This window comes from Streptomyces sp. NPDC021622 (genome assembly GCF_040640795.1).
Lineage (GTDB): Bacteria > Actinomycetota > Actinomycetes > Streptomycetales > Streptomycetaceae > Streptomyces.
On the sequence record NZ_JBFACK010000019.1, the window covers coordinates 168,567 to 223,965 of the forward strand.

Here is a 55,399-nt window from a genome sequence, read left to right on the forward strand (position 1 = left end):
CGTACGTACCGACGTCGCACGCCGTCACGTAGCGGCCGCCGAGCGAGGCCACGAAGCGTCCGTAGGCGAGAAGCAGCTCCTCGCTCTTGATGACGTCCGGGTCGCCGATGATCACGGCCTTGCCGCCGCCGTGGTCGAGCCCGGCCATGGCGTTCTTGTACGACATCCCGCGCGCGAGGTTCAGCGCGTCCGCGACGGCGGCTTCCTCGCTCGCGTACGGATAGAAGCGGGTGCCGCCGAGGGCGGGGCCCAGGGCGGTGGAGTGGATGGCGATGACGGCCTTGAGGCCGCTGGCGCGGTCCTGGCACAGCACGACTTGCTCGTGGCCCCCCTGCTCCGAGTGGAACAGGGTGTGCAGGACGCCGTTGTCTGCTTCGGTCACTGTGGTGACTCCCGGTCGAGTGGCGGCGGTTGGGCGGGCTCCCGTGCGGGTGGCGGGGGCCCGATGGGCATGAGACTAGAGCCTGTCCACCGCCCCGGAGCGCGCAGTGCCGAGGATCACCCTCTCCCGGCGCAGGATGGAGTACGGCGGAGTTCGGCCATGGCACGATTTGCAGTGTTTTCCAGCCGGTGTGCGGGGGAGGGAGCAGCCGTGCCCAAGGTGTCCTCGTTGGTCGTCCCGTACGCGTCCTACTTGCGCGTCTATGAGCCCCTTGCGGCCTTCCCCGAGCCGGAGCGCGGCCGCTGGGAGCGCTACGCGCGTCGCAAGGACCGCCCCTCGTACCAGGACGAACTCCGTGGCTCCCTGGCCGACTTGCTGCCCACACCGCCGATCCCGGTCCCGGTGCACGAGAGCGGCGACGCGTTCGTGGTGGAGGCCGACGGGGTGGTGTGCGTCTGCCCGTGGCGCACCCGGCTGCGCGGCTGGCAGGCGCTCGGGGAGCTGCCGGGGCAGCTGCCCGTGCCGGTCCTCGACGCGGTCCTGCCGCCGGTGGTGCGCCGCCAGACGGCCGCGGACTACGAACAGTGGCTGGCCCGCAATCCGGACGCCCGCCCCTGGATCCGTACGTCCAGGTGGCAGGTCCCGCTGAACTGGTTCGTGCTCGTCGCGGACGAGGAGCGGCAGTACGAGAAGGGGACGGCGGAGTCGCCGCCCGTCCTTCGCTACCGGACGCCGATGGTGCAGGCGCGGCGGCGGGTGGCCCGCGGCCTTCGGACGCTGCGGGACACGATCGAGGAGGGGCCGCTCGTCGACGGGCTCACGGATGTGGGGCGGTGGCTGGAGGAGTTCCACCCGCGCTCGCTGGTGGAGCTCGACTACGGCGGGCTCGTGCACGCCCTGTCGGAGGAGCTGCTCGCCGACGACCACTCCGCGGCGGATGTGGCGGAGGGGATCGAGGCGCTGCGCAACGGCGACGGCGAGGGTGCCGGCGAGGCGTATGCGAGGCTCATGGAGCGGTGGCGCGCGGTCCGGGACCGTCAGTTCTCGAACTGACGCCGGAGGCGCTTCTCGAACTGAGGCCTGAACCCTGAGGCCTTATGGTCTTCCCTATGTGCCGCCTACACGGGACGTAGGTCCCGATCCGGGCTTATGTCTCAAGCGTGACGGACCGCACTTAGCGGGGCCTTGCGCCCATCGCCCCCCCTCGTGCCAAAATAGGACAAGGAGTCCGGGGAGGGCTCCTTCCGCCCATGTATGGGCGGAATACTCGGCATTGCACGCTATGGGGGGTCTGTTGACTCCTGATCGCTCTGTGACTGATCGTCACTGTGGCGTGACTGTCCGCTATGGCATGGTCCATCGGCTTCCGTCGCTGATAGACACCTGGGAGGGCAATTCCATCGGTTTGGCCGACGTGGCTGGACGGATGGTGTAGTTGTAGTGCCGAGGACAAGCCGTTCGTCCTATAACCGACTCGACTCGCGTCCGCCATTTCGGGCAACGCGGGTCAAGGTGCAGAATTTAGAGGAATGAACCGAGAAGGTTCGGTTCTCCGAGGAGGCCGCTCATGACCGCTCGCACCCCTGATGCCGAGCCGCTGCTGACCCCGGCTGAGGTCGCCACGATGTTCCGCGTCGACCCCAAGACGGTGACGCGCTGGGCCAAGGCTGGCAAGCTCACGTCGATTCGCACGCTCGGCGGGCATCGCCGTTACCGCGAGGCTGAGGTCCGCGCACTGCTCGCGGGTATCCCGCAGCAGCGCAGCGAGGCCTGATTTACCGCATAACCGCAGTAACCAGGACGAAGAGCACGACCGCTGCCGGGTCCCCCAATCCGGCCGCAACGTCCGACTTTTAGCTACACGCGACGCGGGTCCCGCCCCAACGGGTCCCACGCCTGAGCCTCATGGGTGAGTCGTTTCGATCGCGCTGGACTCCGCCGGGTCCAGCGCGATCTTTTTTGTGCGCCCTGGAGGTGCTGGTGAGCGGCCCTGTGGGCGGGCTTGTTGGTCTCTGAGGAGTGCCGTTGCGCTACCGACGGGTCGGCTGGGCGGAGGCCGCCCGGGGGCCGCTCGGGGTGGTGCAATTGCACATATTAAATTGACCTGTTGTAGGACGGGTGTAAGTTCCGGGGTTCTGAAAACTTCCTCGGTGACACCCGTCACACGCCGTGACTCTTGTTGCCCATGATGCCTCTGGGCTAGAGGAGCTGCCGGATTCGCGTTCCGCGCCCATGAGTTCAGCCTCCCACCGCGGAGGCGGGTCGCGGGGCGGCTTTGGTCATGCGTTGGGGGGACTTTCGTCCTCGCCGCTCTTACGGCCGCCCTGAGGGGCGGGAGCGGCCTCCAGGGCGAGCCGCTGCAGCCGGTGGCAGATCGGGCAGTGCCGGGTCAGATGGCGGTACCCGGTCGCGGCCGCCAGATGGGCGCGCAACAGGGCGCGCGTCTCGTGCTGTGCGGACATAGCCATGCGCCACCTCCGTACCTCTACGGGGAGCGTCCCGCTCGCTCCCTGTTGTCTGGGGTACCGGCGGAATGTGACGCAGTCAAGGTGCGGGCACGACAACGGGCCGCATCCCCAAGGGGATACGGCCCGTTCTCTTACTGCGGTCCTGACGGGATTTGAACCCGCGGCCTCCACCTTGACAGGGTGGCGAGCACTCCAAACTGCTCCACAGGACCTTGCGTTTGCGGCGCTTTTTTCTGCGTTGCGCTGCGAGAAGAGACTGTACAGCAGCCCTGGCCCACCGGTCGAACTCACGCTGCGCGATGGGCCCGTCACGCCTGGAGGGGCTACGGCGCGGCCGCGTCGACCGCCTTCACGATCCGCTTGTCCGAGACCGGGTACGCCGTGCCGAGCGCGTGCGCGAAGTAGCTGACGCGGAGCTCCTCGATCATCCAGCGGATGTCCAGGACGTCCTGGGGCACGGGGCGGCCCTGCGGCAACTGCTCCAGGAGCCAGGCGTACTCGTCCTGCATCTCGTGGACCTTCTCCATCCGCGAGGTGTCCCGCTGGACGTTCGTCGGCATCTGCTGGAGGCGCCGGTCGGCGGCCACCATGTACCGCATCAGGTCCGGCAGCCGGCGCAGCCCCGTCGCCGTCACGAAGCCCGGCCGGATCAGCGCGTCCAACTGGGCGCGTACGTCCGTGAGGTTGGCGAGCAGCGTCGGGCTCTTCGTCGACTTCAGGCGCCGCTCACAGGCCTGCCAGGCGGCGAGGACCTGCTGGACCTGGCCGACCGTCCGCACCGTCGCGTCGACGATGTCGGCGCGCACCTTCTCGTACAGCTTGCGGTACGACTCCTCGTCCCAGGCGGGACCTCCGAAGTCGCCGATCAGCTTGTCCGCGGCGGCCGTCGCGCAGTCGTCGAAGAGCGCCTGGATGGAGCCGTGCGGGTTCGCGGACAGGGCGATCTTCTGGGCGTTGGTCAGCTTGTCGGAGGCGAACTTGGCCGGATTTACCGGGATGTTGCGCAGGATGAGGCGACGCGTGCCCTTCCACATCGCCTGCTGCTGCTCCGCCTCCGTGTCGAAGAGGCGTACGGACACGGTGCCTGCCGCGGAGCCGTCGTCCACGAGCGCCGGGTACGCCTTCACCGGCTGGCCCGCCCGGCGGGTCTCGAAGACGCGGCTGAGGGTGCCGATCGACCAGTCCGTGAGGCCGGAGCGTTCGACGGCCGCGCCGCCACTGCGCTCGGCCGTCGCGGCAGCCGCCTGGGAGAGGGCCTTGCGGGCCTTCGGGCGGAGCTGGAGCTTGAGGGCCTCCAGGTCCTTGTCCTCGGCGAGCTTCCTGCGCCGCTCGTCGGTGATCCGGAAGGTGATCTTCAGGTGGTCCGGTACGCGGGTGAGGTCGAAGTCGTCCGGTGAGACGGGGACGCCGACCATGCGCTGCAGCTCGCGCGCCAGCGTCACATGCAGTGGCTCCTGCAGGGGCACCGCACGCTCCAGGAACGCCTTCGCGTAGTTGGGAGCCGGAACGTAATGCCGGCGGATCGGCTTCGGCAGGGAGCGGATCAGCTCGATCACGACCTCCTCGCGCAGGCCCGGGATCTGCCAGTCGAAGCCCTCGTCCGTGACCTGGTTGAGGACCTGGAGCGGGACGTGGACCGTCACGCCGTCCGCGTCCGCGCCCGGCTCGAACTGGTACGTCACCCGGAACTTGAGCTGCCCCTGCCGCCACGAGTCGGGGTAGTCGTCCTTGGAGACGTCCCCCGCCTTCTCGTTGATCAGCATCGAGCGCTCGAAGTCGAGCAGTTCGGGCTCTTCCCGCTGCTTCTTCTTCCACCAGGAGTCGAAGTGCGCCCCGGAGACGACCTCTTCGGGCACCCGCTGGTCGTAGAAGTCGAAGAGCGTCTCGTCGTCGACCAGGATGTCGCGGCGACGGGCCCGGTGCTCCAGCTCCTCGACCTCGGTCAGGAGCTTGCGGTTGGCGGCGAAGAACTTGTGGTGCGTGCGCCAGTCGCCCTCGACGAGCGCGTTGCGGATGAACAGGTCGCGGGAGACCTCGGGGTCGATGCGGCCGTAGTTCACCTTGCGGTCGGTGACGAGCGGGACGCCGTACAGCGTGACCTTCTCGGTCGCCATCACCGCCGCCTGGTCCTTCTCCCAGTGCGGCTCGCTGTACGTGCGCTTCAGGAGGTGCTGGGCGAGCGGCTCGACCCACTCCGGTTCGATGCGCGCGTTGACGCGGGCCCAGAGCCGGGAGGTCTCCACCAGCTCCGCCGACATGATGAAACGCGGCGGCTTCTTGAAGAGGGCCGAGCCGGGGAAGACCGCGAACTTGGCGTTGCGGGCGCCCAGATACTCGCCCCGCCCGCCGCGCTGCTTGGGATCGCTGTCCTTCGACTCCTTCACGTCCTTCATCCCGATGTGGGAGAGGAGACCGGCGAGGAGGGAGATGTGGACCTGCTGCTCGGGGGCGTCGTCCTCGTTCAGATGGATGCCCATCTGCTTGGCGACCGTACGCAGCTGCGTATAGATGTCCTGCCACTCGCGGATCCGCAGGAAGTTCAGGTACTCCGACTTGCACATCCGGCGGAAGGACGACGAGCCGCGCTCCTTCTGCTGCTCGCGGACGTACCGCCACAGGTTCAGGAAGGCGAGGAAGTCCGACGTCTCGTCCTTGAAGCGGGCGTGCTGCTGGTCCGCCTGCGTCTGCTTCTCGGCGGGGCGCTCGCGCGGGTCCTGGATGGAGAGCGCCGCCGCGATCACCATGACCTCGCGTACGCAGCCGTTCTTGTCGGCCTCCAGGACCATCCGGGCAAGGCGCGGGTCCACCGGCAGCTGGGCGAGCTTGCGGCCCTGCGGGGTGAGGCGCTTGCGTACTTCCTTCTGCGTCGGGTCGAGCGCGCCGAGCTCCTGGAGGAGCTGGACGCCGTCGCGGATGTTGCGGTGGTCCGGCGGGTCGATGAAGGGGAACTTCTCGATGTCGCCGAGGCCGGCCGCGGTCATCTGCAGGATGACGCTCGCCAGGTTCGTACGGAGGATCTCCGCGTCCGTGAACTCCGGCCGTGAGACGAAGTCGTCCTCGGAGTAGAGGCGGATGCAGATGCCGTCCGACGTACGGCCGCAACGGCCCTTGCGCTGGTTGGCGCTGGCCTGGCTGATCGCCTCGATGGGCAGCCGCTGCACCTTCGTACGGTGGCTGTAGCGGGAGATGCGGGCCGTGCCCGGGTCGATGACGTACTTGATGCCCGGGACCGTCAGGGAGGTCTCGGCGACGTTCGTGGCGAGAACGATCCTGCGGCCCGTGTGCTGCTGGAAGACGCGGTGCTGCTCGGCGTGCGAGAGCCGGGCGTACAGCGGGAGCACTTCGGTGAATCTGTAGTTCTTCTTGTTGAGCGCGTCCGCTGTGTCGCGGATCTCGCGCTCTCCGGAGAGGAAGACGAGGATGTCGCCCTTGCCTTCCGACTGGAGCTCCTCGACTGCGTCCGTGATCGCGGTGATCTGGTCGCGGTCCGTGTCCTCGGAGTCCTCCTCCAGGAGCGGGCGATAGCGCACCTCGACCGGATACGTACGGCCGCTGACCTCGACGATCGGGGCTTCCCCGAAGTGCCGGGAGAACCGCTCCGGGTCGATGGTCGCCGAGGTGATGACGACCTTCAGGTCCGGGCGCTTGGGAAGCAGCTGGGCGAGATAGCCGAGCAGGAAGTCGATGTTGAGCGAGCGCTCGTGGGCCTCGTCGATGATGATCGTGTCGTACGCGCGCAGCTCGCGGTCCGTCTGGATCTCGGCCAGCAGGATGCCGTCCGTCATCAGCTTCACGTACGTGTCGCCGCCGACCTGGTCGGTGAAGCGGACCTTCCAGCCGACCGCCTCGCCCAGCGGGGTGTTCAGCTCGTCGGCCACGCGCTCGGCGACCGTGCGGGCGGCGATGCGGCGGGGCTGGGTGTGCCCGATCATGCCGCGCACGCCGCGGCCGAGTTCCATGCAGATCTTGGGGATCTGCGTCGTCTTGCCCGAGCCCGTCTCGCCCGCGACGATCACCACCTGGTGGTCGCGGATCGCCGCCGCGATGTCGTCCTTCTTCTGGCTGACCGGCAGCTCTTCGGGATACGTGATCGCGGGCAGGCGGCTGCCCCGCTCGGCCATCCGCGCCGCGGCCTTGTCGACTTCCGCCGAGATCTCGGCGATGACGGCGGCGCGGGCCTCGGGCTTGCGGATCCGGCGCGCACCCTCGAGCCGGCGGCCGATCCGGTGCTCATCGCGCAGCGAGAGCTCGGACAGACGCGGGGCGAGGGTGTCGAGGGTGAGGGCAGGCTGCGTAGACATAACGGCGTCCAGGATCTCACCCGCCGCTCGGAGGTGGCGAACCGATTTATCGGCCGGGGCGCCCCGGGACGTACGATTCCGGGGATGTTGTCCCGAGTGCGTACGCGATGGTGCCCCCTGCTGGCGGTGCTGCTCGTCGTGCTCGGCGGGTTCTGCGCACCCGCGGTGGCCGCGCAGCCGGCGGCGAAGGTGGCGAAGCCCGCGGCGGCCGTGCAGGCCAAGGAGTCCGCGGGCGCCCCCGGCTGCGGCAAGAGCGGTCGGCAGGACGCCGGTCAGGGCCCCGCGGCCCCGGCGCGCTCCAGTTCTGCGTACGAACTGCTTCCGGCCCTCCACCAGGCCCATGCCGCGTCCGGTGCCTGGGGCGCCGACCAGGCGGTGCTGTCCCTCACACCGGAGCGCGGTCCGCCGCCGCTCGCGCCGCTGTCGCCGATAGATCTCTCGATCCTGCGCGTGTAGATGCCCCTGCCCGGGCCCCTACATCGACGTATCCAGGAATGAGAGAGAACTCCCTGATGCCCAAGAACAACAACAAAAAGAAGAACATCGCCATCGGCGCGGGTGTCGCCGTCGCCGCCCTGCTGCTCGGCGTCGCCTCCTACACCGCGACCAAGCCCGACGAGCCCTCATCGGTCACCGCCAAGGAGGAGCCCGCGGCGGGCGTCTCGGCCGACCCGCAGGCCGGGGTCTACCCGGAGCTTGCGAAGCTGGCCCGCCGCGAGGCCAAGGACCCGCTGGCGCAGGGCCGCGCGGACGCGCCCGTCGTGATGATCGAGTACGCCGACTTCAAGTGCGGCTACTGCGGGAAGTTCGCCCGCGACACCGAGCCCGGCCTGGTGAAGAAGTACGTCGACGAGGGCACCCTGCGCATCGAGTGGCGCAACTTCCCGATCTTCGGCGAGGACTCCGAGCGGGCCGCGCGGGGCGCGTGGGCCGCGGGGAAGCAGGGCCGCTTCTGGCAGTTCCACAAGGCGGCGTACGCGGAGGGCTCGAAGGAGCAGGGCTTCGGCGATGACCGGCTGGAGGAGCTGGCGCGCGAGGCCGGCGTCAAGGACGTCGACCGCTTCTCGGACGACGTGCACAGCGCTGCCGCCACGGCCGCCGTGAAGAAGGACCAGGAGGAGGCGTACGGCCTGGGGGCCACGTCCACCCCGTCCTTCCTGATCAACGGGCGGCCCATTTCCGGCGCCCAGCCGGACGAGGTCTTCGACCAGGCGATCGAGCAGGCGGCGAAGAGCGCGAAGGCGGGCAAGAAGTGACCGCCGATGTGGGGTACTTCGCGGCGTTCCTTGGCGGTCTCCTCGCCCTGGTCAGCCCGTGCAGCGCGCTGCTCCTGCCGGCCTTCTTCGCGTACTCGATCGACTCGACCTCACGGCTCCTCGCGCGCACCGGCATCTTCTACGCCGGGCTCGCGACGACGCTCGTGCCGCTGGGGGCCGCCGGGTCGGTCGCCGGGCGGTTCTTCTTCGGGCACCGCGATCAGCTGGTCCTGTTCGCGGGGTGGCTGATCATCGCGCTCGGGGTGCTGCAGATCGTGGGGATGGGGTTCGCCTCGCGGCGGATGGCGGAGCTCTCGGGCCGGATCCGGCCGACGACGGCGCTCTCCGTGTACGCGCTGGGTGCGGTGTACGGGCTCGCGGGGTTCTGCGCGGGCCCGATCCTGGGCAGCGTCCTGACGGTGGCGGCGGTCAGCGGCAGCCCGGTCTACGGCGGGCTGCTGCTCGCCGTCTACGCCCTTGGCATGGCCGTGCCGCTGTTCCTGCTCGCGCTGCTCTGGGAGCGGTTCGACCTGGGGCGGCGGCGGTGGCTGCGGGGACGCGCCTTCCGGCTCGGCCGCTTCGAACTGCACACGACCTCGCTCCTGTCGGGCCTCTTCTTCGTGGCCCTCGGGGCGCTCTTCCTCGCCTACGACGGGACCACGGCGCTGCCGGGCCTCCTCGACGTGGACGACTCGTTCGCGGTGGAGCGTTGGGCCGGAGGAGTGGGCAGGGCGGTGCCGGACTCCGTGCTGATTGCGGGGGTGGTGGTCCTGGTCGCCCTGCTCTTCGCGGCACGGGCCTGGCGGGGGCGTGCCGCGGCGAAGGAGGAGGCCGAGCGGGGGTAGCCCCCCGGCCAGGGAACGGCGAAGGCCCCGTCCACTGGACGGGGCCTTCGGGGAAGTGGCTGGGGCCGGGATCGAACCGGCGACCTATCGCTTTTCAGGCGATCGCTCGTACCAACTGAGCTACCCAGCCACGCAGTTCGAGAAGAACTGCAAGCGGTCCTGACGGGATTTGAACCCGCGGCCTCCACCTTGACAGGGTGGCGAGCACTCCAAACTGCTCCACAGGACCAAGCGTTGTGCGAGCACTAGTCTCGCACAAGGTGTTGCGTGCCCCCAACGGGATTCGAACCCGTGCTACCGCCTTGAAAGGGCGGCGTCCTGGGCCACTAGACGATGAGGGCTAAGGGCCCACCTGGGCGCTTTGCAGCGCGTCGGGGACGTGAGAAGCATATGGGATGCGGGGAGCTATCGCCAAAACGGTTATCGGGGGGCCGGGGAACCGCTCCCAGGAGAGCGGTCCGGAGGGGGCGGCGACGGCGTCGCGCCCGGCTGGTTCTCCTTGGGGAGATGGCGGCTGACCTCCGCCTTCGTCAGCCCGAGGCCGCCCAGTCTGATCTCGTCCCAGGCCTGCAGACGGCGGGTGTCGCGGTCCAGGTAGAGGACCGATGCCTCGACCGGGTCGGGGTACTTGCCCTCCACCGCCCGCAGCCCGCTGCCACCCGTCGAGCCTTCGATGCGCAGCCGCGTGCCGCCCTCCATGACCTCCATCTCCTGGTGGTGGACATGGCCGGCCAGGACCAGCGGCACCTCGCCGTCCGTCTCGCGCGCCGCGTCCGGGTTGTGGGCGATGGCCACGTCGACGGGCGTGCCCGCCGCCTTCTGGTCGCGCAGGGCCGACGCGAGGCGGATGCCCGCCATCACCTCGACGGGCTTGCCCTCGGCCGCGACCGAGCGGTCGGGGGTGTACTGCGGATCGCCTGTCCCGGCGAACCGCAGGCCCGCGACCGAGACCGCCCGGCCCTCGTCCAGGACGTGCACGTTCTTCATGCCCTGCAGATAGCGCTGTGTGGTGCGCGAATCGTGGTTGCCGCGGACCCAGACGTAGGGGGCTCCCAAGTCCTCGATCGGGTCCAGGAAGGCGTTCTCCGCCGCGCTGCCGTGGTCCATCGTGTCGCCGGAATCGACGATGACATTGATCTCGTACTGCTCGACGAGCGAGGCGATGATCTTCCAGCTCGCGGGGTTCAGGTGGATGTCCGAGACGTGCAGGACCCGGATCGTGGTGGGGTCCGGCTGGTACGCGGGGAGCGTCGACGTCACGTCGTACAGCTTCGTCACGTTGGTGACCAGGCGCGCCAACTCCTGTTGGTAGACGTCGAATTCGCTCACGATGCTGCGGGCGTTGCCGACCACGGAAGGCGCGCTGCTGAGCAGGCCGGAGAACTTCGGCTCAAGGACCGACTTGGGGTTCCATGTCGCGTACGCCGCCGTGCCCGACGCCGCGAGCAGGGCAAGGGCCAGACCGCCCGCCGCCAGTGCGCGGCGCGGTCGGCGGTAGACGGCGAGGCCCAGGGCGGTGGCGCCCGAGACGACGGCGGCGCAGGAGCGTACGGCCAGATCGAGGGCCCCGTGCTCGACGTCCCGCGCCACCTCGTCCTGGAGCCCGGAGATCCGCTCGGGGTGGTCGACCAGGGCCTGGGAGCGCACCGGGTCGAGGCGGTCGACGTCCACGTCGAGGCGAATGGGCGCGACGTGCGAGCGCAGTTCGAGGGCGCCCAGCGGCGACACGTCGATCTTTGTGCCGCCGGTCGCCGAAGGGCGCAGCGTCATCCGGGTGTCCATCGGGCCCACGGGCACGTGCACGCTGCCCACGATCAGCAGTCCGAGCCATGCGCCGAGCACGACGACCGCGACCAGGCCGATGGCGCGGCCGTACGGGTGCGGAGGGCTGATCAGTTCGCCGACCGGGTGCGTGTGGCGAGCGCGGTAGTGGCGCACGAGGGCGGCGGGCGCCCTTCGTATGCCCTTGATCCTTTTCATCCCCTGCATGACGACTGTGACGTCGCGGGTCATTGGTCCCGTATGCCCACGGCGGCGGGTGGCCATGCGGGACCGTGGCCGACAATGGGTGATGTGCTGGAGATGACGCGGGAAGAGTTCGAGGAACTGGTCGCCGAGGCGCTCGACCGGATTCCGCCGGAGTTGACGCGGTTGATGGACAACGTGGCGGTGTTCGTGGAGGACGAACCGCCAACCGAGGATCCCGAGCTGCTCGGGCTCTACGAGGGAACTCCGCTGACCGACCGGGGCGAGTGGTACGCGGGAGTGCTGCCCGACCGCATCACCATCTACCGGGGGCCGACACTCCGGATGTGTGAGTCGCGCGAGGACGTGGTGGCGGAGACGGAGATCACCGTGGTGCACGAGGTCGCTCATCACTTCGGGATCGACGACGAGCGGCTGCACGCCCTCGGCTACGGCTGACGGGACGGCGGCGCGGTCCGTGTCCTCTTGTGGGGCAGGGGAGTTGGGCAGGGCGTCCCGATTTCCAGCGCCTCGGAGGTGCTCGGCCGTGCGCCAGTTGTACGTTCCTGTCAGGTGGGCCGCGGCAGCGGTGGCCGTCGTGGCGACCGCGGGCTGTATGAGCATCGGTGACGACGGGCGAGATGCGCCGGGGCCCGCGCGTTCCGCGGGGCAGCGTGACGGGGCGGCGGCCCCGGACGGCGGGGGAGCCTCGCCGGGCAGCGGCTCGGCCGGCGGTGGCTCCGGCGGCGGGCACGGCGACGCCAAGGGCAACGGGCAGGGGAAGTGGGCGGGCAAGGGCACGGGGCGGGACGCCGGCGCGGGTGATGCCGCGTCGGGCAGCGCGGCCCCGGCCTCCGCCTCCGCGTCCGGGAGCGCCGCCGCCACCGCGTCGCCGACGAAGGGCGGCGGGCCGAGCCCCACCCAGCCCAAGCCGCCGAAGCCGTCCCCCACGCCGACGCCGACCCCGCCGAAGCCCTCCCCCACGCCGACGCCCACGCCGCCCACCCCGGAGCCCTCCTCCTCGGCGCACGAGGAGCCCAAGCAGGACACCCAGCTCGGGCAGCGGTCGACGGAGCCGGTGTCGCGGGAGCCCTCTCCGGAGGCCGGGCCCGCGTAGACCGGCGTACTCCGGAGGTGGATCGACGTAGATCGGCCGCTGGCCGAAACCCGCTTCGTCGCAGGTGAGCCGGGCTGTGTGGCCTTGAATCGAAGGTGCCCCGGACAGCTCGGTTTGCCTTATGGGGTGGTGGGTGCGTATGGTGGTAGATCGTTTGATCCCATTTGCCCGGCGCCGACACAGAAGAGCGCCGCGTGGCGCGTACTCTCCCTTGCCGTGGCTGACCGCATAGAGGCGGTCCATTGCGAAATCACGGAGTTGACGGGCGCGTGCCGAGACTCCGGAAGGTTTCGCATTTCGCATGTCCATTTTCAGTTCTGACCACGCCGTCCTGCCCGAGAACGAGACGGTCGAGGCTGTCGAGGCCGTCGAGAACGACGCCGTAGAGGCCGTCGCCGAGGCCGTCGAGATCGTCGAGGCCGCCGAGGCCGAGGACGTCACCGAGGTCACCACCGACGCCGAAGCCGAAGCCGTCGAGGCCGACGCCGACGCCGAGCCCGAGATCACCTTCGGCGACCTCGGTCTGCCCGACGGTGTCGTCCGCAAGCTCGCGCGCAACGGCGTGCACACCCCCTTCCCGATCCAGGCCGCGACCATCCCGGACGCCCTGGCCGGCAAGGACATCCTGGGCCGCGGCCGCACCGGCTCCGGCAAGACCCTCTCCTTCGGTCTGCCGATGCTGGCCCAGCTGGCCGAGGGCCACACCGAGAAGAAGAAGCCCCGCGGCGTCATCCTGACCCCGACCCGCGAGCTGGCGATGCAGGTCGCCGACGCCCTCCAGCCCTACGGCGACGTCCTCGGCCTGAAGATGAAGGTCGTCTGCGGCGGTACGTCCATGGGCAACCAGATCTACGCCCTTGAGCGCGGTGTCGACATCCTCGTCGCCACGCCGGGCCGTCTGCGCGACATCATCAACCGCGGCGCCTGCTCGCTCGAGAACACCCAGATCGCGGTGCTCGACGAGGCCGACCAGATGTCCGACCTGGGCTTCCTGCCCGAGGTCACCGAGCTGCTCGACCAGGTCCCGGCCGGCGGCCAGCGCATGCTGTTCTCGGCCACGATGGAGAACGAGATCTCCACGCTGGTCAAGCGCTACCTGAACAACCCGGTGACGCACGAGGTCGACAGCGCCCAGGGCAACGTCACGACCATGACGCACCACATCCTGATCGTGAAGCCCCGCGACAAGGCGCCGGTCACCGCCGCGATCGCCGCGCGCAAGGGCCGCACGATCATCTTCGTCCGCACCCAGCTGGGCGCCGACCGCATCGCCGAGCAGCTGCGCGAGTCCGGCGTGAAGGCCGACGCGCTGCACGGCGGCATGACGCAGGGCGCCCGTACGCGGACGCTCGCGGACTTCAAGGACGGCTACGTCAACGCGCTCGTCGCCACCGACGTCGCCGCCCGAGGCATCCACGTCGACGGCATCGACCTGGTCCTGAACGTGGACCCGGCCGGCGACCACAAGGACTACCTGCACCGCTCCGGCCGTACCGCTCGCGCGGGCCGCTCCGGCACGGTCGTCTCGCTGTCCCTGCCGCACCAGCGCCGCCAGATCTTCCGCCTGATGGAGGACGCGGGCGTCGACGCCTCGCGCCACATCATCAACGGTGGCGGCGCCTTCGAGCCGGAGGTCGCCGAGATCACCGGCGCCCGCTCCATGACCGAGGTGCAGGCCGACTCCGCGGGCAACGCGGCGACCCAGGCCGAGCGTGAGGTCAAGGACCTCACCAAGGAGCTGGAGCGCGCCCAGCGCCGCGCGACCGAGCTGCGCGAGGAGGCCGCCCGCCTCACCGCGCGTGCCGCCCGCGAGCGCGGTGAGGACCCGGAGGCCGCGGTGGCCGAGGCCGCCGCCGCTGCCGAGGCCGCCGTCGAGGCCGCTGTCTCGGTGCCCGAGCAGGCCGCCCCGGTGCGGGAGGAGCGTTCCTCCTCGTACGAGAACCGCCGTCCGCAGCGCGACGAGCGCGGCAACTACGAGCGTGAGCGCCGCGACGACCGCGGTGGCCGTTCCTTCGAGCGTCGTGACGACCGCGGTGGCTCCGGCTTCCGTGGCGGCGACCGTCGTGAGGGTGGCTTCCGTGGCGGCGACCGTCGTGAGGGTGGCGACCGTGGTGGGCGTTCCTTCGAGCGTCGTGACGACCGTGGCGGCTCCGGCTTCCGTGGTGGCGACCGCCGTGAAGGCGGCTTCCGTCGCGACGACCGTCCGTCGGGCGACCGCGGTGGCTTCCGCCGTGACGAGCGTCCCTCCGGCGACCGTGGCGGCTTCCGCCGTGACGAGCGTCCGTCGGGCGACCGTGGCGGCTTCCGCCGTGACGAGCGTCCCTCCGGTGACCGTGGCGGCTTCCGTGGCGGCGACCGCCGTGACGACCGTGGCGGCTCCTTCCGCCGTGACGACCGCCCCTCCGGCGGCCACCGCGGCAGCGACCGTCCGTTCAACCGTGACCGCCGCGACGACCGCCCCTCCGGCGGCGCCCGCTCCGGTGGCCACGACCGCCCGGCGTTCAACCGCGACCGCTCCGGCACCGGCACCGGCTCCTTCGGCCGCCGCGACGACAAGCCGCGCTGGAAGCGCAACGGCTGAGTCGTCGGCTGATGCCCGAGTGACTGACTGAACGGCAGCGGGCCCGTCCCTTCGGGGGCGGGCCCGCTGCCGTATGCCAAACGTGACGTGTGTCATGTCCCTGCCGTGGGCAACGCTGCTGCATGACGACCACTGACGGAAAGAACGGCGAACCACCACCCGGCTCCGACGAGGAGCGCCTGGCCGAGCTCGGCTACACCCAAGTGCTCGCGCGCCGCATGTCCGCGTTCTCCAACTACGCGGTCTCCTTCACGATCATCTCGGTCCTCTCCGGCTGCCTCACGATGTACCTGTTCGGGATGAACACCGGCGGCCCGGCCCTGATCACCTGGGGCTGGGTCGGCGTCGGCCTGATGACCCTCTTCGTCGGCCTCGCCATGGCGGAGATCTGCTCCGCGTACCCGACGTCGGCCGGACTCTACTTCTGGGCGCACCGCCTCGCGCCGCCCCGCACGGCGGCCGCCTGGGCGTGGTTCACGGGCTGGTTCAACGTCCTCGGCCAGGTCGCCGTCACCGCGGGCATCGACTTCGGCGCCGCGTCGTTCCTGGGCGCGTACCTGAACCTGCAGTTCGACTTCCAGGTCACCGAGGAGCGCACGATCCTGCTCTTCGCCGCCATCCTCGTACTGCACGGACTCCTGAACACCTTCGGCGTACGCATCGTCGGGCTGCTCAACAGCGTCAGCGTCTGGTGGCACGTCATCGGCGTCGCGGTCATCGTCGGCGCGCTCGCCTTCTCGCCGGACTCGCACCAGTCGGCGTCCTTCGTCTTCACGGAGTTCGTGAACAACACGGGGTGGGGCAGCGGCCTCTACGTCGCCCTCATCGGGCTCCTGATGGCCCAGTACACCTTCACCGGGTACGACGCGTCCGCGCACATGACCGAGGAGACCCACGACGCGTCCACGGCGGGCCCGCGCGGCATCGTCCGCTCCATCTGGACGTCCTGGATCGCGGGCTTCGTGCTGCTGCTCGGCTTCACCTTCGCCATCCAGTCGTACGAGGGTGCGCGGGGGTCGGCCACGGGAGCACCGCCCGCCCAGATCCTGCTCGACGCCCTCGGGGCGACCGCCGGCAAGCTGCTCCTGCTCGTCGTCATCGGCGCGCAGCTCTTCTGCGGCATGGCGTCCGTGACCGCCAACTCCCGCATGATCTATGCCTTCTCGCGGGACGGGGCGCTGCCGTTCTCGCACATCTGGCACACGGTCAACCCGCGTACGCGCACCCCCGTCGCGGCGGTCTGGCTCGCCGCGCTCGGCGCGCTGGTGCTCGGACTTCCGTACCTGATCAACGTCACGGCGTACGCGGCGGTGACCTCGATCGCCGTCATCGGGCTCTACATCGCGTACGTCGTCCCGACCCTCCTGCGGCTGCGCAAGGGCGACCAATTCGAGCGCGGGCCCTGGCACTTGGGCCGCTGGTCGCGCCCGATCGGCATCGTCGCGGTGACCTGGGTCGGTGTGATCACGGTCCTCTTCATGCTCCCGCAGGTCTCACCGGTCACCTGGGAGACCTTCAACTACGCCCCGATCGCGGTCCTGACGGTCCTCGGCTTCGCCGCGACCTGGTGGCTTGCATCGGCCAGGCACTGGTTCCTCAACCCGGACCACGAGCGCACCCTGGCCCGCGAGGCGGCCCGCTCCGGGGCGCCCGCCAAGACCGATCCCTGACCGTCCCGGCCCGCTCGGGGGCCCGGCGCGAAGCTCGCGACGGGCCCAGAGGCGATACCCGATCGGACGACGGGGCCCGTCCCGCTATGCTCGTGGGGTGCGTCGGCACGGACCGTTAGCTCAATTGGCAGAGCAGTGGACTTTTAATCCATTGGTTGTGGGTTCGAGTCCCACACGGTCTACCGAGAGCGGGAGAGGGAAACCCCCTCTGACCTGCTACGGAGCGTCCGGGACCACTTCGGTGGGCTCGGGCGCTTCTTCGTTTTCCGGCTCGTGCGTGAGCGATGCGTGAGCGGACGGGACATCATCAGGGCTCTCGTCAGCGGATACCTCGGCCTTCCGGGCCCGGGGAACGGCTGGAATCACGCATGCCGAGGGAGGCCAGTCTCGCGGCTGTGGCACATCGTGCACAGCGGACGAGCCGAGAGAGCGCGTCCGGATCTTTGACGCCCTTGGCGACCAGGGAACGGCGCGAATCGGGTAAGTGGTCGGCAACCGTCGCCGTGCGCGAACACAGCACGCACCACGGATGGGCGTACAGGTAGCGGGCTCGGATGCGCTGCCACCGTATCCCTTGGCCGTGCCCCTCGCCGCTTCCGCTTCCTTGGTGCGTCGCGCAGCGTCCGTCGGCTCGGGTTGGCTCGGGGCGCCCGGGTACCGAGCACGGGGGGGCTTGGAGGCATGGGCGGCATCTCCAGACGGGGTAGCGCAATCGCGAGGGGGGTGCATTGATCGTTTGAGTTTGACTTTCCTACTAGCCGGTAACCGCTACTGAGCAGGTAGGCGCAAATTCGCCAGGCTGCGCCAGGGTTCGCCGTCTACCCCGCCGCACCGTTCATCGGGTGGGATGAGCCGTCAGTCCCCACAGGGAATCCACGGAGGACACCCATGCCCGGACGGTGTGAGCACCAGCACAAAGCGCGGCCACAACTCGAATTACGCATTGGGGGATTCAGGTTGACCGTTCAACGCATCCCCGTATGGGTATGGGCGGTGCTGACCACTGCGACTAGTAGCGGAGCGGCTTGGTGGGCGGCGCGTTGACTTATGCGGTTCGCCCGCGCTAGCCGGAGAAGTCCTCGCCGCTCTTGGTCAAGTGGCGTTCTCGGCAAACGGGTTGAACGTTGCCGTCCGTGTCCTCGCCCCTGAGCGCAAGCGGCTGAACGTGGTCCACGTCCACCACGTCCGTGAGGACGAGCGAGCCGCACTGGGCACATCGGGCACCACCACGGACACCGACCAGAGCACGGAGCCGAGCGGCCCCCGAGAACACCCCATCCGGAACAGCACGCTCCTGCGTAGCGTCGGCCGCAAACCGCGAAGCAGCCCAGACTCAGTGCACCGAGCCGCCGTCGAACTCCTAGCTAGCCGGCCGTTTCGTTCGGATCAGGCCGTTTCCTAGCCGGGCAGCGAAGCCATACGCAGGCGAAAGCAGCCGCCAACAGCAGGTATGCCCGGTACGTCTCAGCCAAAGCCCGACCCGCTCTCATCGTCACCAGTCGGTCACGGATAGCGTTGCTTCGCTCGAGTTAACCCTCACCTCACCGGAGACAACAGTGACTCGCTCGACCCGGCGCGTGGCGGCCGCGCTCACGGCCTCCGCCGCCCTGTTGCTGACCGCCTGCGGCGGATCGGACGACAGCAAGGACAACGACAAGATCGCCGGCGCTGAGGCGGGCAGCGAGAAGCCGGCATCGCCGTCACCGTCCGCGTCGGCGGACGGGATCGACCGGCCGGAGATCAAGCTGCCATCTGACGTGAAGCTCACCTTCACTCCAGAACGGGCGGGGGATTCCGTCAAGGACGCCGTCTTGAGGGACAACGCGGACATGATTCGCGCGCTCAACATGGCCATCGTGGCTGGAGATCCTCAGCTGCCTGCCCTGGAGTTCTACACCGAGGGCGAGGGTGCTGTGGCCGCCCGGGACTGGGCGAAGTCGTTCAAGGATGCGGGCTGGACCGTCACCGGGACGGTGCGCTATTTCGACCGGAACGTGAAGGTCAAGTCCAAGGACAGCGCGGCGATCGGATACTGCGCCGATGAGAGCAAGGGCTTCAGCAGAGACGTCAAGACGGACGAGATCAAGCGGACGAAGGTGACGAAGGACAGCTACGTCGCCTACAGCGCTCAGCTCAGGAAGAACAAGCAGGGGGTCTGGGAACTCATGAAGATGGCATCCACCCGCGGTGCGACGGGCTGCCAGCCGTGAGTCGGCTCCTCCGTACCGCCGCGATCGCTGCCGTAGCGGGAGCGGCCTGGCTGTGCGCGGCGCCTGCCGCCGTCGCCGACCAGAAGCCTCCCGGAGGAGGAGGCTCATTCGGTGGCGGGCCGGGAAGCGACACCAGCGTCTCCGGCGATGCCAGCGGTCCCGCCCTCTCGGCGTCGGCCAAGGGGATCGTCTACGACTTCTCGAAGAACGGAAAGGGCAGCTCCGCCGGTCCCGTCGCTTCGTCTTCCGCAACGTGGACTCCCCCTGCCTGCTACTACGCTCCCAAGTACACCCCGAAGTCACTTGAGAGTTACATGCGGTACCAGTGGATGGGCACATCGACCACCGAAGAGTGGGACAAGGAGACGCAGGGCCGGTACGTCGACAAGGGCGGCGACTCCGACAAGGACTTCAACAAGGACAAAGCCGGCAAGGGGCATTGGTGGGGTGCCTTCGTGACCGAGGGGCGAGAGGCTGACCCCGCGGCGCAGGACTGCGACAAGATCCCCTTCTGGGTCGACAAGGGGGACCCACCTCCCGCTGACGCTCCGCAGGCCGTCACCCCGGAAATCCTCGCGCAGCTCGCCTACTCCGAGATTCGTGTTCCCGGTACGAAGGTCGAATTGAAGCCGCAGAACAAGTCGACGGTGAATCTGCCGACGTGGGCGTGGCTGGAGAAGGCAGAGTTCAAGCCAGTGTCGGTCACCGCCTCCGTTCCCGGGCTCGGGATCGAAGCGACTAGCACAGCCGAGCCCGCCGCACTCAAGATCGAACCGGGGACGCCAGACGCTGAACTGCACCCGGCCTCCGGACAGTGCCCGATCGAGGGCGGCCGCATCGGCGTGCCATACAGCAAGGGCAACAGTGGCGACACCCCTCCGTGTGGCGTGACGTACTTGCGGGCGTCCGGCGACGATGCGTATCAGCTCAAGGCCACCGTCACCTGGAAGATCCATTGGACGGGAACCGGGGTCGAGGGCGAACAGAAGCTGCCTGATGGCGTGTTCGGCACTGAACAGGACGTCGTCGTGCAGGAGATCCAGTCCATCAACCGCTGACCGAGGCCGTCGGCCACTCGGCACACCACGCACGGAACTATCTCAACCCACGGGGGTGGGCAGCATGTCGGACCTGAAGAAGGATGCGGAATCCCTGCACAAGGCGGCCTCCGCGCTGGGCAAGGTGGATCACCACACTCGCAAGCCGCTCCATGATTTCAATGCTGCTTCGCACGACCTGTCCGCGTTCGGGGTGCTGGGCTCGCTGATGAGCGCCAAGGACGACATTCAGGACGGCATGGACACCATCGCCAAGCTCACCAAGAACCTGCACAAGGAGTGGGAGGCCGAGGCGAAGTTCCTGGGCGATGTCTCCGACGCCTTCGACCTGTTGGACGTCCTGCTGACGGCCGCGGCCCGCGCCAAGAAGGGCTGAGCTGTACATGGGCTTCGACATCATCCCCGGCGACCTCGATGCCGGAGATCTCAACCCGCTGAAGTGGATCAACAAGGCCAACCACGCCTTCGGCGACACCCTCGCCAGCGGTCTGGAGTTCCTCGGGATCACCGATCCGGCCGTCGATCCTGACGGCATCCGCGAGATAGCCAAGCAATGGCGGGCCCTGGCCAAGGGACTCGACGCTGCCGCCCGCGACGCCGAGACGGCGCTCAATGACCTGGAGTGGGAGGGCAAAGCTGCCAAGGCCCTCCACAAGCGGGCCAAGGCATCCCGCACGCAGGCCACGAACATGGCCGACTCGCTGCGCGACGGTGCCAAGGCGTTGGACGACTTCGCCGACGAGGCCCACGAACTCCTCACCGAGATAGGCGTGATCCTCGCGGAGATCGTCGAGTTCGAGATCGCGGGCCTGGCCCTGTCTGTGCTGACCGGCGGCCTCTCCGCGATCGCCGGCAGCCTTGCTGCTGGTGCGCGGGCCGCGAAGGTAGTGGCGCTGATCGCCCGGATCGAGAAGTCCGGCACCCGCATGGCCTCGGTCATCCGCACCGTCCTGGAGGCGATCCGCGGCCTGGAGCGGGCGCTGAAGGCCCTCGGAGAGATCAAGACGATCGCCAGGATCGGCAAACTCGCGGGCCAGGGCATGAAGTTCTCCGCCTTCGACGCTGCCCTGCAAGATCCTGGCGCCTTCAAGGATCCGGGCAAGCTGGCCGAGCTGCTGGCCACCGGCGCCGCCTTCGGCGTCGGCGCGGGAGCCCTGGGCAAAGCTCTCGGCAAGGGCCTCGGCAAACTCAAGCCCAGCGAACTCGCCAAGCTCGGCAGAGCATTGAAGCTGGACGGCTCCGGCCTGTCGCGGCTCAAGCTCCGCCCCTCGGAATGGGAAAAGCTCCCTGCCTCCATCCGGTCCCTGCTCAAGAAGTGCGCCCGCGACCCGATCGACGTGGCCACCGGCGACATGCTGCTGCCACAGACCGACGTCGAGCTCCAGGCCGCCCTGCCGCTGATCCTGGAACGCACCCACGTCTCCTCTTACCGGTGGGGCGGCTGGTTCGGGCAGTCCTGGGCCTCGACCCTCGATCAGCGCCTGCAGGCCGACGACGACGGCTTCATCTACGCCGCGCCCGACGGCGCCCGCTTGATCTACCCCCGGCTGCACCCGGACACGGACGGCCCGGTTCTCCCCGAAGCTGGGGGGCAACTGCCTCTCACCTGGGACACCGAGGTCGACGGCGCCCTGCGTATCACTGATCCGGTATCCGGGCTCGGGTACGTCTTCCACACACCGCACCCCACGGCGGACGGAGAAGCGGTCGACCTACCCCTGCAGGCGATCGTTGACCGCAACGGGCAACGGATCACCATCCACTACGAGCCTGACGGCACTCCCATTGGGCTCGTCCACAGCGGCGGTTACCGGCTCAAGCTCGACTGCCACCCCGATCTGCCGCGGATCAGCGCCGTTCGCTTGCTCGGCTCGGACCAGCCCTGGGACAGCACGGGCACGCTGTTGGTTTCCTACGGTTACAACGACAAGGGTCACCTCACCGAGGTCACCAACTCCTCCGGGCTCCCACTGCGTTTCACCTACGACGAAGTCGGCCGCATCACTTCCTGGACCGACCGCAACAACACGGCCTACCACTACACCTACGACGACCAGGGCAGGGTCGTCCGCACGGAAGGCAGTGACGGCTTCCTCACCGGCACTCTTGTCTACGACGACGCGACGCGTACCACCACGGTCACCGACTCGCTGGGCAACCGCACCCGCTACGAGCACAACGAGGCCAGCCGCCTCATACGCGAGACGAATCCTCACGGGCAGTCCGTACACCAGGAATGGGACGACCTGCACCAGCTGGTTGCCGTCACTGATCCACTCGGCCGGACCACCCGCTTCTCCTACGACGAGAACGGGCGCCTCGTGTCGATCAGGCGAGCAGACGGACTCGAGGAGCGGACAGAGTACGACGGCCTCGGCCTGCCCACAGCGGTGCACGGCCCCACCGGCGCCGTCTGGCGGCAGGAATGCGACGAGCGCGGCAACCGTACGGCGGTCACCGACCCGGCTGGGCAGACGACCCGCTTCACTTACGACGCCGCCGGCCGCCCCACCGCTGTGATCGATCCACTGGGCAACACCACGACGATCCACTGCGACGCAGCCGGGCTCCCGATTTCGATCACTGACGCACTGGGCGCGGAGACCCGCTACGAGCGGGACCCCTTCGGCAGGCCGACCGCGATCACGAATGCCACCGGAGCGACGATCCGCCAGGAGTGGACCGCCGAAGGCCACCTGGCTCGACGCATCTCCCCGGACGGCGCCACCGAGTCGTGGACCTACGACGGCGAAGGGAACTGCACCAGCCACACCGACACCACGGGTGCGGTCTCCCACTTCGAGTACACCCACTTCGACCTGCTGACCGCCCGCACCGGCCCGGACGGAGCGCGTTATGAATTCACCCACGACACCGAGCTGCACGTCACCCAGGTCACCAACCCTCAGGGCCTGACTTGGAACTACACCTATGACGCAGCAGGTCGGCTCGTCGCTGAGTCTGATTTCGACGGCAGAGAACAGCACTACGAACTGGACGCCGTCGGCCAACTGCTCGCGCGAACCACGCCATTGGGCGATCGAATCACCCATACCTACGACGCACTCGGCAACCTCACGGCCAAGACCGCCAAGGGCGCCACGACCCGGTTCGAGTACGACGCGACAGGTCTCCTTACCGCCGCGACTTCCCCTTCCTCGACGCTGACGCGGGAGCACGACCTCCTGGGCCAAGTGCTCTCCGAAACGGTGGACGGCCGCTCCACTTGCTACACCTACGACGCCTTGGGCCAGCGCGCCTCGCGCACCACCCCCTCTGGCGCTGTCACACATCTGTCCTACGACGCGACGGGAAACCGCACCCAACTGGCGGTGCACGGCCACACACTCAACTTCACCCACGACGAGCTCGGCCGTGAACGCGAACGCACCCTGAGTACGGTCTCGGACCACGTGACTCTCGCCTCCGCCTGGGACCAGCTGGGCCGCCTCACCAGTCATTCCGTCACCACTGCCCGGGGCACCCTCCGTCGGCGCTCCTACGACTACCGCGTGGACGGCCATCTCTCCCAGATCACCGACCAACTCACCGGGACCGCACAGCGCTTCAACGTTGACCCGGTGGGGCGCCCGACCGCGGTCACTGCGGACGGTTGGAGCGAGACCTACGCATACGACAGCGCAGGCAACCAGACCCAAGCACACTGGCCGGACCGCTCACCCGATGCCGAAGCGCGCGGTGAACGCACTTACGCCGGCACTCGCCTCCGCTCAGCCGGGCAGATTCACTACGAATACGACGCCGCAGGTCGCATCACCCGCCGCCGCAAGGCACGCCTGTCCCGCACCCCAGACGTATGGCATTACACCTGGGATGCGGAAGACCGCCTGACATCCTGCACTACCCCAGACGGCACGGTGTGGACCTACACCTACGACCCCCTGGGCCGCCGCACGGCCAAGCACCGCATGGCAGACGACGGTCAAACCCCCAGAGAGTCCCTCCACTTCGCCTGGGACGGCCCCGTCCTGGCCGAACAGCACGACCCCGCCACCGGAACCGTCCTCACCTGGGACCACGAGGGCTATCGCCCCCTGACCCAGATCGAGCGCAAGCTCACGCCGTCCTCCCCGCAGGAAGAGGTCGACGCTCGCTTCTACGCGATCGTCACCGACCTGGTCGGAACCCCCACCGAACTCGTCGATGAGCACGGAGACATCGCCTGGCACACGCAGACCACTCTGTGGGGCTCCACCACCTGGAACAGCGACGCCACCGCGTACACACCGCTTCGGTTCCCCGGTCAGTACGCCGACGCGGAAACCGCCCTCCACTACAACCACCACCGCCACTACGACCCCACCACCGCCCGATACACCAGCCCCGACCCTCTCGGCCTCTCGCCGGCCCCCAACCCCCTCACTTACGTCCACAACCCGCTGGCGGCGACTGACCCCGAGGGGCTTGCGCCCTGTCGGCAAAGCGTGGCGGACAGTTTCAACGTCCGCCTCAGAGCCGTGATCAATCCGGGACGCGTGTTCCGCGGAGATATGCGACATCCCTTCGAGATATTCAAGAAAGGCTTCCATCCGAAGGGCACCAATGAAGATATCGGCCAGTACGCGCTCCACGACACGCCGTCGAACTGGGTAGGCACCAGTAAGAGCGCCAAGCAGGCCGGTGTCTTCCCGCAGGCATCCCGTGGTCGTGGCACGTGGGTATACGAGATTCGCGGAAACGGGTACGGTGTCGACGTGAACCGGTCATTGGGCGGTGCGATCCGATCTTGGATACGCGGGACCGGTTTCCCGACTGAACGGGAAGTTATTTACCGGAACATCGATCCGAGCAATATCGTCCGCGCGGAACGATGGCGCTACGCAATGCGCACGGGTGAGATCATCGAGAATCCGGGATACAGGCCATGAATGAAGAAATTCCAGTCTACGTCCAACTTGACGGCCAGGAAGTCGAATGGAAGATGGTGGTCGAAGGCGATGGCCCCTGGAGTCTGCGCCTGGAATCACCCGATGGAGTCGAATCAACGGCTAGCGGAGACAATGTCTTCCAGGCGCTGCGATCCATGCGAACAGAGCTGGCCGCGAAGCATGTGGCCATCTGCTGTAATGGTGCGCGAGTTGATGTCAGGCCGTCAGGGCTCTCCAAATCTCATGGCGGCTGGATGGTCTACGTTCTGCACATGTGGCTTCCGTCGACAACCCGCGACCTGGTTCCGACATTTGGCCGCTGCCCGGCCAGGCTTGTTGGCTCTGTGGAAGAGCAAGACGCCTACTGGGAACGTCATCTCAAGAACAGAAAGAACTGGATCAACTTCATTAACCCTGCCTGGTGGATCTACTTCTTTGCGGGCTTCTGGGTGAAACCAAGAAAGAGGCAATGGTAGTTAAGCGTCTCCCGCTCGGACGGCTATATGCATTGCCCGAATGCGGTGGTTTCGGGAGGACCCGAGGCGTCGCCAGCGGAACCCTTCAACGTCTCGTCCAGTGGACTCAGTTGAAGACTGCGGCCGTGGCATCAGTGGGATGGGCGAGACTGCCTTGCGTGGAACTGTGGATAGTAATCGGCGGGATCGTCGTCTGGATGCTCGTGGGCACCGCGTGGGACATGACCCAGAGTGCGCGACAACGGACCGGCCGTCGGCTAGCTGCTCCGGTCAGGAGCGCCGTCGCAGCGGTGAAGCGTCGACGGTTGCTGTGGGCGCAGGGCAGTTCGGGCAAGCTGCTCGACCGGCTGCGAGAGATGACGCCAACGAGCGTGGTGGACCGGCTTCCCCAGGGGTGGGGTCTCGTCCCCCGGTGGGTGGCACGGTGGTTCTACGCGACTCAGACGGCCCATCCAGCCCTCTTCTCCGAACCCCGGCCCAGCCACGCTGCTGGCCGGATCTCCTGAGCCAGAGCCTGTGGCGCGCCCATAGCCGGACAGCCCGATGCTCCAGACGTAAGTCGAACGACGCCATACGAATCCCCCGCTTCAGCTGCGCCCCGCGTGATACGGAGCCGCTGTATGGAGCATCCGATGCCCTCATCGCCGGACAAGTAGGTCCCGAACATCGCTTCCGGGACTTGGATATCCGATCGTCACGCCGGACTGGCCGCTGAAACACCAGGTGAGCCGCCTAGGAGCATCCCTAGGCGGCTCACCTGTTTCCGTGCACGTGTCTATCTGTGTGACCGCTGCGGTCCCCGCTTGAAGACGCCGTCCATGGCTACGCCGCCGGTCTGCCGTGAGCACGGCCAACACCCAAGGCGATGTAGTGGCCGGTCACTGGGAGATGGTCCAAGGTCTCCTTGCGGAGCCCACCTCTGAGCCAAGATCTAGGTCATGGATCTGCAAGGCGTAGGAGCGATCGCAGCGGCCGCAGTCACCGCCCTAGGAATTCCAAGCGCGCTGATCATCGGTCGCTGGCAGATGCGCGGCGCGTTGCGCACTGCCGAGGAGACAGCCCGTGCAGGCATAGCCCAAGCGGAGGCCAGCTACGAGGCGGCCCTCGACGCCGTTCATGCGACTGCATTTGCGGCTCACAAGCAGTGGCGTCGGGCTATCCAGCGGGAGGCTTATGCCACGTTCCTGCTGGCCGCTCACCAGACGCGGGAAGCGGGGGAACGCAGCACCGAGGAAGCGGGGGAAGCTACAACCGATGAGGCGTTTGCATCCCTGAGATCCGAGCTCAGCAGCTCCTTCAGATCCCTCAAGGAGGCACAAACGATCATTGAGCTCGAAGGCCCAGATGCTGTAGCTGCTCCTGCCGCCTCCATGGTCATCGAGCTGGGCAAGTTGGTGCCCATATACGGCCGACAAGCGGAGTTCTCTCGGGCGCACGCCAAACTCCTGAGGGCTATGGACCACCCCGAAGAGCAAGTCGTGTCCGCCGCACACGCCGTACTTGGGGCTCTCACCCGACTGAGCCATACCTTTGAGGCCAGCCCGCTCCGATCGCGAAACATGACTGGCGAGCAGCGCGATCAGGAACGGCGAGATGCGAACAGGACGCTCGAGAGCTCTGCCCCAGCGCTGGCTCGCACAGGGCTCACGGACGACGACCTCTACCTCCTCCAAGCGGGGCACTCACCTCGCCCTCCAGCTGTCAGCGATCAGTACGGGGATGCCGTGCACCGACTCGAAGAAGCAGAAGTGCGCTTCGTCATCGCAGCCAAGACTGAGTTGCGCACCGCCCTCAGCACTGACGATGGTGCCTGAGTAGAACTCTTCTTCACGGGTTCAAGGCGTTCGCTCCGACGGTCGGCTCCACGGCCTTAGACAGCCACTCTGGGGTGAGCCCCAAGCCTCCCAACCGCCCACGTGGCCATCCAACGCCCTCTGTTGGCAAGGCTCCCCCGCTAGCACACTCGGAACCATGCCAAAAAAAACAGAGTGGGACTTCTCCAGCTTCTCAGCGGCTCCGAACGGCTGGCGCGTCGCCATAGCTGACAGAGGAGAAGGAACTGTTCCTCGTCCATATCGTCGGGTGGGCTCGCCTGAACAGCACTGAGACGTACGCGCACACCGGCGATGGTGATCTAGAGCCTCTGATCTTGTGGAACAACGTCAAAGACCCGTTCGTCAGCCTGCTGAGCCGCACCCTCGCGGACTGGGGCACCGGCAGCGACAAGGGCGGGTATTACCTCCACGAGATCTTGCCGCCGGGGTACGAGCCCCGCCAGGTTCCCGAGGGATGGAAGGTGCAGATTTATGGACGGTAGCTTGCGGTGAGGTCGATCGAGACCATGCCTCTGGCCAGGAGAAACGTCATCTGCACAGGCAAGATCAGCGACCGATCCTCATTCGGGACGAAGAGGTCGTGGGTTCAAACCCCGCCACCCTGACAGAGAAATACCAGGTCAATGGCCTGATCCGGAATCCGGGTCAGGCCATTGATGCGTCTCCGGTGATCGTTTGAGAGGAGATTTTGGTCGGGTCTTCCAGGCAGCGCCCGGACAGGCTCCCCGAAGCGATGCCTGGCACCCTTGCACCGGCGAATTGGCGAGCTCCCATCTCGGGCTTGTACCTCGACGGCATGGGCCCATTGCCCCTGGCCATGTGCGGTTTCAGCCTCCAGACTGGAGGGGGGTGCTGCGCCAACCTGGAAAGCCCTATGGCCATGCAGACCAATCGTCCCGACCTTGACGCCGCGCTCGCCCGTATGAGCGGGGAGTCTGCTGGTGTACAGGACTCCTTCTCCTCGCTGCCACAGGTGCTGAAGCCGACAGAGCATGTCGACGTACTCGCGACCGGCTCGTTCCTCGGGAAGCAAGGGGTACTGGTTCTCACCAATCAGCGGCTGTTCTTCTGGGTCCAGGCATGTGGGCTAGACCGCACGGACGAGTTCCCTCGTGAACAGATCACCGCAGTCAACTGGAGTCGTGGCTGGTCCCGGGGCGCCCTGACCGTGACCACAGGGGCCGGGACCTCGCAATTCAAAGGGATCGACAAACAGGATGGTCAACTGCTCGACGAGCGACTCAGGTCATGGATCACTCGGTCCGACGGGAGGGCAGCGGGCAAAGATTCGCAGTCGCCGGCCCCCTCGGTGCCCATGCCGGCGCAAACCGAGGTTGTCGCTGCCGATTCCCTCCCGAACTCCCCGCCCACCTCTGCGGCCGGAACTGCCTGGGATGCGCCCGACACGCCATCCACTCATCCGCGGCCGGGCGGCCGTTTCGGACGGCGTCGCAAACAGGCGGAGGCGGAAGCCGCTCGGCTCGCTGAAGAGGTACGTGACGCCGAGGCCCGCGTCGCCGAGGAACAGGCAGCCAACGAGCAGCTGTACAAGCAGCTCGCTGCCCTGGTGAGCGCCGACGCCGCTCACCTCGCGCAAGAGGAACAGCGGCTCCGCCGGGTGTATGCCCAGCGTGTCTCCGAGGTCGAAAGCATCGACTCCGTACTCGACTCCAAGGTGGCGGACGCCGCGGAGCGAGCCGAGGCGCTGACGGTCGACGCACAGCGCAAGCTCGCGCAGCTCGAAAGCGAGACGCAGCAAGCTGAGCGGAAGTTGCATCAAGCACGCGATGAGCTGGTCGCCACTGACGACCTCTTGCTGCTCCAGTCGGCAGGCATTTACGAGTTCCGCCACCCGCTGGCCGACGCGGTCGCGTACAAGAATGAACTCGCCGAGCTCAAGGACAGGTACAAGACGCTCGCCCGCAATGGCGGGGCCGTTCGCAAGGCCACGCACTGGACCGTCAACGGCTCTCTCTCCGAGGGCCGGAAGATGGTCCGCGACTTCTCGAAGCTGATGCTGCGCGCCTACAACGCGGAGGCAGATGCGGCAGTGCGCGGAATGCGCCCGCACCGGCTGGCCTCACTCGTCGACCGGCTCACGAAATCCCGCGAAACCATCGCTCGTCTCGGCAAGACGATGCAGATCGAGGTCACTCCCGAGTACCACCGCCTGCGGGTACGTGAACTGGAGCTGACCGCGGACTACTTGGCCAAACAGGAGGAGGAGAAACAGCGGCGCAGGGAGCTGCGTGAGCAGCAGCGCGAGGAGGAGAGGCTGCGGCGCGAGATCGAGCGCGAGCGCGCCCGGCTGGAGAAGGAGCGCCGCCACTATCTGAACGCCATGCAAAGCCTCCGGACGTCGGGGACGGCCGACGCGGCCGCTCTCGCGGAACTGGGCGAGAAGCTGGACGAGATCGACGCCGCCGTCGCGGCGGTCGACTTCCGCGAGGCCAATGTCCGTGCCGGATACGTCTATGTGATCTCGAACATTGGCGCCTTCGGCGAGAACATGGTCAAGATCGGTCTAACCCGGCGGCTCGACCCCATGGAGCGCGTCAATGAGCTCGGTGACGCGTCCGTTCCGTTCCGCTTCGACGTGCACGCGCTGATATTCAGTGAGGACGCGGTGGGCCTGGAGCGGAAGCTCCACCAGGAGTTCGAGGGCCGCAAGGTGAATCGGGTGAATCTGCGACGGGAGTTCTTCCACGTCAGCCCCCACGAGGTCCGCGACGCCCTCGCCCGCTACGCGGGTCAGCACTTGCTGGAGTTCCACGAGGACGCGGATGCACCCGAATGGCGCGCAAGCGGGCGCCCTTCCATCACGCCACCCCAGAGCTGAACCAGCACAAGAGCGCCGACCGCCACGGAGGCAAGTCCGTTGGAACGTCGTCTCTTCCACCGCGCCGCGATGTCTCGCGTAAGTGCTCCGGCTGGCGGCGACCGTTCCTGCGATTCGGCGCATCACTTTCCTGGCTGGGGTTGGAATCTGCAGGTCGTAGGCCAGCACATGCGTGAGCGGTTGTGGGTTCGAGTCCCACACGGTCTACCTCCGGCAGGTCGGCGGAAAGCCTCGCTGACCTGCTCTTCAGCGCCCTGCTCGGTTTCTCCGGGTGGGGCGCTTCTGCGTTGGGCCGGCCCGGCACGGGTGCAGTTCCTATCGTGTGGCCATGACCCATGAGGATGGACCGCGGGCGTTTGAGAATCGCTACCCCGAGGGGGCGGAGGCGGCCGGTGCGCCCGTGAGGACGCAGGATCGGTGTGCGTGTTTCGGGCGGGGCCGCGCGCACTCGGGAGGGCAGGTCGAATTTCATCCCGAGGTTCAGGACACTTCGGCCCCGGGCTGGCTGCATCTGTTGGAGCTGATCGACGAGGCGGCGGCAGACGGCAGAGAGGAGTTTCGTCCGCTGCCGGAGCTGAGCCCCGAGGAGCGCCGGCAGATAGTCACGCTCCCTCCGGAGATCGCTCGGCTGACCGAGGTGAAGCGCCTGGTGGTGTACGGCAGCAACCTGGTTCGGATTCCGCCCGAGATCGGCGCCATGACCAGCTTGAAGGGGTTCAGCTCCTACACCTCACATCGGCTGCACTGGTTCCCGTACGAGATCACCCGGTGCTCCCGGCTGGTCGACAGCACCGTCAGCACGCGCTCGATCTTCGGCAACTACAAGTTCCGCCCGCCCTTCCCGCAGCTCCAGCCGCCCCGGGACTCCACGGCCGGCATCGACCTCGAGCACCTTGACCCCGCCCGCTGGGGCACCACCGGGCTCCGCACCTGCAGCGTCTGCGACGAGCCTCTCGACCGGCGCGGACTGCATCAGGCCTGGATCTCGCTCGCCGTCGCCACCGACGTACTGCCGCTCCTCGTCAACGCGTGTTCCGCCGAGTGCGTCGAAGGGCTTCCCACGGGAGCAAGGGGATACCTCCCCGACACGCACCGAGGTGGTGCTGTCGACCAGCCCGCACCGGGATGACACGGAGAAGGCCCTGACGCACGCCGAGAACGCCTGGCGACCTGCGGTTTCGCTCCTCCCGTCAACCGGTTCGCTTTTATCCCGCCACATGGCGTACTGTTCATTTCAACGGCGCGGGGTGGAGCAGCTCGGTAGCTCGCTGGGCTCATAACCCAGAGGTCGCAGGTTCAAATCCTGTCCCCGCTACTGAAGTCCGAAGGCCCGGATCCAGATCTTGGATCCGGGCCTTCGGCATTCCCCCGGCCATGTCATCTGTGTCATCCGGTCGGCCCACACCGCTCGCAGCCCGCCGCCGCTGCGGGAAACCTGGACAGGTGCGGTCATGGGGCTGGTCCCGGGCGCGGACATCGGCGGGAGACGAGCGGTGGGGCAGCGAGGAGGACGTCCGAGAAACCCCTCAGAGGGGTCGGACACGAGTCCGGACGTCACCCACGAACGGGCTCTCGTGCGGGCCCTCCCGTGGTTCCTGCTGGTCATCGGGGTCGTGTACGACATGTCGACCCCTCCGGAGTTCACCGCGGCGCCCCTGTTCACCGCCGCCCCGCTGATCGCCGCCCCGTTCTACTCGCTCCTCAGCACCGCCCTCATCGGCGCCGCCTCCTGCCTCGCCGTGCTCACCCTGCACTTCGGCAACAGCAACACCACCGACGTCGAGGCCGTCACCGAGCTGCTCACCGTGGCGACCGTCGCCGTGCTCGCCGCCCTCATCAACCGCGTCGTACGCCGCAGCGACGAACAGCTCGCCTCCGCCCGCTCCATCGCGGAGGCCGCCCAGCGCGCCGTGCTGCCACAGCCGGATCACCGGATCGGAGGGCTCGACATCGCGGCGCGGTACGAGGCCGCGGAGGCCGACGCGTTCATCGGCGGGGATCTGTACGCCGTGCAGGACACCCCGCACGGCGTACGCGTCATCGTCGGTGACGTACGCGGCAAGGGGATGGGCGCGGTGGCGGCCGTCGCCGTCGTCATCGGGGCGTTCCGGGAGGCGGCCGAGCAGGAGGCCACCCTGGAGGCGGTGGCGCAGCGCCTGGAGCGGGCGCTCGCGCGGGAGGGCACGCGGCGCGAGGGGCTCGACGCCTTCGAGGGGTTCACCACCGCCGTCCTCGCGGAGATCCCGCGCGGCGACGGAGTCATCCGCATCCTCAACCGCGGGCATCCCGAGCCGCTGCTCCTGCGCGGCGACGGACGGCTGTGCGTGCTGTCCGCGAGCGAGCCCGCGCTGCCGCTCGGGATGGGCGACCTGGGGGTCTGGCCGGACCGCGCCGACGAGGCGGAGTTCCCGCCGGGGGCGATGCTGCTGCTCTATACCGACGGGCTCTCGGAGGCGCGGGACATCCGCGGCGAGTTCTACAACCCGGCGGCCCGGCTCGGCGGCCGGATCTTTCCAGGACCCCACGGTCCGGACTCGCTCCTTGCGACGCTGACCGAAGAGGTGCGCCGGCACACCGGCGGGGGAGGGACGGACGACATGGCGCTGCTCGCGGTGCGGCGGCCGGACTCCGGCGACGCACCGGAAGCTGCCCCGCCCGATGTCACGGGCCGTGACTGAATCGCATCACTCCGCATAACAACTGACGTACTGTCAAGGCGATGTGAAGGTCCGGTGTGTGAAGAAGTACGGTCAACTCGCCCCGTTCCCGCCCCTGGTGTCCCGTTAAGTACAGGCCAACGGCGTTAACGATCAGTCGGAACGGCTTGGAATACGGCCCTGCCGTCTATTAACGTTCGATAACGCAGCGCGGTAGTCCCAGCCGTCACTCGAGTCGGCTCCGTGCGCACACGCCTAATCCCGCAAGGGAGCCGGGGAACCACCAACTTGGGGTGAATCGGGCATCTGTGCATCCGTGCCAGGTGTTCGTAGGAGACCTTCCTGCTCCGAACCCGTCAGCTAACCCGGTAGGCGAGAAGGAAGGAAAGGAGTGCGCCCCAGTGGCGTCCAACCGGCCTGCCCCCCAAGCCGTTTTCGTGCCGAATGACGACAACTTCGGTGCCCACGACGACGAGCCGTGGGAGGAGTGGAATCCGACCGAGGAGTCCATCCGTCCCGTTCGCGGCAGGCACCGCGTCCACAAGAAGGGCGGCGGCGGGCTCGCCCGCAGCTCCACCGTCCTCGGCGTGGGCGTCATCGCCGCCGTCGGCGCGGGCGGCATCGCCACCGCGCAGGGCGGCAAGCCCCCGGTCTCCATCGAGATGCCGGACATCTCGGCCGTCACGGACTCGCTGCCGGAGGCCAAGTCCCTTCCCGGCGTTGGCTCCCTGATATCCGACGACTCCGACTCGGGCTCCTCCGACGCCGGCGTGACGACCGCCGCCGCTCCGCTCACCACCGCCGGTGTCAGCACCGCCGACGCCGAGCAGGGCACCACCGACGCCGGTGAGGCGCTGCGGGCCCGCATCATGCAGCAGGCCGAGAACCAGCAGGACCAGGCGGACGACGCGGTCCAGAAGGCGGCGGAAGAAGCCGCCGTCAAGAAGGCCGCGGAGCAGGCCGCCGCCGAGCAGTCCGCGGCCGAGAAGAAGATCGCCGCCGAGAAGGCCGCCGCGAAGAAGAAGGCGGAAGAGGAAGCCCGGCGCAAGGCCGAGGCGGAGCGCCTGGCCAAGCTCGCCAAGAGCTACACCCTGCCCCTCAGTTCGTACACGCTCACCAGCACCTTCGGGCAGGCCGGCTCCATGTGGTCCTCCGGCTACCACACCGGCCTCGACTTCGCGGCGCCGACGGGCACGCCCCTCAAGGCGATCCACTCCGGCACCATCAAGGAGGCCGGCTGGGCGGGGTCGTACGGCTACCGCACCATCCTGGAGCTCGAGGACGGCACCGAGATCTGGTATAACCACCAGTCCTCGATGGGTGTCAGCGCCGGCCAGAAGGTCACCACCGGCGACACCATCGGCCGCGTCGGCGCCACCGGCAACGTGACCGGGCCGCACCTCCACCTGGAGATCCACCCCGGCGGCGACTCCACCGGGGTCGACCCGGCCGCCTGGCTGCGGGACAAGGGCCAGTCGCTCTGAGGCACCCCCCTGTGACTCCGGCGGTCCTGGCGGCAACCCCCCGACGTCAGGGCTGCCGGCTCGGCATGCCCACATCCGGCAGCGCGGAACTGACATCCCGCTGTACGGAATGCTGGGATCCGTAAGGGTGTTGAGCCCCGTATGACTTCTCTACGCAAGCTCGGCCCGTCCGACCTCGAGGTCTTCCCGCTCGCCCTCGGCGGCAATGTCTTCGGCTGGACGGCCGACGAGGCGCAGTCCTTCGCGGTGCTCGACGCCTACACCGCGGCGGGCGGCAACTTCGTCGACACCGCCGACGTCTACTCGGCCTGGGCGCCGGGCAACAAGGGCGGCGAGTCCGAGACCGTCATCGGCAACTGGCTCGCCGCGCGCGGCCATCGCTCCGACGTCGTGATCGCCACCAAGGTCGGCGCCCACTCCGACTACAAGGGCCTGTCCGCGAACACCATCAAGTCCGGTGCCGAGGAGTCGCTGCGCCGGCTGCGCACCGACTACATCGACCTCTACTACACGCACTTCGACGACCCGACCGTCCCCGTCGAGGAGATCATCACCGCGCTCGACGACCTGGTGACGTCGGGCAAGGTGCGCGCGATCGCCGCCTCCAACCTGACCGCCGAGCGGCTCCAGGAGTCCATCGACTTCTCCGACCGCGAGGGCCTCGCCCGCTACGTGGCGCTGCAGCCGCACTACAACCTCGTCTCCCGCGGCACCTACGAGGGCCCGCTCCAGGAGGTCGCGTCGCGCTCCGGCCTGGCAGCGGTGCCGTATTACGCGCTCGCCTCCGGCTTCCTCACCGGCAAGTACCGTCCGGGCGCGCAGGTCGACAGCGCGCGGGCCGAGGGCGCGGGCAAGCACCTGGAGACCGACCGTGGCGTGAAGGTGCTCGCCGCCCTGGACGAGATAGCGGCCGCGCGCGGCGCCGAGGTCGCGACCGTGGCCCTGGCCTGGCTCGCCGCGCAGCCGACGGTGGCCGCGCCGATCGCATCGGCCCGCACGGTCGAGCAGCTGCCCGCGCTGCTCGCGGTGGGCGATCTTGAACTGACGGAGGCCGAGGTGACCGCGCTGACGAAGGCCTCCGCCTGATCAGCCGCGGTAGGGGTTGTACGGGGCCGGGTAGGCGGGATGTCCCGCCGCCGGCCCGGCGTACGCGTATCCCTGCTGATGGGGAATCCGGTACCCGTACGGCGGCGGCATCGGTACGAGCACGGGTGCCGTCGCCCGCGCCGCGTAGGCGAGCGCGGGCCTGGCCAGTTCGCGGCGCGCCCACAGCGCGTGCAGCAACTCCCGCTCCCGTACGACGAAGTCGGCGCCCGCGCGGCCGCGTCGGCCCCGGTGCCGGAGCAGGGCGAGTGACGTCGCGTACGCCTCGTACTCCGCGACCGTGCGCGCCGCGGCCTTGCCCTGCATGTACGAGGCGTAGTCGCGGGCGATGGTGCGGGCGCGCATCGTGCCGAGCGCGTACGGCTCGGGCGGCGTGAGCCAGCCCGCGAGCGCGTACGCGGGCAGCTCGGTGCGCACCACGCGCAGGCCGCGCTGCCTGAGCCAGATCACCAGCCAGGTCAGCAGCCCGAACGCGGGCAGCATGAAGAGCGCGTACACCGCGAAGAAGCCGTACTCGCCGAAGGTCGTCGAGCCGTTCCACAGGGCGTGCAGGCCCATCGCCAGGAGCAGTCCGGCGAGCGGAAGGAGCACGCGGCGCAGCCGCCCGCGGCCGGTGCCGAGCGCGGTGAGGCCGAAGCCGATGCCGGTGAGCACGGTGAACAGCGGGTGCGCGAAGGGCGACATGACGATGCGTACGAAGAAGGTCGCCGCCGTCACGGACGCGAGCCCGCTGCCGCCGTTGAGCTGGTCGGTGCCGAACGCGCTGCCGAGATAGAGGATGTTCTCGGTGAACGCGAAGCCGGTGGCGGTCACTCCGGCTATCACCACGCCGTCGAGCACGCCGGTGAACTCGCGTCTGCGGAAGAGGAAGACGAGCAGGACGGCCGCGGCCTTGGCCGTCTCCTCGACGATCGGCGCTATGACGGTCGCGCCGAGGGTGTCCGCGCTGCTCGGGTCGGCGGTGGCGGTGGCTATCCAGCGGGTCGCGAAGCTGTTCGCGACGATCGCTATGAGGGCGGCGGCGCAGGCGCCCCAGGCGAACGAGAAGAAGAGGTTCCGCCAGGGTCCCGGCTGTACCCGGGACAGCCAGCGGAAGGCGGCTATGAGCAGCGGCACGGGCAGCGTGGCGAGCCCGAGCCCGACCAAGAACCCCTCGGTGCCGGTCTGTTCGCGTACCAGGGCGAGGATGACGAGCCCGGAGAGGGCGAGCAGGGTGACCAGCGCGGCGGCGCGGATGGCCCGCCGCTGCCACCAGCGCGCGTGGCGCAGCCCGGGGGGCCCCGCCGGGGGCATGGGGTGCGCGTGCGGAGAACTGGTGGCCACGCCGTTGACCCTAACGAGGGACAGGGGTGGCCCGCGACGGTGCGTTTTCGCCGGGGCGGCTACTGGTCCTCTGTTACCCGGCGGAACAGCAGGTCATGGACCACGTGCCCCTTGTCGATGCCCTGGCCTTCAAAGCGGGTGAAGGGCCGGAAGGCGGGCCGGGGCGCGTAGCCGCCGTCGGGCTGGGTGTTCTCGAAGAGGGGGTGCGCGGTGAGCACTTCGAGCATCTGCTCGGCGTACGGCTCCCAGTCGGTCGCGCAGTGAAGCAGCGCGCCGGGCTTGAGGCTGGGCGCGGCGAGGTCGAGGAACTCGGGCTGGATGATGCGGCGCTTGTGGTGGCGGGCCTTGGGCCAGGGGTCGGGGAAGTAGACGCGCAGGCCGTCGAGGGAGGCGGCCGGGAGCATCTCGCGCAGCAGGATGACGGCGTCCCCGTTGGCGACGCGGACATTGCTGAGGCCGTTGCGATCGGCGAGCCCGAGCAGATTTCCCTGCCCGGGGGTGTGCACGTCGACGGCGAGGATCCCGGTGTCCGGATCATCGGCGGCCATCTGCGCGGTCGCCTCGCCCATGCCGAACCCGATTTCGAGCACGACGGGCATTTCGCCGCCGAACAGCTCTTCGAGGTCGAGGACGCGCTGCCCGTCGATGTCCAGTCCCCACTTGGGCCACAGCCGCTGCAGCGCATCGGCCTGGCTCGTGGTGACCCGGCTCCTGCGGGGCTGAAAGCTGCGGATCCGCCGCTCGTGGTGCGACCCGGCGGGGTCGGGCACGGGCCCGTCGGGGAAACGGGGCTCGCCTCTGGGGCGCGGGGGGCGGGGGTGCTCGGGGGCGGCATTCGACTCAGACACAGTGCGGCAATTTTAATCCCCGGCCCGGCCGCAATATTCAGCCCGTCGAGGGGGCCCCTGCTCTTTAAGAGCTTGGGGGAGGTTGAGGACGAACTCGGCGGAGCCGGTGATCGACCGAGCCACGTGCGGGGTCTGGGGCGGAGCCCCCCCCCACGCGGCGGAGCCGCAAAATGTCACAGCCGGGAAGGGGCGGGTTTGGGGAGAGCCCCGCAGGGTCAGCCCTACAGCAGCGCAAGCGCCCGCCGGGCCACAGCCCGTCCGATCGGCAGCGAAGCCGTAGCGGCGGGCGAAGGCGCGTTCAGGACGTGCACCGTCCGCGCCCCCTCCCGGATGAGGAAGTCGTCGACCAGCGTCCCGTCCCGCAGCACGGCCTGCGCCCGCACCCCCGCGTCCACAGGGATCAGGTCGGACTCGGTCACCGCGGGCAGCAGCCTGCGCACCGCGGAGGTGAACGCCCCCTTGGAGAGGGAGCGCCGCAGCTCCCCCGCCCCGTACCGCCAGTGCTGCCGCGCTATCCGCCAGGAACCCGGCCAGGCCAGCGTCCCGGCGAGCTCCAGGGGCCGTACGACACCCCATCCGTACCCCTCGCGGGCGAGCGCCGGCACCGCGTTGGGCCCTACATGGACCCCGCCTCCGATGCCCCGCGTCAGATGCACCCCCAGGAAGGGGAACGCCGGATCCGGCACCGGATACACGAGCCCCCGCACCAGCTCGGGCCGCGCAAGATCGAAGTACTCCCCCCGGAAGGGCACGATCCGCATCTGCGGGTCGTCCCCGGCAAGCATCGCCACCCGGTCGCACTGCAACCCCGCACAGTTGACCAGCGCCTTCCCGCGCACCACGGCGCCGTCGGCGGTCCGCACGGCCACCCCGAGCGCCGCCCGCCGGTCGATGCGCACGACCTCCGCGCCGTACCGCACATCCGCCCCGGAAGCGTCCGCGAGGCGCTCCGCCACCGCGCCGTAGTCACAGATCCCGGTGGTGCCGACCTGGATGGCGGCGAGGCCCCGCACCTCGGGTTCGTACTCGGCGATCTGGGCAGGGCCGAGCTCCCGCACCGGAATGCCGTTCTCCCTGCCGCGCTGCACGAGCGCGTGCAGGCGGGGCAGCTCGTCCCGCTCCGTGGCGACGATCAGCTTGCCGGTGACCTCGTGCGCGATGCCGTACTCCGCGCAGAACTTGACCATCTCGGCGGCGCCCCGCACCGCGTACCGCGCCTTCAGGGAGCCGGGGCGGTAGTAGATCCCGCTGTGGATCACGCCGCTGTTGCGCCCCGTCTGGTGCCGGGCGGGGCCCGGCTCCTTCTCCAGGACCGTGACCCGCGTCCCCGGGGCGGCGCGCGTGATGGCATACGCCGTCGAGAGACCGACGATCCCGCCGCCGATCACCAGCACATCGCAGTCGTACGCCACGTCCCGGACCATCCCGCATCACCTCCCGACCAGATCGCCCAACCGGATCCCCCACACCAGATAGTGCACTGCGCCACTGACAACGCCCTCAAACCCGACGAGGACCGGAGGGTTACGGAGTGCGTAACTGCTGTTGCCGAGCATGCTGTGTGTAGAGGACATTTACCTGGGGTGACCGGGCGCGGGCTAGGCGGGCGCCACAAGGAGCGGCCTGGCGCGCTCGCGCAGCTCCACCACCCGGGGCTCGTCGCCGTACGGCTCCAGGCGGTGCAGCAGGTCCTTCACGTACTCCGTCGTCCGCGCGGACGAGATCCGTCCGGCGACCTCGAGCGCCCGCGTGCCCTGCTCGCACGCCGCGTCCAGGTTCCCGGACTCCAGCTCGGCGACCGCCGACACCACGAGCCGCAGCCCGTGCGAGCGGACGAACTCCTCCGTCGGCTTGGAGAGCGCCTGCTCGGTGAAGCGCCGCACCTGCCGGGGCGCCTTCAGGTCGCGGTAGCACTCGGCGGCGTCGGCCGCGAAGCGGTCGTACGAGTAGAAGCCGAGCCACGACGGGTCGTTGTCGCCGTCCCGTGCCCGCTCCAGCCAGCCCTCGGCGGCCCGCAGCGCCGCCCCGGCGGCCTGTGCGTCACTGGCGCGTGCGTGCGCGCGTGCCTCGACGAGGCGGAAGAAGCTCATGGTGCGCGCGGTGGCCAGACCGCGGTTGCGCTCCAGGGCGGCCTGCGCGAGGTCGACGCCCTCGTCGCCGAAGCCGCGGTAGGTCGCCTGGAGGGACATCGAGGCCAGTACGTATCCCCCTAAGGGGACGTCGGCGGCCGCGCGGGCCAGGCGCAGGGCCTGGATGTAGTAGCGCTGGGCGGCCTCCTGCTGGCCGGTGTCGAAGGCCATCCACCCGGCGAGGCGGGTGAGTTCGGCCGATGCGCCGAAGAGCGAGCGGCCCACCTCGTCCGAGTACGAGCCGAGCAGCAGGGGCGCCGCCTCGACCCGCAGGCACTCCGGGACCATCGACGAACGCCAGTCGCCGCCCCCGTACTTGGAGTCCCAGCGGCGGGCGTCCTCGGCGGCCTCCCGCAGCTTCACCACGTCGCTGTGGCCGACCTTCATCGGCGGCCCGCCGTCCTCGGGGTGCCCCGTCTCGCGGGGCGCCTCAGCGGTGACGTCACGGGCGACCGAGCTGTCGGCCGGGGTTATCAGCCAGCGTGACGCAGGCGTGGCGTACGCGCTCACCGCGAAGGAGCCCGCGAGCGACTGCCAGATGCCGCCGCCGCCCGCGCGCCGGCCCGCCAGATCGAGGCGGTACAGCTCCGTCGCCGACTTCACCGCCGCGCCCACGTCACGCGGGAAGGCGAGGCCCACTTCCGGCGCGGGATCGGCGTCCGCGAGGCCGATCTCGTGCAGCGGCACCGGCCGGCCGAGCTTCTGGCCGATGGCGGCGGCGATGAGGTGCGGCGCGGCGCCCTGCGGCACCATGCCCTTGGACACCCACCGGGCCACCGACGTCTTGTCGTAACGAAGCGTCAACCCGCGTTGTGCGCCGAGGTCGTTGACCCGGCGGGCGAGTCCCGCATTGCTGATTCCCGCGAGGGCGAGAACGGTGCCGAGCTTTTCGTTCGGCCCGCGTTGCTCCCTGGACATGCGCCACCCCTCGACACAGACGGCTGCCGTGCGATGGCTTGACCGCGCGGCATTCGTGCTGCGTTCCCCCAGGGGCAGCGGCGATCGTGACGACGACCTCCGTGGCCCGGAACCTCGGCCGCAAGAGCATTTGGCCGAGCCCCCAGGTATATGCCTCCGCGAAAACATCAGCACACACAGCGTAGTTCGCCGCATCCCAAGCGTTAAGAGGCCCAGTTCCGGATGGCGAGATTGTTGCCGGTAGGGATGAGCGGGGGTGTCGGGGTGTGCTCCGGGTGTGTGGCCGTGCGCCTGCGTGTGCGCTCTTCACCGGCCATAAGGGGAGCGCTTCCATGGATGGTGCGTGGGTCGGCCCGCTGCGCTGGAGTCAGTGGGCTGGGGGACACCGCCGCCTCCATCCCCGCGGGCGGCGGACCGGTCCGGGGGGCGAACTCCGCCTCCCGGACTGAGTGTTGCGTTTGACCGCTCCCCCGCGCGGGCGCCCATCGACGATTTGGCCGAAAATCGACTCCCCGGAAGCCGGGGCAATTCGCCCACGCGCAAGGGGAAGGGCGTTGTTGAGCCCTTCAAGTACCGCTCCCTCCAGGGATATCAAGGGGAGCGCGAGCAGCCCCGTAGCCACTCCCGCGCGCCTCCTTCGTGGCAGCATGGGACCCCAGTTCTTCGGTGCACTGGTTGTCCACAGCCTGTGGAGGCAGCGATGCGGTGGTTGGTGGGGTGGAGCAGCACTGCCGCGAAGCCTTCGATGGTCGGTTCGGCCGGGGCCACCGGTGAGAACGGCGAGACCGTCCATCCCGTGGGTTCCCAACTCCTGTGGGGCGACCCGGATCCGCTCTGGGCGGTGGGGGACTGGCGCCCCGACGAGGTGCGCACGGTGAAGGCCGACGAGCAGACGCGGATCGCGGTGCTCGGCACCTGCGGGGCCAGCGACGAGGAGCTCAGGGTCGGCCTGTTCGCCGCCCGCGGCGGCGCCCTGCGGCATCTGACCGCCTGGTCCGGCAGCTACACGGCGGTCGTCCAGGTCGGACGCCGCGTCATGGTCGCCGGGGACCTCGCCGGCGCGCGCCCCGTCTTCTACACCCCGTGGGCCGACGGCACCGCGTACGCGACGGCCGCGCTGCCGCTCGCGGACCTCATCGAGGCCCACCTGGACATCGGCCACCTCGCGGCGCTGCTCGCCGCCCCCGACGTACCGGAGGCGCTGCAGGACTCGACGCCCTACCAAGGCGTGCGCCGTGTGCCGCCGGGGCACGCGCTGATCCTGCGCGCGGGCGCGCGGGAGATCGCCGGGTACGAACCGGTGGCCTCCCTGGCGGTCGCGGCGCCGTCGGCCGACGAGACCAGCGCCGTGGACGGCGTGCGCGACGCGCTCGTGGAGGCCGTACGCGCCCGTCTCGGCGCCCCGCGCCACGTCCCAGGAACGGGACCGGACATCGACCCGGGACCCGTGCCCGGCATGGGCCCCGCCGAGCGGCGCGCGGCGCGCGGGATGCCGGTGCCCGGCATCGGCGCCGACCTCTCCGGAGGCCCCGCGTCCGGCACCCTCGCCCTGCTCGCGGCGGGCCTCCCGGGGATGCCCGGTACGGTCCTCGGCCACGGCACGGGCGCGGGGGAGCGGCTCCTGGCCGTCACCTTCAACGACCTCGCGATCAACGGCCGGGAGGCCGAGCTGGAGCGGGCCGGCGCCATCGCGGCCAACCCGCGCCTGCACCACGTGGTCGTCGCCGCGGGCGAAGAGGCCCTCCCCTACGCGGACTTGGACGGCCCTCTGACGGACGAGCCGAGCGGCGCCCTCGTCACGGCCCAGCGCCACCGCGCGCGGCTCTCGTCCGGCAGCGCGGACCACTTCACGGGGTACGGCGCACGGCAGGTCATGGACGCGCATCCGGCCCGCCTCGCCGACCTCCTGATGGACCGCAGAAGGCGCCATCTGGTGCGGCCCGTCGCGGCGCTCGCCAAGGCGGACGGCTCCGTCATGGTCCCCGCGCGCGTGTACGGCGCCGCGCGCAAGCTCGCCCGGATGCCCTACCGCGCGGGTGTCGACTCGCTCGCCGACCGCCTCCTGCAGCGCCACTTCGACGAGCCGGGCGGGGCCGTGGGGGCGTCGCTCGCCGCGCTCGCGTGGGCCAGACCCGGACCCGCCGCGCGCTGGCTGACCGGCGAGGCCCTCGCTGAAGTATCGGTTCGCCTCCACGACACGACGGGCCGGCCCGGGGCAGGGCCCGGCCAGCGGCCCGGCGAGTTCCGCGCCCGTGCGGCGCTCGCCCGGCACGCGGCGGACCTGCGCATCCTGGAACAGGCCGCCGAGGTCCGCTTCCAGCGGCTGCACGCGCCCTTCCTGGACAACCAGGTCGTCCGGGCCTGCCGCGCGCTCCCCGTGGCCCTGCGCGTCCAGCCGGGGGCCCGTGCGGCGATTCTCCGTACGGTCCTTGAAGGCGCCGGAGTCGCCGAACTGCCGCCCGGCTGGGGAGCTCCCTCCCACGCGTCGTCCGCGGCCGCGGCACGGACGGGCCTGCGGGTGGCCGTCGACGACCTGATCGCCCTCTTCGACACGCCTCTCCTCGCCCAGGCGGGCCTGGTCGAGGCCCGCGTGGTCCGCAAGGCCCTGCGCTTGGCCGCGGAGGGCGAGCCGCTCCCCCTGGACGGCCTGGCAGAGCTGGTCTCCACAGAACTGTGGCTCCGCCGCCTGCTGTCCCGCAGGGGGACGTGCTGGACGGGTACGCCCGCTCGGCAGCGGGCGGTGCCTACGGGGAGCGTGGTGCCGCAGCGGGGGGCGTTGGGGGCGGGGCGGTAGCCGGGGGCGCCTGCGGCGCGCTTGGCGCGCTCGGGGAAAGGAAACCCTCGCGCCTCAACCCACTCCACCGGCGAGAATGACCCCGTGCGGTACAGAATCCTGGGCGCCACCGAGGCGTACGACGAGCAAGGGGCGCCGCTGCCCGTAGGCGGCCGGAGGCTCCGCGCGCTGCTTGCGGCCCTCGCCCTCAACCCCCACCGCACCGTCCCCGCGGAAACCCTCATCGCCGAGGTATGGGCGTCGGACGACCCGCCTGCCGACGCCCCCGCAGCCCTCCAGGCCCTCATCGGCCGACTGCGCAGAGCCATCGGCAGGGACGCCATCGCCTCCACCCCTGGTGGCTACCGCCTCACCGCCACCCCCGAAGACATCGACCTGCACCGCTTCGAGCGCCTCGTAGGCGAGGGGAAGCAGGCCCTGGCCCGCCACGACCCGGCGGCAGCCGCCCGAACCCTCCGCGAAGCCCTCGCCCTGTGGCGCCACCCCGCGCTCGCCGACCTCCCCGACCGCAGGGCGGCCACCCGCCCCGAAGCGCTGCTCGCCGAGGCCACGCGCGCGCGGGTCGAGGCGGACCTTCTCCTGGGGCACGCCTCCGACGTCGTACCGGAGTTGAAGGAACTCACCACGGTCCAGCCGTACGACGAACCGCTGCACGCCCTGCTCATCCGCGCCCTGCGCGACGCGGGCCGCGGCGCCGACGCCCTGGCCGCGTACGAGAACGCACGCCGCACCCTCGCCGAGGGGCTTGGCGTCGACCCCGGCCCGGAACTCCGGGCCCTGCATGCGGAGTTGCTCGACGGAGGCGGGCCGGGCGCACCGGGCATATCGGGCGCAGTGGGCACGTCGGGCGCACCGGGCCCGTCGCCCGCGAAGCCGCCGCGGAAGGGGAATCTCCGCCCCCGCCTGACCTCTTTCGTCGGCCGGGAACCGGAACTCGCCGCCATCCGTTCGGATATGCAGAGAGCACGCCTGGTCACCCTCACCGGACCCGGCGGCTCCGGCAAGACCCGCCTCGCCGAGGAAGCCGCCGCCGGGCATCCGCAGGCATGGCTGGCCGAGCTCGCCCCGCTCGACCAACCGGAGGCGGTCCCCGGCGCTGTCGTCAGCGCGCTCGGTCTGCGCGAGACCGTGCTGATGACCAGCGAGTTGGTGGCGACGCAGAACGACCCGGTCGCTCTGCTCGTCGAGTACTGCGCCTCGCGCGGCCTGCTCCTGATCCTTGACAACTGTGAACATGTCATCGGCGCCGCGGCCGACCTCGCGGAGACGCTCCTCACCCGCTGCCCGGGGCTCACCATCGTCGCCACCAGCCGCGAACCCCTGGGCGTGCCGGGCGAGTTGGTCCGCCCCGTCGAACCGCTGCCGCCCGACCCGGCGCACCGCCTCTTCACCGAGCGCGCCCTGACGGTGCGCCCCGGCTTCGACGCCGCCCAGGAGCAGGCCGCCGTCGCCGAGATCTGCCGCCGCCTCGACGGCCTGCCGCTGGCCATCGAACTGGCGGCCGCGCGGCTGCGGATGCTCACCCCGCGGCAGATCGCCGACCGCCTTGACGACCGCTTCCGCCTGCTGACCAGCGGGAGCCGCACGGTCCTGCCCCGCCAGCAGACCCTGCGCGCGGTCGTCGACTGGTCCTGGGACCTCCTCGGCGAACCGGAGCGGACCGTCCTGCGCGAGGTGTCCGTCTTCGCCGGCGGCTGGGACCTCGCGGCCGCCGAGGCCGTCTGCACCGGGCCCGCCGCCGACCTGACCGGCGCCCTGGTGGACAAGTCCCTGATCGTCGCCGAGCCCACCGCCGACGGCGACATGCGCTACCGCATGCTGGAGACCATCCACGAGTACGCGTCCGAGCGGGCCGCCGAGACGCCCGACCTCAGCGCCGCCGCGGGCCGCCGCCACACCGCGTACGTCCGCGCCCTGGTCGAAAAGGCCGAACCGCTGCTCCGCTCGGCGGACCAACTCCCGTGGATCCGGCGCCTGGAGACGGATCTTGACAACATCCGCGCGGCCCTGCAGCGCGCCGTCGCGTCCCACGACGAGGAGCAGGCTCTGGCGCTCGCCCTGGCCATGGGCTGGTTCTGGTGGCTGCGGAACTACCGCAGGGAGGGCACGGAGTGGATCGACCGCATCCTGCGGCTGATCCCCGGGGCGCCCGCCCCCGCCGCTCCGCCCGCCCCTGAAGACGGCTCCACCGCCCCCGCAGGCCCCGCCTTCTGGGCCGTGGCGCCGGCCCCCGAGTCCGACCTCGATTCCGACCCCGCCACCTCCACCTCCATCGCCCCCTCCGTCCTCGACGCCGCCAAGTCGAGCTTCGACCACGCCCCCGTCGAACTGGACGGCAACGAGGACGCCCTCTTCTGGCAGCGGATGAACCTGCGCCTCCTGCACGTCTTCCTCGTGGCGGAGTCCAGGGCTAAGGACGTGCTCTCCGGGGACGGCGACCGCGAGTACATCGCCCGGATCCGGGACATGTTCGCCCGGCCGGTGCCCGCCGCCGCGCGCTTTCCGGGGCTCATCTGGCCGCTCACCGCGTACTTCCTCGAAGGTTCGGCGCCGGACGCGCGGTCCGCCCTGGACGAGGGGATCGCCAACTGCCGTAGGTACGGCGGGGACTGGGAGATCGCGATCGGCCTGATGTTCCGTACGCACATGGCCGTCGACACACCGGGCAACCTGACCGGCGTCGACGAGGACCTCGCCGAGCTGCGCGCGCTGAGCGGGCGCGCCGGTGACCGCTGGCTCCGCGCCCAGGTGTCCAGCGCGGCGGGCGAGACCGCGATGGTCCGCGGCAGACACGAGGACGCGCGCGCCGCGTACGAGGAGGCGCTGCAGCTCGCCTACGAAGTGGGCGCCCACGCCGAGACGCCGTTCCTGATCGTCCGGCTCGCCGAGATCGCGTACCGCGAGGGCGACCCGGCCGCGGCGGCGAAGGCCCTGCACGAGGCCGGAGTCGAGTCCGATCGCTACGGGGTGGCGGACCCAAGGGCGTTCATGCGGCTCCTGCAGGGGCTGATGGCCCTGGAGGACGGCGACATCGCGCGGGCCCGCGCGATGTGCGACGCGGCGTACGCGGAAGCGGCCCGCGGCACGCCGCCACCGCAGTTCGACGCCGCGTTGGGCGGCTTCGAGGCCCAGGTCGTATCCGCCGAGTCGGGCCCCCGCAAGGCGCTGCCCCTGCACGTCGAGGCGCTGCGCGGCGCGCTGGAGAGCCACTGCGCGGAGGTGGTGATCGCGGCGCTCGTGGACAGCGGGGCCGCCCTGGTGAGCCGCACCGGCGACCATCGGCGCGCCGCCCGGCTGCTCGCCTTCGGCACGCGGCTGAGGGGCGGCAACCCGCGCCCGATGCCGGACCTCGGCTATGCCGAACAGATCGAGGCCGAGGCGATCGCCGCGCTCGGCCCCGAGCGTTACGAGACCGAGCGGGCCGCGGGCGGCGAGCTCACCGCGGCAGACGTGCTCGCCGAACTGACCGCGGCGTTCTGACAGAGGCGTTCACTACGTACTTCTGACAGAGGCGTTCGCTACGTACTACGTACAGCGGAACCACGTACTACGTACAGCGGAACCGCGACTGCGCCCAGTCCGCGAGCGCCCCGGTGTCGAACGGCGAGTGCGGCTCGACGACCAGGCGGATCGTCTTGCGCCCGGTCAGGTCCACCTGGACCGGCACCGCCGGGTCCCCGCCCTTGATCAGCGGCGACTGCCACAGCCGTACGTCGCCGCCGAAGACGGAGAACCGCACCTTGCCGAGGCCCATCGTCATGTCGTCGACACCGACGAGCGCGTCGTACGACGAGCACTTCCGGTTCAGGTCGATGGTGACCGAGGACTGGCCGTGCACCGTCACGCCGTGGGCGTACCGCGTGTCCGCGACCGACAGGCCGGAGCGCTGCCAGACCCAGCTGCTCTCGCCGAGCCGCATCTCGGGCTTGGTGCCGTCGCCGACGCCGGCGTACTGCAGTTCGCTCCACTGGTAGACCTTCGGCGCGGGCGGCGGCGGGGGCGGCGGCTTCGGCGGCGTCGGTGTGGGTGTCGGCGTCGGCTTGGGCTTCGGCGGTGTCGGCTCGGGCGTCGGAGTGGGGGTCGGCGTCGGCTTCGGCTTGGCCGCCGGGGGCGGCGGAGGCTTGGGCGCCGGGGGCGGCGGAGGCTTGGGCGCGGGGGCCGGCGGCTCGGGCTTGGGCTTCGGGGGCGGCGGCTTGCTCGGCACGACGGGCTCCACGGCCGGCGGCTTCTCGGCGCTCGGCAGGTCCTTGGGCTTCTCGTCGTTCCCGGCGAGGGCGAGCGCCACGGCGGCCGCAGCGGCGACGGCCACACCCGCGGCGATACCGGCCTTCGCGGGTGCGCCAAGCCCTTCGGAGGCGGCCGCACCACCCGCCGCACCGCCCGCCGCGCCACCGGACGAGCCACCGCTCGCCGCCGCCGCGCCGGCCGCACCGGCGCCCGCGGCACCGGCGGCGCCACCGCCGACGAGCGCGGCCGCCTTCGCGTACCCGGCGGCACCGAACCAACCGATGACCGCGATCGGCACGACGCCGGGGATGCCGCTTGCGACTTCCTTGATCTGGCCCGCGGCCAGGCGGCACTTGGCGCACTCCTCCAGGTGCTTGCGCAGGCCGCGCTCGGCCCGGGTGCGCAGGCTGCCGCGTGCGTAGGCGCCGAGCCGGTCGGCGTAGCGCGCGCACTCCTCGTTCTGGGCGAGCGTGGTGCTCACGTGCGCCTGGAGGTACGCCTCCTTCAGGCCCTCACGCGCGCGCTTGGCGAGCACACGGGTGCCGTTGGCGTCGAGCCCGAAGAGCGTGGCGACGTCACTGGGGGACTCGTCCTCGATCTCCGTGTGCCACAGCACGGCCTGCCAGCGCTCGGGAAGGCTCCGGAACGCCTGCATGGCCATCGACTGCTCGGCCTCGTGCATCGCGCGCACATCGGCGCCCAGGTCCAGTGTGTCGTCGTCGGAGACCTCGGAGCTGCGGGCGGCCTGTGCCGCGAACACCGCGAAGTCCTCGACCAGTTGCTCCCGCTTTGCCGACTTCGTCCACCCTGCGGCGACGCGGCGCACCGTGGTGAGCAGATACGCCCGCACCGCGTGCTCGGGCCCACTGCCGCCACGGACCGCCTGCAGCATCCGCGCGAAGACCTCGGCGGTGAGGTCGTCGGCGGTGTGCGCGTCCCGGCAGCACGTGCGCGCGTACCGGCGGACCGCCTCGGCGTGCCTGCGGTACAGCTCCTCGTACGCGCTGTCGTCGCCCGCCCGCATGCGGGCGATGAGGTCGCTGTCGGCCGGCGCGCCGTCCGCGGCCGGCGTCTCGCCCCGGCCGGGCTCCCGCTGCGGCGGAACGCTGGGATCCGTGCCGCCGGGACTGCCGGGACCGGTGGTGCTGCCACCGCGCCCACCCTGACTCGGCACCTGCCGATGGGGCAGCCCGCCGGACTCTTCGCCCACGGCAGGGGACGACTCGTCCCGCCCGTCACCACTCATCGCGGAAAGCCCCCGCTTGCACACTCAGATCTGGACACCGGGGGATGGCCCCGGACACCCGGAAAGAGTGCCACACGGTCGCGTTCCGGTGGATGGCGATGACCGTCAACCACCCGTCCGAGGTGACTTCGCGCGATCGAGCACTACGGTTCACCCTTTTGGGAAGGCTCAACACCCTTGCATTTAAACGGAGTTGAGCCCTCCCTCGGGTGAATCACGCCGTGGGGCGCGACCGCAGCCCTTCGAGCAGGATGTCCAGGAGCCGTGAGGAGGCCGCCGCCTGCTGCGCCGCGTCCGGCAGCGAGGGCGCCGCCGTGGCTATCACCAGGAGCACGTCCGAGACGGTCACATCGGCGCGCAGCTCGCCCGCCGCACGCGCCCGATCCACCAGGCGCCCGACGACGTCGAGCAGCGCGACCGCCCCCGGGTCGTCCGGCACCGACTCCTCGGCCGGCGCCGAGCGCTGCTCGACAAGCCGCAGCTCGGGACCGCCCGGCGCCGACTGCCGCTGCTGCGGCACCCGCGCCTCGTCCTCCCGCACACCACCGGCGACCTCGTCGGCGACACCCACCCGCAGCACCTGCGGCGGGAGCAGCCGGCCCGCGCCCGACGCGACGGACGTCCGCAGGAAGCGCGAGAGCGCCGACCACGGCTCGTCCTCCTGACCGAGCGCGGCACGCGCCTGGTCGGTCAGCCGGGCGGTCTCCTCCTCGGCTATCCGCCTGACCAGTACGTCCTTGCTCGGGAACCGCCGGTACACCGTGCCGACACCGACCCGCGCGCGCCGCGCGACGTCCTCCATCGGGGCGCCGTACCCCAGCTCGCCGAACACCTCGCGCGCCGCGCGAAGGACATGCTCGAGATTGCGCTGTGCGTCCACACGCAGCGGCGTCGTACGCGGTCCGTCCCCCATGTCGCGTCCGTTCCCGCTGGTGGCGATGGCCGGTGCCGTCGCCGTCGTAGAAGTCCAGTGAGATTCCTGCATATGCATACGCGTTCCCCCGGTAATGACGTCTCCCCCCGGAGACACTCCCCGTCATTGACTACCGAAGTGTGAGGAGCGAGCCCAGTTCCCGGGTCCCGTTGAACCGGACCCGACGAGCGCATCCCCCGACACCCCGACGACACACGAACATAGTTGAGCCAGAGTCAATTCAGAAGAGGTGGGTTCCGCACGGAGCGCCCCCCGATCGGAGTACGCACCGATTCCGACCCGATTGCACCCCTGTGCCTCACCCCTCTCCCACCCGCTGACCTGCACTCCTGTCGATCGCCCCGGCAAAGCCCCAACGGCGCGTCACGCATCGCGGCCGGTCACACAAATTGCCGAGCCTGTGGACAAACGCCAGAGCTGGGTGCGTCATGGGATGGTGAAGGAACCTGTGCGCATTCTCGTTGTGGGCGGCGGCTACGTCGGCATGTACACCGCGCTGCGCCTCCAGCGGAAGCTGAAGCCGGAGCTGAAGCGGGGCGAAGCGGAGATCGTGGTGGTGACGCCCGAGCCGTATATGACCTATCAGCCGTTCCTGCCCGAAGCCGCCGCGGGCTCCATCTCGCCGCGGCACGTCGTCGTCCCGCTGCGCCGCGTCCTGGACAAGTGCCGGATCGTCATCGGCGAGGTCACGGCGATCGACCACGCCAAGCGGTCCGCCTCCTTCACGACCCTGGCCACCGTGGACGAGGGAGAGGGGCCGGCCGCCATCACGTACGACGAACTGGTCCTGGCCCCCGGGTCCGTCTCGCGCACCCTGCCAATCCCCGGTCTCGCCGACCACGGCATCGGCTTCAAGACCGTCGAAGAGGCCATCGGCCTGCGCAACCACGTCATCGAACAGATGGACATCGCCTCATCGACGCGCGACCCCGCGGTCCGCGACGCCGCCCTCACCTTCGTCTTCGTAGGAGGCGGGTACGCGGGCGTGGAGGCGCTCGGCGAGCTGGAGGACATGGCCCGCTACGCCGCGCGGTACTACCACAACGTCAAGGCCGAGGACATGAAGTGGATCCTCGTCGAGGCCTCCGGGCGGATCCTGCCCGAGGTCGGCGAGGAGATGGGCAAGTACACGGTCCGTGAGCTGCGGCGCCGCAACATCGACGTACGCCTGGAGACCCGACTCGACTCCTGCGAGGACCGGGTCGCCGTGCTGAGCGACGGCGCGCGCTTCCCCACCCGCACGCTGGTGTGGACCGCGGGCGTCAAACCGCACCCGGTGCTCGCCGCGACCGGCCTGCCGCTGAACGAACGCGGCCGCCTGAACTGCACCGCCCAGCTGACCGTGGACGGCGCCACGCACGCGTGGGGCGCGGGAGACGCGGCAGCCGTCCCCGATGTCACCGCCGACGAGCCCGGCAAGGAGTGCGCCCCCAACGCCCAGCACGCCGTGCGCCAGGCCAGGACGCTCGGCGACAACATCGCCGCGTCCCTGCGCAAACAGCCCCTCACGGAGTACACGCACACATACGTGGGCTCCGTGGCCTCCCTGGGGCTGCACAAAGGCGTCGCACATGTCTACGGACGGAAGTTGAAGGGCTACCCTGCCTGGTTCATGCACCGCGTCTACCACCTGAGCCGGGTGCCCACCGTCAACCGCAAGTCCCGGGTCCTCGCCGAGTGGACCCTGTCCGGCCTGTTCAAACGGGAGATCGTCTCCCTGGGGTCGCTCGAGCACCCGCGTGCGGAGTTCGAACTCGCGGCCGGGGGCAGAAGCCCGAAGGAGTCCTCCTGACCGGAGGCCGGAACTCCGTGCGCGCCGCCGGCGTCTGACGGATGTCAGTCCGGTCGGCCAGACTGTTCGTGTGACCATGGGCGGGCCAGGACCGCCGGAAATCCCCGCCCGATCCAGAAGCGACATCACGAGGCCTACCGCAGTGAACTTCACGCGCTGGAGCGCCCGGCTCCCCGGAACGCAGCGCCGCGCCGCAGCGCGGAATGACCTGGGGCTCTCCCCGGCACGAGCCGAAAGCTCCGTCCCTGCGGCCCGCGCCGAGGGCCGCACGGACGGCCCGGACGGCCCGTCACCCACGCCCACCGGCGGCGTCGACGAACTGCCGACCCGCGAGGTGCTCGACCACATCCCGGCCCTCGTCGCCCTGGTGCACGGCCCCGACCACCGCATCGCGTACGTCAACGACGCCTACACCTCAGCCTTCGGGGACCGCCCCGTCGGCGAACCGGCCCGCGAGGCGCTGCCCGAGCTGGAGGAGCTCGGCCTGCTGCCCCTCCTCGACCAGGTCCTGCGCAGCTCCAAGCCACGCACCGTGAAGTCCCGCAAGGCGCCCAGCGGCCGCTCGTACACCTTCACGTGCACCCCCGTAGACGCCCTCAAGGACGGCGGCGTACTCGTCTTCGCCGCCGACGTCACCGACCACGCGGAGGCCGCCGAGCGGCTGCGCGCCAGCGAGCGCACCCAGCGCGAGACGGCCGTCACCCTCCAGCGCTCGCTGCTGCCCCAGGAGTTGGAACAGCCCGACGACCTGCGCATCGCCGCCACGTACCAACCGGGCGGCACGGAGGCCGCGGTCGGCGGCGACTGGTACGACGTGATCACCCTCGGCGGCGGCCGCACCGCCCTGGTCATCGGCGACGTCATGGGCCGCGGCGTCCGCGCGGCGGCCGTCATGGGCCAGCTCCGCACGGCTGTTCGCGCCTACGCCCGCCTCGACCTGCCACCGCACGAGGTCCTGCAGCTCCTGGACGGCCTGGCCGCCGAGATCGACGCCAGCCAGATCGCGACGATGGTCTACGCCGTGCACGACCCGAACGAGGGCAGCCTCGTCTACGCGTCCGCCGGGCATCTGCCGATCCTCGTACGGGACGAGAGCGGCACGATCCACCGCGCGGAAGAACCCACGGGCCCGCCGCTCGGCACAGGCGGCTGGCTGCACACATCGGGCTCCGTCCCGCTCGGCCCCGGATCGACCGCCGTCCTCTACACGGACGGCCTGGTCGAGCGGCGCAGCGAGGACATCGACGAGGGAGTCGCCGCCCTGGAGCGGGCCCTCGCCGGCGCCACCGGCACACCCCAGGTGGTGTGCGACCGCCTGATCCGCGCCCTGGGAGTGACGGCCGACCACGACGACGACGTGGCGGTCCTGGTCCTCCAGCACCCGGCACGCACGGGCCTGGAATCCGAGCAGTTCCGCAACGCCGCCCTGGAGCTGCTCGGCGGCGTGGAAGCGGCGCCACGCGCGCGTGCCTTCGCCACCGGCGTCCTCGCCAGCTGGCGCTTCCCGCCGGAACTGCACGACCTGGGAGTCCTCGCGGCCAGCGAACTGGTCGCCAACTCCCTCCAGCACGGCACACCGCCCATGCGCCTTCGCCTGCGCCGCACGGACCGCCGCCTGATCATCGAGGTCACGGACGGCGACGACCATCTGCCCAGGCGTCGCCGCGCGGAGCCCGCGGACGAGGCGGGCCGAGGCATCGCGATCGTCGCGACGATCGCCTCGAACTGGGGCTCGCGGCGCACTCCGGGCGGCGGCAAGGCGGTCTGGTGCGAATTCGCCCTGCCGCGCTGACTTCTTAAGAAGAAGCGGCCGGTACGGGCTCAGGGGCGCCCTGGGCGACCACCCGGCTCTTCGCGAGGGACGGCTGGTTCTGCACCGGCGTGAGCTGCCGGCCGAGCCGGATCGCAAGGACGCTGATGCCGAGCGAGAACAGCAGGAACGTCACGATGTACGGCCCGTGCAGCGAGGCCCCCATCGGCCCGCCCACGGCAGGACCGACCGCGAGCGCCAGCTGCTTCACCAGGGCGAAGGCCGAGTTGTACTGACCGACCATGCCGGCCGGCGCCAGATCGGCGACCAGCGGCGCGACGGTCGGCGACAGCATCGCCTCACCGAGTCCGAAGAGTGCGTACGTGGAGATGAACGCGGCGGTCGCCATGGCCTGGCTGCCGTGCCCGAGCCCGGCGTACCCGGCCGCGATCCACGCGACGGCCCAGATGAGACCGACGGCGGCGATCACCCGGGACCGCTTGCGCCGCTCGACGAACTTCAGGACGGCGAACTGCGCGATGACGATCACGGCCGTGTTGGCGGCGAGCGCGATGCCGAGCGTCGACGGCGAGATCCCGGCCGCCTCCACGCCGTACGCGGAGAGCCCCGACTCGAACTGTCCGTAGCAGGCGAAGAACAGCACGAAACCCAGCACGCACAGCTGCACCATCGCCTTGTGCTTGACCAGCGCCCGCAGCCCGCCGCGCGGCGCGTCCTTCGGCAGCGTGCCCTGGAGCGACGGCGAGTGCGGCAGCCGCACGGTGACCGCGATCGCGGCGAGCACCAGGAACATCACGGCCTCGATGGAGAACAGCAGCGTGAAGCTGCTCGCCCGGTGCTCGTCGACGATCTGGCCGCCGATGAGACCGCCGATGCCCAGGCCCAGGTTCTGCAGGAAGAACTGCATGGCGAAGGCGCGCGTGCGGGTGCTCGGCGTCGAGCACCAGACGATCATCGTGGCGAGCGCGGGCTGCATGACAGCGGTGCCGGCGCCGAGGAGCGCCGCCGAGACGATCGCCGTCACCTCACTGTTCGCGAAGCCGAGCGCGAGGGCCCCCACCGAGGCGACCAGCGCCGCTCCGACGAGTACGGGGAGGGGGCCGCGGCGGTCGATCACGCGGCCGGTGATGGGCAGGACGATCAGCGCGGCCATGGCGAACGCGGCGAGCACGATGCCCGCCGCACCGGACCCCAGATCCCGCACCTGCGCCACATAGACGTAGAGGAACGGAACCGTGAACCCGACACCGAACGCGCTCAGCGCGCTGCCTGCCTGAATGCGACGCATCGCTGCGCCCATCGCCCTGGTCACTTTCACCCACCTTAGGAGTTAGACGTGAAGACTTCGAAGCTAAAGTTAGAACCTAAACAATACACATGGAAGGACTTCAACGCCAAGCGGGCCCGTGCCATACTGCGGCCATGGGTGACACTCCCGGCCCCAGTGAGCCGACTCTCGACGAGCAGATCGCCGCCTACCAGCGGGAGTTTCAGGACCTCGACCCCCAGGTCGAGGAGATCGTCTCGGCCCTCGGCCGCCTCAACCGCCGTATGAACGTCGCCTACGGGCGGCAGACCGCGACCCTCGGCATCAGCAACGCCGAGTGGGAGGTCCTCAAGGCACTCGTCCTCTCCGGCGCCCCGTACCAAATGGGCCCCGGCGAACTGGCCAAGCGGCTCGGCCTCACGCCGGCCGCCATGACCCATCGCATCGACCGGATGGTGGCGGAGGGCCTGGTCACCCGGGATCGCGACGAGTCCAACCGCGTACGCGTGATCGTGGAGCTCACCGCGGAGGGCCGCGAGAAGTGGCTGGAAGCCATGCGCCTTGCCACGGTCTTCGAGGAGGACCTCCTCCAGGACCTTTCCCCCAAGGAGCGGGGCGCCCTCGGGGAAGTGCTGACCCGCCTCCTGCGCAGGGTCGAGGACGCTCAGCCGGACGCCGGCGGCCGCCTCACCGACCTGGGCTGAGCGCCTCACCTCGGGGTTTGACAGTCACCGGGCCGATCCGTAAGGTTCTTCGGGTTGCCACGGAGCCGTAACGGTTCTGCGACAGCAACTCCCGCCGCTGAAACGCGGCAAACCAAACTCTGCACGACATCCCACCGGGAACGCATTCGGCATGCCCGAATTCAATTCCAAGGCTCGATTATGAGTCGCCGGGAAAACCCGCTAGAGTTTGAGACGTCGGAACGGCCCAACAGCCGGGAAGACAAACCCCGCTGACTGGGAGTCAGGCCCGAAAGGATCTGATAGAGTCGGAACCGCCGGAAAGGGAAA

General features: G+C 69.8%; 38 protein-coding genes, 6 tRNA genes and 1 riboswitch (1 of these 45 running past the window's edge). Of the genes, 28 read left to right on the forward strand and 16 right to left on the reverse strand.

The features are described from left to right. Positions 1 to 382, reverse strand: the beginning of a protein-coding gene (locus AB0G47_RS32725; protein ID WP_360777376.1) for a Glu/Leu/Phe/Val dehydrogenase dimerization domain-containing protein. It extends 701 nt beyond the left edge of the window; 382 of the gene's 1,083 nt are visible here — the first part of the coding sequence; the start codon lies at positions 380 to 382; the stop codon falls past the left edge of the window. Positions 383 to 592: 210 nt separating this feature from the next. Here AB0G47_RS32725 and AB0G47_RS32730 point away from each other — a divergent pair, with 210 nt between their 5' ends. Together AB0G47_RS32730 and bldC are read left to right on the forward strand one after the other, a co-directional pair. Further along, entirely contained in the window at positions 593 to 1,435 is an 843-nt protein-coding gene (locus AB0G47_RS32730) for a hypothetical protein (protein ID WP_360777378.1), read from the forward strand. Between the two features lie 514 nt (positions 1,436 to 1,949). Then, positions 1,950 to 2,156, forward strand: coding sequence for a developmental transcriptional regulator BldC (bldC, locus tag AB0G47_RS32735; RefSeq protein ID WP_003949541.1), 207 nt, complete (start codon positions 1,950 to 1,952; stop codon positions 2,154 to 2,156). Positions 2,157 to 2,661: 505 nt separating this feature from the next. On the opposite strand, the gene AB0G47_RS32740 is transcribed toward bldC, so the two are convergent. The 3 genes from AB0G47_RS32740 to hrpA form a co-directional block, all read right to left on the reverse strand. After that, positions 2,662 to 2,850 carry a DUF6274 family protein gene (locus tag AB0G47_RS32740; protein ID WP_360777380.1) on the reverse strand — a complete coding sequence of 63 codons (189 nt, stop codon included), beginning with the start codon at positions 2,848 to 2,850 and terminating at the stop codon, positions 2,662 to 2,664. Between the two features lie 137 nt (positions 2,851 to 2,987). Beyond that, positions 2,988 to 3,062: transfer RNA gene (locus tag AB0G47_RS32745), tRNA-Asp, on the reverse strand. Between the two features lie 111 nt (positions 3,063 to 3,173). Beyond that, positions 3,174 to 7,151, reverse strand: a complete 3,978-nt coding sequence (gene hrpA, locus AB0G47_RS32750; protein ID WP_360777382.1) for an ATP-dependent RNA helicase HrpA — start codon at positions 7,149 to 7,151, stop codon at positions 3,174 to 3,176. An 84-nt stretch (positions 7,152 to 7,235) separates the two neighbouring features. Here hrpA and AB0G47_RS32755 point away from each other — a divergent pair, with 84 nt between their 5' ends. The 3 genes from AB0G47_RS32755 to AB0G47_RS32765 are packed head-to-tail and all read left to right on the forward strand — an operon-like array spanning position 7,236 to position 9,252. Then, the gene (locus AB0G47_RS32755; RefSeq protein ID WP_360777384.1) at positions 7,236 to 7,607 is read left to right on the forward strand and encodes a hypothetical protein; all 372 of its coding nucleotides are present in this window, start codon (positions 7,236 to 7,238) and stop codon (positions 7,605 to 7,607) included. A gap of 38 nt (positions 7,608 to 7,645) precedes the next feature. Continuing rightward, positions 7,646 to 8,407: a thioredoxin domain-containing protein gene (locus tag AB0G47_RS32760; protein WP_360777385.1), complete on the forward strand. Its 762-nt coding sequence runs from the start codon at positions 7,646 to 7,648 to the stop codon at positions 8,405 to 8,407. Then, on the forward strand, positions 8,404 to 9,252 hold the full coding sequence (locus AB0G47_RS32765) for a cytochrome c biogenesis CcdA family protein (RefSeq protein ID WP_360777387.1): 849 nt from the start codon (positions 8,404 to 8,406) through the stop codon (positions 9,250 to 9,252). Before AB0G47_RS32760 ends, AB0G47_RS32765 begins: the two co-directional genes overlap by 4 nt. Before the next feature lie 56 nt (positions 9,253 to 9,308). Here the strand turns inward: AB0G47_RS32765 and AB0G47_RS32770 are convergent. The 4 genes from AB0G47_RS32770 to AB0G47_RS32785 all read right to left on the reverse strand — a co-directional run bounded on the left by AB0G47_RS32770 (position 9,309) and on the right by AB0G47_RS32785 (position 11,241). Further along, positions 9,309 to 9,382 (reverse strand) — tRNA-Phe (locus AB0G47_RS32770). Positions 9,383 to 9,406: 24 nt separating this feature from the next. Continuing rightward, a tRNA-Asp gene (locus tag AB0G47_RS32775) sits at positions 9,407 to 9,481 on the reverse strand. Positions 9,482 to 9,520: 39 nt separating this feature from the next. After that, positions 9,521 to 9,593 (reverse strand) — tRNA-Glu (locus tag AB0G47_RS32780). Positions 9,594 to 9,672: 79 nt separating this feature from the next. Next, a complete protein-coding gene (locus tag AB0G47_RS32785) occupies positions 9,673 to 11,241 on the reverse strand; it encodes a metallophosphoesterase (protein ID WP_360777389.1) in 1,569 nt (522 codons plus the stop codon). An 84-nt stretch (positions 11,242 to 11,325) separates the two neighbouring features. Between AB0G47_RS32785 and AB0G47_RS32790 the strand changes: the two genes are divergently transcribed. The 5 genes from AB0G47_RS32790 (at position 11,326) to AB0G47_RS32810 (ending at position 16,767) form a co-directional block, all read left to right on the forward strand. Then, a complete protein-coding gene (locus AB0G47_RS32790; protein WP_360777391.1) occupies positions 11,326 to 11,676 on the forward strand; it encodes a metallopeptidase family protein in 351 nt (116 codons plus the stop codon). Between the two features lie 88 nt (positions 11,677 to 11,764). Next, positions 11,765 to 12,334: a hypothetical protein gene (locus tag AB0G47_RS32795; protein ID WP_360777393.1), complete on the forward strand. Its 570-nt coding sequence runs from the start codon at positions 11,765 to 11,767 to the stop codon at positions 12,332 to 12,334. A gap of 301 nt (positions 12,335 to 12,635) precedes the next feature. Continuing rightward, complete coding sequence (locus AB0G47_RS32800) at positions 12,636 to 14,915, forward strand: DEAD/DEAH box helicase (RefSeq protein WP_360777395.1); 2,280 nt, start codon at positions 12,636 to 12,638, stop codon at positions 14,913 to 14,915. A gap of 122 nt (positions 14,916 to 15,037) precedes the next feature. Further along, positions 15,038 to 16,585 carry an amino acid permease gene (locus AB0G47_RS32805; protein WP_360777397.1) on the forward strand — a complete coding sequence of 516 codons (1,548 nt, stop codon included), beginning with the start codon at positions 15,038 to 15,040 and terminating at the stop codon, positions 16,583 to 16,585. 109 nt (positions 16,586 to 16,694) lie between these two features. After that, positions 16,695 to 16,767 (forward strand) — tRNA-Lys (locus tag AB0G47_RS32810). An 881-nt stretch (positions 16,768 to 17,648) separates the two neighbouring features. Here the strand turns inward: AB0G47_RS32810 and AB0G47_RS32815 are convergent. Continuing rightward, positions 17,649 to 17,858, reverse strand: a complete 210-nt coding sequence (locus AB0G47_RS32815; RefSeq protein WP_360777399.1) for an HNH endonuclease signature motif containing protein — start codon at positions 17,856 to 17,858, stop codon at positions 17,649 to 17,651. Between the two features lie 283 nt (positions 17,859 to 18,141). On the opposite strand from AB0G47_RS32815, the gene AB0G47_RS32820 reads away from it, so the two are divergent. The 13 genes from AB0G47_RS32820 (at position 18,142) to AB0G47_RS32880 (ending at position 35,119) form a co-directional block, all read left to right on the forward strand. After that, positions 18,142 to 18,795: a hypothetical protein gene (locus AB0G47_RS32820; protein ID WP_360777401.1), complete on the forward strand. Its 654-nt coding sequence runs from the start codon at positions 18,142 to 18,144 to the stop codon at positions 18,793 to 18,795. Then, a complete protein-coding gene (locus AB0G47_RS32825; RefSeq protein ID WP_360777462.1) occupies positions 18,783 to 19,853 on the forward strand; it encodes a hypothetical protein in 1,071 nt (356 codons plus the stop codon). The genes AB0G47_RS32820 and AB0G47_RS32825 overlap by 13 nt, the downstream gene beginning before the upstream one ends. 64 nt (positions 19,854 to 19,917) lie before the next feature. Beyond that, on the forward strand, positions 19,918 to 20,229 hold the full coding sequence (locus tag AB0G47_RS32830) for a hypothetical protein (protein WP_360777403.1): 312 nt from the start codon (positions 19,918 to 19,920) through the stop codon (positions 20,227 to 20,229). A gap of 7 nt (positions 20,230 to 20,236) precedes the next feature. After that, the gene (locus AB0G47_RS32835) at positions 20,237 to 24,742 is read left to right on the forward strand and encodes a DUF6531 domain-containing protein (protein ID WP_360777405.1); all 4,506 of its coding nucleotides are present in this window, start codon (positions 20,237 to 20,239) and stop codon (positions 24,740 to 24,742) included. Further along, entirely contained in the window at positions 24,739 to 25,218 is a 480-nt protein-coding gene (locus tag AB0G47_RS32840) for a hypothetical protein (RefSeq protein WP_360777407.1), read from the forward strand. Before AB0G47_RS32835 ends, AB0G47_RS32840 begins: the two co-directional genes overlap by 4 nt. A gap of 938 nt (positions 25,219 to 26,156) precedes the next feature. Next, a complete protein-coding gene (locus AB0G47_RS32845; protein ID WP_360777409.1) occupies positions 26,157 to 27,032 on the forward strand; it encodes a hypothetical protein in 876 nt (291 codons plus the stop codon). A 335-nt stretch (positions 27,033 to 27,367) separates the two neighbouring features. Further along, entirely contained in the window at positions 27,368 to 27,535 is a 168-nt protein-coding gene (locus tag AB0G47_RS32850) for a hypothetical protein (protein ID WP_360777411.1), read from the forward strand. Positions 27,536 to 27,927: 392 nt separating this feature from the next. Continuing rightward, positions 27,928 to 29,892: a DUF4041 domain-containing protein gene (locus AB0G47_RS32855; RefSeq protein WP_360777413.1), complete on the forward strand. Its 1,965-nt coding sequence runs from the start codon at positions 27,928 to 27,930 to the stop codon at positions 29,890 to 29,892. A gap of 514 nt (positions 29,893 to 30,406) precedes the next feature. Beyond that, positions 30,407 to 31,021 (forward strand): leucine-rich repeat domain-containing protein, encoded by a 615-nt coding sequence (locus AB0G47_RS32860; protein ID WP_360777415.1) that lies wholly within the window; start codon positions 30,407 to 30,409, stop codon positions 31,019 to 31,021. Between the two features lie 112 nt (positions 31,022 to 31,133). Beyond that, positions 31,134 to 31,207 (forward strand) — tRNA-Met (locus AB0G47_RS32865). Between the two features lie 136 nt (positions 31,208 to 31,343). Then, positions 31,344 to 32,570, forward strand: coding sequence for a PP2C family protein-serine/threonine phosphatase (locus AB0G47_RS32870; RefSeq protein ID WP_360777417.1), 1,227 nt, complete (start codon positions 31,344 to 31,346; stop codon positions 32,568 to 32,570). A 221-nt stretch (positions 32,571 to 32,791) separates the two neighbouring features. Further along, positions 32,792 to 32,939, forward strand: a riboswitch (cyclic di-AMP (ydaO/yuaA leader). Positions 32,940 to 32,950: 11 nt separating this feature from the next. Further along, positions 32,951 to 34,033 carry a M23 family metallopeptidase gene (locus tag AB0G47_RS32875; protein ID WP_360777419.1) on the forward strand — a complete coding sequence of 361 codons (1,083 nt, stop codon included), beginning with the start codon at positions 32,951 to 32,953 and terminating at the stop codon, positions 34,031 to 34,033. A 141-nt stretch (positions 34,034 to 34,174) separates the two neighbouring features. Further along, a complete protein-coding gene (locus AB0G47_RS32880; protein WP_360777421.1) occupies positions 34,175 to 35,119 on the forward strand; it encodes an aldo/keto reductase in 945 nt (314 codons plus the stop codon). On the opposite strand, the gene AB0G47_RS32885 is transcribed toward AB0G47_RS32880, so the two are convergent. The 4 genes from AB0G47_RS32885 to AB0G47_RS32900 all read right to left on the reverse strand — a co-directional run bounded on the left by AB0G47_RS32885 (position 35,120) and on the right by AB0G47_RS32900 (position 40,355). Further along, positions 35,120 to 36,460 carry a PrsW family intramembrane metalloprotease gene (locus tag AB0G47_RS32885; protein WP_360777423.1) on the reverse strand — a complete coding sequence of 447 codons (1,341 nt, stop codon included), beginning with the start codon at positions 36,458 to 36,460 and terminating at the stop codon, positions 35,120 to 35,122. Between the two features lie 59 nt (positions 36,461 to 36,519). After that, positions 36,520 to 37,308: a tRNA (guanosine(46)-N7)-methyltransferase TrmB gene (gene trmB / locus AB0G47_RS32890; protein WP_360777425.1), complete on the reverse strand. Its 789-nt coding sequence runs from the start codon at positions 37,306 to 37,308 to the stop codon at positions 36,520 to 36,522. A 221-nt stretch (positions 37,309 to 37,529) separates the two neighbouring features. After that, the gene (gene lhgO, locus AB0G47_RS32895; protein ID WP_360777427.1) at positions 37,530 to 38,732 is read right to left on the reverse strand and encodes an L-2-hydroxyglutarate oxidase; all 1,203 of its coding nucleotides are present in this window, start codon (positions 38,730 to 38,732) and stop codon (positions 37,530 to 37,532) included. Between the two features lie 174 nt (positions 38,733 to 38,906). Then, entirely contained in the window at positions 38,907 to 40,355 is a 1,449-nt protein-coding gene (locus AB0G47_RS32900) for an MFS transporter (RefSeq protein WP_360777429.1), read from the reverse strand. Positions 40,356 to 41,055: 700 nt separating this feature from the next. Between AB0G47_RS32900 and AB0G47_RS32905 the strand changes: the two genes are divergently transcribed. Then, positions 41,056 to 43,149 (forward strand): asparagine synthase-related protein, encoded by a 2,094-nt coding sequence (locus tag AB0G47_RS32905; protein WP_360777431.1) that lies wholly within the window; start codon positions 41,056 to 41,058, stop codon positions 43,147 to 43,149. Positions 43,150 to 43,233: 84 nt separating this feature from the next. After that, entirely contained in the window at positions 43,234 to 46,629 is a 3,396-nt protein-coding gene (locus AB0G47_RS32910; protein ID WP_360777433.1) for a BTAD domain-containing putative transcriptional regulator, read from the forward strand. A gap of 67 nt (positions 46,630 to 46,696) precedes the next feature. On the opposite strand, the gene AB0G47_RS32915 is transcribed toward AB0G47_RS32910, so the two are convergent. Both AB0G47_RS32915 and AB0G47_RS32920 read right to left on the reverse strand, forming a co-directional pair. After that, a complete protein-coding gene (locus AB0G47_RS32915) occupies positions 46,697 to 48,622 on the reverse strand; it encodes a sigma-70 family RNA polymerase sigma factor (protein ID WP_360777435.1) in 1,926 nt (641 codons plus the stop codon). A gap of 214 nt (positions 48,623 to 48,836) precedes the next feature. Then, positions 48,837 to 49,613, reverse strand: a complete 777-nt coding sequence (locus AB0G47_RS32920; protein ID WP_360777437.1) for a helix-turn-helix domain-containing protein — start codon at positions 49,611 to 49,613, stop codon at positions 48,837 to 48,839. A 376-nt stretch (positions 49,614 to 49,989) separates the two neighbouring features. Here AB0G47_RS32920 and AB0G47_RS32925 point away from each other — a divergent pair, with 376 nt between their 5' ends. Both AB0G47_RS32925 and AB0G47_RS32930 read left to right on the forward strand, forming a co-directional pair. Then, the gene (locus tag AB0G47_RS32925; protein WP_360777439.1) at positions 49,990 to 51,348 is read left to right on the forward strand and encodes an NAD(P)/FAD-dependent oxidoreductase; all 1,359 of its coding nucleotides are present in this window, start codon (positions 49,990 to 49,992) and stop codon (positions 51,346 to 51,348) included. A gap of 142 nt (positions 51,349 to 51,490) precedes the next feature. Further along, complete coding sequence (locus AB0G47_RS32930) at positions 51,491 to 53,140, forward strand: SpoIIE family protein phosphatase (protein ID WP_360777441.1); 1,650 nt, start codon at positions 51,491 to 51,493, stop codon at positions 53,138 to 53,140. A gap of 4 nt (positions 53,141 to 53,144) precedes the next feature. On the opposite strand, the gene AB0G47_RS32935 is transcribed toward AB0G47_RS32930, so the two are convergent. After that, on the reverse strand, positions 53,145 to 54,419 hold the full coding sequence (locus AB0G47_RS32935) for an MFS transporter (RefSeq protein ID WP_360777464.1): 1,275 nt from the start codon (positions 54,417 to 54,419) through the stop codon (positions 53,145 to 53,147). A gap of 122 nt (positions 54,420 to 54,541) precedes the next feature. Here AB0G47_RS32935 and AB0G47_RS32940 point away from each other — a divergent pair, with 122 nt between their 5' ends. Next, positions 54,542 to 55,090, forward strand: a complete 549-nt coding sequence (locus AB0G47_RS32940; RefSeq protein ID WP_266864856.1) for a MarR family transcriptional regulator — start codon at positions 54,542 to 54,544, stop codon at positions 55,088 to 55,090. Positions 55,091 to 55,399 lie beyond the last annotated feature (309 nt).

What these genes read in the sequence shown, in the direction of transcription:
- bldC (WP_003949541.1), top strand. Translation starts at nt 1,950, where the DNA reads ATGACCGCTCGCACCCCTGATGCCGAGCCGCTGCTGACCCCGGCTGAG.
- AB0G47_RS32740 (WP_360777380.1), bottom strand. Translation starts at nt 2,850, where the DNA reads ATGGCTATGTCCGCACAGCACGAGACGCGCGCCCTGTTGCGCGCCCAT.
- hrpA (WP_360777382.1), bottom strand. Translation starts at nt 7,151, where the DNA reads ATGTCTACGCAGCCTGCCCTCACCCTCGACACCCTCGCCCCGCGTCTG.
- AB0G47_RS32755 (WP_360777384.1), top strand. Translation starts at nt 7,236, where the DNA reads ATGTTGTCCCGAGTGCGTACGCGATGGTGCCCCCTGCTGGCGGTGCTG.
- AB0G47_RS32760 (WP_360777385.1), top strand. Translation starts at nt 7,646, where the DNA reads ATGAGAGAGAACTCCCTGATGCCCAAGAACAACAACAAAAAGAAGAAC.
- AB0G47_RS32785 (WP_360777389.1), bottom strand. Translation starts at nt 11,241, where the DNA reads ATGCAGGGGATGAAAAGGATCAAGGGCATACGAAGGGCGCCCGCCGCC.
- AB0G47_RS32800 (WP_360777395.1), top strand. Translation starts at nt 12,636, where the DNA reads ATGTCCATTTTCAGTTCTGACCACGCCGTCCTGCCCGAGAACGAGACG.
- AB0G47_RS32805 (WP_360777397.1), top strand. Translation starts at nt 15,038, where the DNA reads ATGACGACCACTGACGGAAAGAACGGCGAACCACCACCCGGCTCCGAC.
- AB0G47_RS32830 (WP_360777403.1), top strand. Translation starts at nt 19,918, where the DNA reads ATGTCGGACCTGAAGAAGGATGCGGAATCCCTGCACAAGGCGGCCTCC.
- AB0G47_RS32835 (WP_360777405.1), top strand. Translation starts at nt 20,237, where the DNA reads ATGGGCTTCGACATCATCCCCGGCGACCTCGATGCCGGAGATCTCAAC.
- AB0G47_RS32840 (WP_360777407.1), top strand. Translation starts at nt 24,739, where the DNA reads ATGAATGAAGAAATTCCAGTCTACGTCCAACTTGACGGCCAGGAAGTC.
- AB0G47_RS32845 (WP_360777409.1), top strand. Translation starts at nt 26,157, where the DNA reads ATGGATCTGCAAGGCGTAGGAGCGATCGCAGCGGCCGCAGTCACCGCC.
- AB0G47_RS32855 (WP_360777413.1), top strand. Translation starts at nt 27,928, where the DNA reads ATGGCCATGCAGACCAATCGTCCCGACCTTGACGCCGCGCTCGCCCGT.
- AB0G47_RS32870 (WP_360777417.1), top strand. Translation starts at nt 31,344, where the DNA reads ATGGGGCTGGTCCCGGGCGCGGACATCGGCGGGAGACGAGCGGTGGGG.
- AB0G47_RS32880 (WP_360777421.1), top strand. Translation starts at nt 34,175, where the DNA reads ATGACTTCTCTACGCAAGCTCGGCCCGTCCGACCTCGAGGTCTTCCCG.
- lhgO (WP_360777427.1), bottom strand. Translation starts at nt 38,732, where the DNA reads ATGGTCCGGGACGTGGCGTACGACTGCGATGTGCTGGTGATCGGCGGC.
- AB0G47_RS32900 (WP_360777429.1), bottom strand. Translation starts at nt 40,355, where the DNA reads ATGTCCAGGGAGCAACGCGGGCCGAACGAAAAGCTCGGCACCGTTCTC.
- AB0G47_RS32905 (WP_360777431.1), top strand. Translation starts at nt 41,056, where the DNA reads ATGCGGTGGTTGGTGGGGTGGAGCAGCACTGCCGCGAAGCCTTCGATG.
- AB0G47_RS32915 (WP_360777435.1), bottom strand. Translation starts at nt 48,622, where the DNA reads ATGAGTGGTGACGGGCGGGACGAGTCGTCCCCTGCCGTGGGCGAAGAG.
- AB0G47_RS32920 (WP_360777437.1), bottom strand. Translation starts at nt 49,613, where the DNA reads ATGCATATGCAGGAATCTCACTGGACTTCTACGACGGCGACGGCACCG.
- AB0G47_RS32925 (WP_360777439.1), top strand. Translation starts at nt 49,990, where the DNA reads ATGGTGAAGGAACCTGTGCGCATTCTCGTTGTGGGCGGCGGCTACGTC.
- AB0G47_RS32935 (WP_360777464.1), bottom strand. Translation starts at nt 54,419, where the DNA reads ATGGGCGCAGCGATGCGTCGCATTCAGGCAGGCAGCGCGCTGAGCGCG.
- AB0G47_RS32940 (WP_266864856.1), top strand. Translation starts at nt 54,542, where the DNA reads ATGGGTGACACTCCCGGCCCCAGTGAGCCGACTCTCGACGAGCAGATC.